The following is a 55,782-nucleotide window of genomic DNA, read 5'->3' on the forward strand; positions in this document are numbered from 1 at the left end:
CCCCTCCCCCGCGCCCGGGCCCGCCTCCGCCGCCCCCGACCGCCTCGCCCTCACCGCCGCCCCCGCCCGTCCCGTCGGCGAGAACGCCGTGGCCGTCCTCCTCCCGATCGCCGCCGGCCTGCTGCTCACCGCCGCCGCCATGTACAAGCACCGCGGCCTCCCGGGCGGCGGCCACTGACGCCGTTCCCCGAGCTACCGGTACCGCCGACGCCGCCGGTGCCGGAGTGACCCGGCACGGACTCGACCTCGACCAGGCCGTACCGCGGCGCCGAGCCCTCCGGGTCAGTCGAAGGTCCTCGGCGGCGGGGCCGGGGAGGGGACGGCGGTGGTGTCGGTGACCGGGGCGGTTCCGGCGGTGAAGTCGGTGAGGTCGCGGCCGTGCAGGAGGCGGGCCTGGGCGGGGTCGGTGGCCAGGCGGCGGGTGAGGTCGGCGAGCGGGAGGGGGGTGTGGGCGGCCAGCAGGACGAGGTTGCCGAAGCGCTTGCCGCGCAGCACGGCGGGGTCGGCGATCAGGCAGACCTCGGGGAAGACCGCGAGCAGGGTGGCGGTCTGGGCGCGGGCGAAGGCGAGCGCGCCGCCGTCGGTGGTGTTGGCGGCGTAGTGGCCGGCGCCGGTGAGGGCGCGGGCGGCGTGCCGGGCGAACTCGGCGGTGGCGCAGTGCGCGGGGACGCGGGCGCCGGCGAAGACGTCGGTGACGACCAGGTCGGTGGAGTCGTCGGGGGTGCGTTCCAGGACGGCGCGGGCGTCGCCGCCGCGGACCTTGATCTGCCAGCCGCGGTCGAGCGGCAGTTCGGCCCGGACCAGGGCGGTGAGTTCGGTGTCGATCTCGGCGACCTGCTGGCGGGAGCGGGGCCGGGTGGCGGCGGTGTAGCGGGCCAGGGTGAGCGCGCCGCCGCCGAGGTGGAGCGCGGTGAGCGGCTGCCGGGCGGGGGCGGCGAGGTCGATCAGGTGGCCGATCCGGCGCTGGTAGGCGAAGCCGAGGTGGGTGGGGTCGGCGAGGTCGACCAGGGACTGCGGGGCGCCGTCGAGCAGCAGCTGCCAGGCGTGCGGCCGGTCCCGGTCGGGGCGCAGCTCGGCGGTGCCGGAGGCGACGGCGGCGGTGAGCGGGCCTTGGCCGTGCGTGCGGCCGGGGACGGCGGGGGTGGTGCGTGGGCGGCCCATGGCGTCCATTATCCCGGGTCGCGGCCCGGGCGCCGCCGGGGTGGCGGCCTCGGGTGACGGTGGGTGACGGGGGCTGCCCGCTGCGGCGTCGGCCGGTCCACCCAGCGAGACGACGGTTGCATGCCAACTCACTGGTCGGGCAAGTTCTCTGACGAATCGTCAGCCGCCGTACGGGGTGCGCTCAGAGCGGACCGAGGCCGCCCGCCGTGAGGGTGGTGGCGGCTTCGCAGAGCGCGGAGCGCAGCACCCAGGCGTCGGTGGGACGGGGGTACTGCTGGGGGCCGGAGGGCGGGATGATCCAGCGCGGGTCGGTGGGCGGGAGCAGTTCGGCCCCCGGGGTGCAGGCGGAGCCGGTCAGGTGCCAGCGCAGCGCGGTGCCCGCCGGGACGAGGAAGGCGACGGCGGTGCCGCCCGCGGTCTGCTGGACGGCTCCGCAGGCCCGCCGCAGCCGGAGGATGTCGACCGCCTCCAGCCCGTGCCGGACCTGGACGGTGACGGTGTCGTACTGGACCACGCGGCTGGCCGAGGAGCCCGCGGGGGCGGGGGGCGGCGCGGCGGGGGCGGCCGGACGCCGGTACTGGGGAACTCCGGTGGCCATGGGGGACCTCCTGTCACCTCGGGTCGCGTGGAAACCGGACGCCGCTCCGTCACCCGGTCGTGCGACGGGAGGCCGGCGCGGGAGGGGGCCCGTGCCGCCGGTTTCCATGTACCAGGACAACGCGGAACCCGTCACCCGGGCCACGGCCTCCGATACAGCAAGCCATGGCATTTCATGGCACAACGCCGCAACTACGCCCGGATTGTCCGCAATTGACCCGCCATCTGCTAGCGACCCGCCGTGTTCGCACGGTGACTGCCGGTACTGTTCTGGCGACGCGGCGGCCCTCCCCCGGGTGCCGGCGCGACCACCCCGGCACGACCTCGGAGTGCAGCATGGCAGCCATCCGAACCGGCGGGCCCCGCCCGTCGCCCGTCCCCAACCAGGCGATGCGCGAGCTGCGCGGCGGCCTCTCGCCGGGGGAGTTCGCCACCGTGGTCCGCCGGGCCGCCCGGGAGATCGGCGAGCACGTGTCCTGCGACGCGCGCTACGTCGGGCGGGTCGAGTCCGGCGAGATCCGCTGCCCCAACTACGCGTACGAGCGGGTGTTCCGGCACATGTGGCCGGAGAAGTCGCTGGCGGAGCTCGGGTTCGCGCCCCGCACGGCGGTCCGCCGCCGCGCGCCGGCGACCACCGCACCGCCCGTCCCGGCAGATCCGCCGGACGCGCCGCACCGGTCTGACGAGGAGAACGACGAGGTGCTTCGCCGCACGTTCCTGAACGGCGGTCCCACCGCCCTGGCGGCCGTGCTGGGCCTGGACCAGGCCCCGCCGCCCGGGCTGCCGCTGCCCGCGGTCCCGGCCCAGCCGGAGCGCCGCCGGGTCGGCGCCGCCGAGGTGCGGGGGGTCGAGCAGGCGGTCCGCGACATCCGGCTGCTGGACGACGCGCACGGCGCGGACGCCCTGTTCGAGCTGGCCGGGCAGTCGCTGCGCAACGCCTACGTGCTGCTCAACGACGGCGACTACAGCGCCGCGACCGAGCGCCGCCTGCAGTGCGGGGCCGGCGAACTCGCCATCTCGGTGGGCTGGCTGGCGCACGACTCGAACCGGCTGACGGACGCCAGGTCGTTCTACTCGGAGGCGCTGGCCACCGCCCGGATGGCCCGCGACCCGCACCTGGAGGCGCACGTGTTCAGCAACAGCGCCTTCCTGGCCCGGGACGCCGGCCGCCCCCGGGAGGCGCTGCGGGCCGCCCAGGCCGGGCAGGCCGCGGCGCGGGAGCTGGGCTCGGACCGGCTGATGTCGCTACTGGTGCTGCGCGAGGCCGGCGGCTGGGCGCTGCTCGGCGACCGCTCGGCCTGCGAGCGGGCGCTGGCCCGGGCGTACGCGCTGTTCGACCGGGGCGAGCGGTCGGACGACCCGGAGTGGATGTCCTTCTACGGCGAGGCGGAGCTGGCCGGGCAGGAGGCGCAGTGCTGGTCGGCGCTGGGCGACTGGGACCGGGCCAGCGCCCGGGCCGAGCGGGCCATAGGGCTCCAGGAGCCGCACTTCGTCCGCAACCGGGTGCTGTACACCGCCGAGTTGGCGCACGACCGGCTGGGCCGGGGCGACCTGGCGGGCGCGGGCGCGCACGGTTCGGCGGCGGTGGCGCTGCTCGGCCAGGTCCGCTCCGCGCGGATCCGCGGCATGCTGGCGCGCACCGCGGACCGGCTGCGCGGCCACGCCGCCGTGCCGGAGGTCCGGGACTTCCTGGACGGCTACGACGCGGCGGCGGCCTGAGCCGGGCCTGGGCCCGGCCTGAGCCCGGCCTGAGCCGGGGTCAGTGCCCCAGCCGCTCCAGGTGGCTGTGGTCGTTCCAGATCTCGACCGCGGGCAGCCCGTACTCCCAGGACAGCACGCACAGCGCGGCGGTGCCGAGCTTGAGCCGCTGGGCGTACTCGGCGGGCAGGCCGAGCCAGCGGGCGGTGAGGATCCGCAGCAGGTGGCCGTGGGCGAACAGGACGACCTCGCGGTCGGCGCAGTTCATGGTGGTGGTGTCGGGGTGCGGGGTGCCGTGCTCCTCGTTGAGCTCGGCGAGCAGGGCGTCGACCCGGTCGGAGACCTGGGCCAGCGTCTCGCCGCCGGGCACGCCGTCGCGCCAGATCAGCCAGCCGGGCTGGTCGTGCTCCCGGATGTCGGCGCCGGTGCGGCCCTCGTACTGCCCGTAGTCCCACTCCAGGAGTTCGGGGCGCTCGACGGCGCGGTCGCCGAAGCCGGCCAGTTCGGCGGTCTCCCGGGCCCGGGAGAGCGGGCTGGTGTAGACGGTCGCGCCGGGCAGGCCGTTCCACGGGGCGCGGGCGAGTCGTTCGCCGAGGGCGCGGGCCATGGCGCGGCCCTCCTCGGTGAGGGGGACGTCGGTGCGGCCGGTGTGCCGGCCGGTCGCCGACCAGGAGGTCTCGCCGTGGCGGACCAGCACGATGCGGGCGGGCATGGGGTACCTCGTTCGAAGTGGTGCGGTTCGGCGGCCCCGCCGTCGCGGGCCACCGCCCCATGATCCCCCACCCGACCTGCCGGATCGACGGCCGGGCTCCACTCTGTCGGCTCCGGGTGCGAGACTGGGCCGCACCATGAACGTCTCGCACCTGGGGCAGGCCACCCCGCCGCTGCGGCGGCTCTCCGAGTTGCGCGGCCCGGCGCCGCAGCGCAGTCTCGACGCCCGTGCCCTCGCCGCCCTCGCCGCCAATCCGGGCTGCCGCCGCCGCGCCCTGCTGGACGCCGCGGGCGTCGACAAGGTTGCGCTCGCCCAACGCCTGGGCCGCCCCGCCCCGTTCGGCCAGTCGCCGTTCGCGATCCGCCGCGGCCTGCTGTTCGAGTCCCGGCTGAAGCGGGACGGGTACGCGGTGCTGCTGGAGCCGCTGCGCCGCCGGCTGGGCGTCCCGGCGGAGGAGGTCTCCTCGCTCGCCGTACCGGACTTGCTGCCCGCGGCCTCCCCGGCCGTCCGCGCGGAGCGGACGGCGGCGGCACTGGCCGAGGCCGCCGCCGACCCCTCGGCCTGGACGCTGCTGGACCACCCGCTGCTGCGGCTGGACGTGGCGGGCAGCCCGGCCTACCTGGAGCCGGACGCGCTGGTGGTGCACGCCGGCCGGTGCACCGTGGTGGAGATCAAGTCCTTCCCGGTGCTGGACGGTTCGGCCGATCCGGCGAACGTCGGCGCGGCCGCCCGGCAGGCCGCGGTGTACGTGCTGGCGCTGCAGGAGGCGGCGGCCCGGCGGGCCGGCCTGCCGCTGTCCGAGGATCCCTACGCCGTCCAGGAGCTGCCCGGCGCGCCGGAATTGACGGTGCTGCTGGTCTGCCCGAAGGACTTCTCCGCCCAGCCGGTCGCCGTCCCGGTCGACGTGCGGCGCGAACTGGCGGTCACCCGGCGGCAGTTGTCCCGGATGACGCGGATCGAGCAGCTGCTCGCGGCGCTCCCCGAGGGCGTCACCTTCGACCTGGCCCGGGACGGGTCGGGCGCCCCGACCCGGCCGGCCGGGGAGCTGGCCGAGGCGGTCGCCGCGGTGCCCGCCGCGTACGCCCCGGAGTGCATCTCCACCTGCGAGCTCGGCTTCCACTGCCGTTCCCAGGCGCGCTGCGCGGGCGCGGTGGAGCAGTTGGGCCGGGGGGTGCGCGGCGAGCTGGGGTCGCTGCGCACCGTCGAGGAGGCGCTGGCGGCCGCCGAGCCCGGTGCCGCGGCGGGCCCGGAGCCGGAGCCGGCGGGCGGGTCGGGCCCGGACGAGGCGTCCGGGCGGCTGGCGTACGCGGCCCGGCTGCGGGCCGAGGCGCTCGGGGGCGTGCGGTGAGCCTGCTGTCCACGCTGGCCCGGCTGGAGGCGGTGCGGGCGCAGCGGGCGCAGCCGCTGGCCACGGTGCGGCACCGGCACCTGTCGGACCGTCCGATGGTGCTGGTGCCGTTGGCGGCGGCCGGCGAGGCGGGGGCCCCGCTGGCGGTGCTGCTGGGCACCGACCGCCGGGAGCCCCGGCTGCACTTCGTGCCGCAGCCGCTGAACCGCACCCAGCGTTCGGAGTTCCTGGCGGCGGTGGCCCGCGAGGTGGTGCCGTACCTGGAGTCCTTCGGGGACGAGGTGGAGCTGCTGGAGGGCTCCGAGAAGGACCCGGTCAGCGGCGAGAAGGTGCCGGTGGTGCGGGAGCTGTGCGCGGACGCGCCGCAGCTGATCGTGCCGAACGCGGGCGGCGTGGCGCACCTGGCGCTGCTGGGCCGCTCCACCCGGTTCCGCCGCACGGTCGAGGACCCGGATCCGGGTGAGTACCCGTCGCCGACCGAAGTCCCGCTGCTGGGCCGGTGGCTGACGCACCTGACGGACCGCGCGCAGGTGCCGGGGTCCTCGATGCTGCTGGCGATGACCGGCCTGCTGGCGCGGCACTGGGCGACCGGGCAGAGCAACCTGGAGGACCAGCACCTGGCCGCCCGGCTGGCCTGGCACCTGCCGCCGGCCGGTCTGGAGCCGCCCGCCCTCGGCGCGGAGGCCGCCGAGTGGGTGGAGTCCGCGCGGGACGGCGAGGGCCTGCTGCTGCACCCGCCGGCCGGTCCGGCCACCGATCCGAAGTTCGACGAGCGGGTGCTGGCCCCGGCGATCCTGCGGCACGACGCGGCGGTGGCGGTGCGCGAGCGGGCCGGGGCCGCGCGGGACGACGCGGAGGTCCGCCGGGCGGCCGCCCTGGTCGAGCGGGCGCACGCCGAGCTGGCCCGGGTGCTGCTGTCGGCGACGCTGCCGGCCTGGCACGACGTGTGGAACGGCGTCGACCTGCTGCGCGCCCTCCCGCCGGCCGGCCACCTGCCGGACCGCTGGGAGGGCGACCGCTGGTCGTTCACCATGCACCGGGAGCGGGTCGCGGCGGGCGAGCCCCCGCAGCCGCGCCGGGACGACGCGGTGACGGCGGCCCGCAAGCTGGCCCAGCGCGAGCGCGAGCAGGCGAAGCTGGAGATCCAGGAGGCGCTGGACGACCCGCTGGCGATGGCGGAGCGCCGCCTGGCCGGGGAGGCGTTCGCGGGCGAGGTGGTGGACGTCGTCCCGGAGTGGTCCGAGGGCCGCTCCCCCAAGCCGCGCCCGCTGCTGGTGGTGCGCACCGGCGACCGGCCGCACGCCGATCCGGGCCGCGAGGTGCACCGGGCGCACGCGGAGCCCGCCCAGCGGGCCGAGATCGTCTCGTCCGCGCCGGGCGAGGTGGTGGTGCGGCTGCTGTCCGGCATGGGCCGCCGCAGGGACCCGGAGCCGGGCAGCGTCCCGGAGCCGGGCTCGACCGTGGTGTTCACCCTGTTCGAGCTGGCGCCCCGGCAGTCCGCGCCGCTGCCGGAGCCCGCCGACACCCCGTGGACGCACGGCGGCCCGCCGGTGGCCGTCGAGGATGCACCGGCCGGTGCGGACGAATGGGAATGACGCAGCACATGGACTCCTCCTCCGGGCCGGTGACCGGCCGTCAGGACGCGGCCGCCGAGCCGGCCCCCGGCGAGGCCGCCGACCGGGCCGTCGCGGGGATCCTCGACGCGGTGGTGCGCCCCGCGCCGGGCGCGCCGCGCGGCGTCGTGGTCGACTCCCCGCCGGGCGCGGGCAAGTCGACGCTGGTGGTGCGGGCGGCCCGCGAACTGGTCGGCGCGGGCGAGCGCCTGATGATCGTCGCCCAGACCAACAGCCAGGTCGACGACCTGGTCGACCGGCTGGCGACCAAGGCGTCGGGGATGAGCATCGGCCGGCTGCACGCGAGCGACTCCAAGCCCGCGCCGGAGGCCCTGCGGCACGCCAACGTCACCGCCAAGGACAAGGTCGCCGACCTGCTGGAGCAGGACGTGGTGATCTCCACCGCGGCGAAGTGGCAGTGGGTGCGGACCGAGCAGCCCTGGCGGCAGGCCATCGTCGACGAGGCGTACCAGATGCGTTCGGACGCGCTGCTGGCCGTGGCCCGGCTCTTCGAGCGGGCGCTGTTCGTGGGGGACCCGGGCCAGCTCGACCCGTTCACCGTGGTCGGCACCGACCAGTGGGCGGGCCTGTCCTACGACCCGTCCTCCTCCGCGGTGGTCACCCTGCTGGCCCACAACCCGGCGATCCGCCCGCACCGGCTCCCGGTCTCCTGGCGGCTGCCCGCCTCGGCGGCGCCGCTGGTCTCCGCCGCGTTCTACCCGTACACGCCGTTCCGGGCCGGCACCGGGCCGGACGACCGCACCCTGCGGCCGGGCCTGCGCGGCGACGGCTCGGCGGTGGACGCGGCGATCGACGAGGCGGCGGCCACCGGCTGGGCGCTGCTGGAGCTGCCCGCCCGGCACACCGTGCGCACCGACGCCCAGGCGGTCGCCGCGGTCGCGGCCACCGTCCGCCGGCTGCTGGACCGCGAGCTGACCGCGCACTCCGAGCAGGGCTCCGCGCCGCTCACCCCCGGCCGGGTCGCGGTCGGCACCGCGCACCGGGACCAGGCCGCGGCGGTGCGCGCCGAGCTGGCCCGGCTGGGCGTCCCGGTCGACCCGGCGGCCGGCGAGTGCGTCACGGTCGACACCGCGAACCGGCTGCAGGGCCGCGAGTACGACGTCACCGTCGTCCTGCACCCGCTCTCCGGCCGTCCCGACGCGACCGCCTTCCACCTGGAGACCGGCCGCCTGTGCGTCCTGGCCTCCCGCCACCGCCACGCCTGCATCGTCGTCGCCCGGGCCGGCATCCCCGAGCTCCTCGACGACCACCCGGCCACCGAGCCCGTCCAGCTGGGCGTCGCCGTCAAGTTCCCCGACGGCTGGGAGGCCAACCACGCGGTCCTCTCCCACCTCGCCGAGCACCGCGTCCGCCTGTAGGGAGCGCCCCGCCGGGGCGCGCGGAGCAGGTCTCGCGCCCCCGGCGGGGAATAGCGCTCGGGGGCGCACCGTTCCGGTTCTGACGGTTCGCGCGCGACAATGGACGGCGGCCGTCTTTCCCCCCCGCACTCCCGGAGGTGCCCCGTCATGCCCGACTCGCATCCGCAGGCGTCCGACCAGGGCGGTTCGCCGACTCCGGCGGTCGCCCCCTCGGTGCCGGGCCCGGCCCGGCGGATCAGGCCGGTCGAGTTGCTCTTCGAACCGGCGGGGACGGAGCCGGAGCCGGAGCGGTTCTTCGACCTGGAGTCGATCGACGACCCGTCCGAACTGCTGTCCCGTTCAACCGAGTTGGCCCTGGCGTTCCGGGTCGCGGCGGAGCGGGCGACGGACTTCCAGGCGCTGGCCGCCGCCCAGCTCGCGGACCCGCGTCGTTTCGACGCGCTCTCGCCGGAGCAGATCGCCGCGCGGGCCGACTGGACGCCGGACTACGCGGCGCGGATGGTCGAGTACGGCCGTTCGCTGCAGCGCCGCGGCCCGGAGGAGTAGCCCCGGAGGGTCCGGGGGCGGCCCCGGCAGGCCACTGGCATATGCGGCGGGCGATGGTACGCCCCCGCACCCCCCGCTGTCCGGCGAACGCCGTTTTCTCCCCGGCCGGCCGCGCCACCGGTCCACCCTGACCAGGTGGACATCTGGACCTATCAATCCGTGGAGTACGTCAGCGTCGCCGGGGAGGCGTGGCTCGCCTCCGCCAGCGAGTACCCGAGCAGCATGCGCGCCCTGTGGGAGGCCCGCCCGTGGGCGCCCGCGATCCTCCCGTGCGGCCGGGCGTTCGACGTGGTCAGCCTGCCCGCCGTGTTCGGCCGCCGGGTGCTGGACGAGCTGTGGACCTCGGGCCCGGGCTGCGGCCCGGTGGCGACCTACCGGGGCCGGACGCTGCTGTTCGTACAGCCGGGGGCGGCGTCCCGGCTGCGGACGCTGCTGGCCTGGGAGGAGTGGGCCCGGGACGTGCCGCCGCTGCTGTGCCACGGCCGGGGCGACGCGGTGACGGTGCCGCCGGTGCAGCGGGCGATCGACGAGCCGGAGTCCTCCTCCAGCCGGTGGATCGTGGCGCCGGACACCCGCGAGCCGTGGCTGCCGGGGGCGTCGGTGGTGCTGTGGGCGTGCGTCCGGGCGGCCCGCGGGCGGGCCCGGGAGGCCGGCGACCCGGTGTCGAACGCGCGCTGAACGGGGGGTGCCGCTGCGGGGGAATCGATTTTGGCTCCGGCCCCGGCCGCTGCTACAGTCTTCCACGTCAGCAGGCGCCGCTAGCTCAGTTGGTTAGAGCAGCTGACTCTTAATCAGCGGGTCCGGGGTTCGAGTCCCTGGCGGCGCACAGACAGCGAAAGGCCCCCCTTCACCGGGGGGCCTTTCGCGTTGTGGCACGCGAGCGCGCAGCCCCGGCGGGTGTGTAAAGGGCTGCTAATGTCCGCTCCATGGCGTCCGACGATCTCCATTCCGACTGGGCCGCCTGGCTCGACGCGGAGCTCGCCGAGGCCGAGGCGGCCGCGCTGCGCGCGCACCGGCGGGAGCGGCGCAACAGGCGGCTGCTCCGGGCGCTGGCCTGGACGGGTGCGGCGGCGCTGGCGGCCGGTCTCGGCTTCGGTCTGGTGTACACGGCGCAGCACGGCCCGGCCCCGCGCCCGGCGGTGACGGCCTCGCCGACGCCGACCGGTTAGGGCCCTTCCGGCCGCCCCCGGCCCGTGCTCACTCCAGCAGCACCACCGCGAGCCGGCGCGGGCCGTGGACGCCCTTGACCCGGATCATCTCGATGTCGGCGGTGGCGGAGGGCCCGCTGACGAAGGTGAGCGGCCGGGCGGGGTCGAGCCGGGCGAGCGCTCCGGGCAGCGCGGAGTGCACCTGCGCGGCGCGGACGACGCACACGTGCAGGTCGGGCAGCAGGGTCGCGGCGCGGCGCCCCTGGGCGGCGCCGCCGTCGAGGACCAGGGTGCCGGAGTCGGCGACGGCGGCGGCGCACCCGGTCAGGACGGCGTCGGTGGCGTCGAGTTCGGCCTTGCCGAGCGGCGGGCGGTCGACGCGCACCCGTCCCGTCCAGCCGGCGGTCCAGTCGGCGGGCAGCCCGTCCGGCACGACCAGGCTGCGGGCGCCCTCGTCGTCCAGGACCCGGGCGACGGCCGGGCCCGGCGCGTCGGCGCGCAGCACCCGCGCGCCGTACTCCTCCAGCCGTTCGGCGAACAGCGCGAGCCCGGCCTCCCGGTCGTGGGGGTCGAGGCCGGGGGCGTGCCGCAGGTAGTGGCGGGGCGGTTCGGGGGCGGGCGGGACGGCGGCGGCGCGGATCCGGCGGAGGATCTCCTCGCGGGCGGTGCCGGCGGTCATGCGCGTTCTCCTTCGTTCCGCTTCCACCAGCTGCGGAAGGACTCCCGGGGGACGTCGGGCAGCGCCCGGTTCTCGGTCCAGCCGCCGAGCGGGCCGGGCAGTCTGGTGCGTCCGGGCAGCAGCGGCCCGACCAGTCCGGCGCCCTTCACGGCGGCCTTCCACGCGGCGGGGCGTTCCATCACCGCGCCGACGGCGCCCAGCGCGGCCCGCTCGACGGGGTGCTGTCCGCCGTCGGCGACCTGGGCGCGCAGGTCGAGCAGCACGTCGGTGAAGCGGATCCGCACGGGGCAGACCTCGTTGCAGGCGCCGCACAGCGTGGAGGCGTACGGCAGCGAGGCGGTCTGCGAGTCGTCGACGCCCTTGAGCAGCGGGTTGAGGATCGCGCCGATCGGCCCGGGGTAGACGGAGCCGTAGGCGTGGCCGCCGGTGCGCTCGTAGACGGGGCAGGTGTTCATGCAGGCGCCGCAGCGGATGCAGCGCAGGGCCTGGCGGCCGACCGGGTCGGCGAGGGCGCGGGTGCGTCCGTTGTCGACCAGGACGAGGTGGAAGTCGCGCGGGCCGTCGCCGTCGACGGTGCCGGTCCAGGTGCTGGTGTAGGGGGCCATCCGCTCGCCGGTGGCGTTGCGGGCCAGCAGTTGCAGGAAGACTTCGAGGTCCTGCCAGGTGGGGACGGTCTTCTCGATGCCGACGACGGAGATCAGGGTGTCGGCGAGGGTGAGGCACATCCGGCCGTTGCCCTCGGACTCGACGACGACCAGGGTGCCGGTCTCGGCGACCACGAAGTTGGCGCCGGAGACGGCGACCTTGGCGCCGAGGAACTTCTCCCGCAGGTGCAGCCGGGCGGCTTCGGCGAGTTCGGCGGGGTCGTCGGTGAGCCCTTCGGGGGCGGGGCGGCCGTGCCGGCCCATCTCGCGGGCGAAGATCTCGCGGATCTCGGTGCGGTTGCGGTGCAGCGCGGGGACGACCACGTGCGAGGGCAGGTCGTCGCCGAGCTGGACGATGGTGGCGGCCAGGTCGGTCTCCCGGGCGTTGATCCCGGCGGCCTCCAGGGCAGCGTCGAGGCCGATCTCCTCGGTGAGCATCGACTTGACCTTGACGATCTCGCGTTCGCCGGTGGCCCGGACCAGGTCGGTGACGATCCGGTTGGCCTCGGCGGCGTCGCGGGCCCAGTGGACGGTGCCGCCGGCCGCGGTGACCTTCTCCTCGACCCGCAGCAGGTGCTCCTCCAGGCCGGCCAGCACCTGGTCCTTGATCGCGGCGGCGCTGTCGCGCAGCTGCTCCCAGTCCGGTCGCTCCGCGGCCAGCACGGCCCGCTTGCCCCGGATGGTGTGGGTGGCGCGGCGCACGTTCTCGCGCAACTGCCGGTTGCCGACCTCGCGTTCGGAGGCCTGGGGGAACGCGGGCCAGCCGAGGAAGGACCTGCTCATCGGACCGCCTCCACCACGGGCAGGCCGGGCAGCGGCCCGTCCCGTTCGGTGCGGGCGAGGATCTCGACGAGGTGCAGGGTGCGCACCGGGTGCCCGTCCCTGGTGAGCCGGCCGCCGATGTTCATCAGGCAGGAGTTGTCGACGGCGGCCAGCACGGACGCCCCGGTCTCCAGCACGTGCCGGGCCTTGTCGCCGTTCATCGCGCCGGACACCGCCGGGTTCTTCACCGAGAAGGTGCCGCCGAAGCCGCAGCACTCCTCCTGGGCCGGCAGTTCGACGTAGTCGATCCCGGCGACGGCGCGCAGCAGCCGGTGGGGCCGCTCCCCCAGCCCGGTGGCCCGCAGGCTGTGGCAGGTGGGGTGGTAGGTGACCCGGTGCGGGAAGTACGCCCCGACCTGCTCGACGCCGAGCCGGTCCGTCAGGTACTCGGTCAACTCGACGACCCTGGGGGCGAGTTCGGCCACCTCCCGGGCCAGTCCGGGGTCGCCCGCGGCTTCGGCGGCCAGCGGGTACGACTCGGCCGGCATCCCGGCGCAGGAGGCGGACGGGACGACGATCTCCTCGTAGTCGGCGAAGGTGTCGACGAAGTGCCGGGCGAGCCTGGCGGTCTCCCGGCGGTAGCCGGTGTTGAAGTGCATCTGGCCGCAGCAGCTCTGCGCGGCGGGGAAGTCGACCTCGACGCCGAGGCGGCGCAGCAGGGTGACGGCGGCCCGGCCGGTGCCGGGGAACAGGGTGTCGTTCAGGCAGGTCACGAACAGGGCGGTGCGGGAGCGCGGGGCGTTCGGGGGCATGCCCGCATCATAGATGCAAGCTTAGATGCAAGCCAGGGCGCGTGTCAGAATGGCCGGGTGACGACCGACGCCCTCCCCACCGCTGACCGGGCCTACCAGCACGTCCGCACCCGCCTGCTGGACGGCACCTGGCCCGGCGGCACGCTGCTCTCCGAAGGCGTCGTCGCCACCGAGCTGGGCCTGTCCCGCACCCCCGTCCGCGAGGCGTTCCTGCGCCTGCAGTCCGAGGGCTTCCTGCGCCTCTACCCCAAGCGCGGCGCCCAGGTCGTGCCGATCGCCCCGGGCGAGGCCCGCGACGTCCTCGCCGCGCGGATCCTCTTCGAGCACGCCGCGATCGACACCCTCGCCGCCCGCGGCCCCGCCGCGCTGACGGCCGCCGCCGCGGAGCTGCTGACCGCCTGCGAGCACCGCGACCCGCACCCCGTCGAGGCCGGCCGCCACTTCCACCTCACCCTGCTGCGGGCCGCCGGCAACCCCGTCCTGACGTCCCTGTACGAGACGCTCTGGGACCGCCAGATACGCATCTCGGCCGCCGCGACCGCGACCGCCGCCCACGCCGAACGGGACCACGCCGAACACCTGGCCCTGGCCCGCGCCCTCGCCGCCCCCGACCCGGCCGCCGCCCGCGACCTGGTCACCGCCCACGCCGACTCCCTGCTGACGCGCGTGACGTGAGGGAGCGGCCACCAGGGGCCCGGGGAACGGCGAGCTCCCGGCCCGCCCGTTCCCCGGCCCCCGGAACGACTTACCGGCCGCGCAGCTCGCGGTACCGGTCGACCAGGTTGGCGGTCGAGGCGTCCAGCGCTCCGGCGCCCTCGCCGGTGAGCAGGACCGGCTCGATCTTCTTGGCCAGCACCTTGCCGAGTTCGACGCCCCACTGGTCGAAGGAGTCGATGTTCCAGACGGCGCCCTGGACGAAGACCTTGTGCTCGTAGAGCGCGACCAGCTGGCCCAGGACGTGCGGGGTGAGCTCGGTGGCCAGGATGGTCGTGGTGGGGTGGTTGCCCCGGAAGGTCTTGTGCGGGACGAGCTCGGCGGGCACGCCCTCCGCGGCGACCTCCTCGGCGGTCTTGCCGAAGGCGAGCGCCTGGGTCTGGGCGAAGAAGTTGGCCATCAGCAGGTCGTGCTGGGCGACCAGGCCGGGCTGGAGGTCGGCGACCGGGCGGGCGAAGCCGAGGAAGTCGGCGGGGATCAGCTTGGTGCCCTGGTGCAGCAGCTGGTAGTACGCGTGCTGCCCGTTGGTGCCGGGGGTGCCCCACACCACGGGGCCGGTCTGCCAGTCGACGGGGTTGCCCTCCCGGTCGACGGACTTGCCGTTGGACTCCATGTCGAGCTGCTGGAGGTACGCGGTGAACTTCGACAGGTAGTGCGAGTACGGGAGCACCGCGTGCGCCTGGGCGTCGAAGAACGCGCCGTACCAGACGCCGAGCAGGCCGAGCAGCAGCGGCACGTTCTCCTCGGCGGGGGCGGTGCGGAAGTGCTCGTCGACCAGGCGGAAGCCGGCCAGCATCTCCTCGAAGCGCTCGGCGCCGATCGCGATCATCAGCGAGAGGCCGATCGCCGAGTCGTAGGAGTAGCGGCCGCCCACCCAGTCCCAGAACTCGAACATGTTGGCGGTGTCGATGCCGAAGTCGGCGACGCCCTGCGCGTTGGTGGACAGCGCCACGAAGTGCTTGGCGACGGCCTCCTCGCCGGCGCCGAGCTGCTCCAGCAGCCAACCGCGGGCGGCGACCGCGTTGGTGACGGTCTCGATGGTGGTGAAGGTCTTGGAGGCGACGATGAACAGCGTCTCGGCCGCGTCCAGGTCGCGGACGGCCTCGTGCAGGTCGGCGCCGTCGACGTTGGATACGAAGCGGACGGTCAGGTCGCGGTCGGTGTAGGAGCGCAGCACCTCGTAGGCCATCGCGGGGCCGAGGTCGGAGCCGCCGATGCCGATGTTGACGACGTTGCGGATCCGCTTGCCGGTGTGGCCGGTCCACTCGCCGGAGCGCACCCGCTCGGAGAAGGCCGCCATCTTGTCGAGCACGGCGTGCACGGCGGGCACCACGTTCTCGCCGTCGACCTCGATGACGGCGCCGCGGGGGGCGCGCAGCGCGGTGTGCAGGACGGCCCGGTCCTCGGTGGTGTTGATCTTCTCGCCGCGGAACATCGCGTCGCGCAGCTCGGCGACGCCGGTCGCGGCGGCCAGCTCGCGCAGCAGCTCCAGGGTGCGGTCGGTGACCAGGTGCTTCGAGTAGTCGACGAAGAGGTCGCCGACCCGCAGGGTGTAGCGCGTGCCGCGGTCGGGGTCGGCGGCGAACAGCCCGCGCAGGTGCTGCTCGCCGAGATCCGCCCGGTGCTTCCCCAGCGCGGCCCACTGCGGGGTGCGGTCCAACGGGGTCCGGCCGTTGGCAGGGGTGTCCGACATCGGTTGCTCCTAGCGTCATACGGGGTGCGGGTTCCGGCTGGTTCCGGCGGGAGGGTTGCGCTGGTCCGGCGGGTACGCGTGCGTGTGCCGGCTCCGTCGACGGCCTTGCCCGCCCCCAACCCTATGCCCTGCGGGCGGCGGGTCAGCGGTCCACCACGGGAGGTCGACGGGGCGTCACTTCCGCGCCGACTGGAGGTCGAGTGCGCGCAGCACCCGGTCGGCGACCTCGGGGTCGGCACCGGCCTCGCCGCGGGCGACCAGGACCTCCCGGCGGGAGGCGGCGATCATCTCCTGCTCGACGGCGAAGGCCTGCCGCCACTGCTTGCCGCGGCGCTTGGCCTCCAGCGCCTCCTCATCCTCGTACTTCTCGGGGCAGAGCCGGGCGAGGCGGTCGTGCTGGCGCTCGCGCAGGCGCTCGGTGATCTCGGGCGGGAGCTGGTCCTCCTCCTCCAGTTCGGCGAGCCGGTTCAGTCCGGCCTTGGCGGCGCGCCACCACAGCTCGCGGACGGCCTTCTCGTGCTCGTCGTGGGCGTCGTCCAGACCGAGCAGCCGGACCACGTACGGGAGGGTGAGGCCCTGGACCACCAGGGTGAACAGCACGACGCTGAACGCGATGAAGACGATCTCGCTGCGGGCCGGGAACGGCAGCCCGTCGTGCAGGGCGAGCGGGAGGCCGAGGGCCAGCGCGACGGTGGCCACCCCGCGCATGCCGGACCACCACAGCACGACGGTCTCCCGCCAGCTGATGGGGGTGTCCTCCTCGCCGTGGGTGACCCGGCGGGAGAGCCAGGCGGCGGGCAGCAGCCACAGCAGGCGCAGCAGCACGACGACGGCGAGGACGATCGCGGTGTCGCCGATCATCGTGTGCCAGGTGTCCTTGACGTCCTGGACGACGGTGGACAGCTCCAGGCCGATCAGTCCGAACGCGACGCCGGTGATCAGCGTCTCGACGATCTCCCAGAAGGCGTTGCCGACCAGCCGGTAGGAGACCTCGTCGGCGTCGGAGGCCCGGTCGGCGAGGTAGAGCGCGCAGACCACCACGGCCAGCACGCCGGAGCCGTGCGCCTCCTCGGCGAGGACGTACGCGGCGAACGGGACGAGCAGGTTGAGCGCGACCTGCTGGGTGGGGTCGTCCAGGAAGCCGGCGATCTTGGCGTTCAGCCAGCCGAGGCCGATGCCGACGGCCACCGCGACCACGGCGGACAGCAGGAAGCGCAGCACGGCGCGGCCCACCGACAGGTCCCCGTCGACCACCGCCTCGACGGCCAGCGAGTAGATCACGATCGCGGTGACGTCGTTGAACAGGCCCTCGCTCTCCAGCACGGCGGTCAGCCGGCGGGGCAGCCCGACCTCGCCGGCCACCGCGACGGCGGCCACCGGGTCGGGCGGGGAGACCAGCGCGCCCAGCGCGACGGCGGCGGCCAGCGGCGCGGCGGGCACCAGCCAGCTGAACACGCCGGCCACCGCGGTGGTGGTGACCACCACCAGGGCGACGGCGAGCAGCAGGATCGAGCGGATGTTGGCCTTGAAGTAGCGCACCGAGGAGCGCCGGGCCACCGCGAAGATCAGCGGGGGCAGCACCAGCGGGAGGATGAACTCGGGGTTGATCTGCACGTTGGGGATCTGCGGGACAACCGCGAAGACCAGGCCGACCAGGGTCATCAGCACCGGCTGCGGGATCCTGGTGCGGCGGGCCAGCGGCATCGTGACCACCGAGGCGAGCAGCACCAGGAAGAGCAGTGTCAGCTGGCCCACGGTGGTTCCTCTCGGCAGGTGCGGGGTGCGCCGGCTTCAGCATACGTCCGCGCCCCGGCCGGGCCGATTGTGTGTTTCGGGCGCTGACCAGGTAATGTTCTCTCCGTCAGCAGGCGCCGCTAGCTCAGTTGGTTAGAGCAGCTGACTCTTAATCAGCGGGTCCGGGGTTCGAGTCCCTGGCGGCGCACAGACAGCGCGAAGGCCTCCCTCCGGGGAGGCCTTCGGCGTTTCCCGGCCCGTTCAGGCCGCGTGCAGTTCGTTGACGCACAGCACATTGCCGTCCGGGTCCTTGAACCAGGCGGCCCGCATGCCGCCGCCCTCGGCGACCCCGTCGAGGGTCTTCAGCCCGGGCTGGTCGTACTCCTCGAACACCACCCCGCGGCCGCGCAGTTCGGCCATCTCGGTGTCCAGGTCGGCGACCTTCCAACTGGCCAGGGTGTGGTCGGCCTGTCCGCCGTACGGGGTCTCGTACATCCCGAACTCGGTGCTGCCGCAACGGAAGACCACCTCTTCGGCGCTCTCCCGGGCGAGCGTGAGCCCGAGCGTGTCGCGGTAGTAGCGCTTGGCCCGTTCGAGGTCGGTCACGGGGATCACCGCGAGCAGGGGCGCGTCTGCCAGCATCGCCATCACCTCCTTCCCCTTCAGGCTAGGCGCGCCGCCCCGCCCGGTCGAGCAGCGGCGTTCCCCGCCCCCACCCGGCGGCCGGAGCCGGCCGCTCCCCGCCCCGACGACGACCGGAGCCGGCCGCCCCCGCGGGGGCGGCCGGCTCCGTCACCGCCGTGCCGGGTCTCAGCCGAAGTAGCTGTGGAAGTTCTTCGAGAACTCGTTGTTGTTGTAGTTGTCCCAGTTGATCGACCAGGTCATCAGGCCGCGCAGGTTCGGCTGCTTGCCGGCCCGCGGGCTGTAGGAGCCGCAGCCAGTGCCCTTGGTGAGGCAGTCCAGCGCCTGGTTGACCACGGCCGGGGCGACGTAGCCGTTGCCGGCGTAGGTGTTGGCGGGCATGCCGATCGCGACCTGCGAGGGCTTGAGCGCCGGGAACACGTTGTTGGTGTTGCCGGCCACCGGGAAGCCGGAGAGCAGCATGTCGGTCATCGCGACGTGGAAGTCCGCGCTGCCCATGTTGTGGTACTGGTTGTCGAGGCCCATGATCGAGCCCGAGTTGTAGTCCTGGACGTGCAGCAGCGTCAGGTCGTCGCGCAGGCCGTAGATGACCGGCAGGAAGGCGCCGGCCCGCGGGTCCTGGCCGCCCCAGGGGCCCGAGCCGTAGTACTGGTAGCCGAGCTGGACGAAGAAGGTCTCCGGCGCCATGGTGAGCTGGAACTTCGCGCCGTACTTGGCCTTGAGCGTCTTCACCGCGGAGATCAGGTTGGTGATCACCGGGGTGGTCGGGTTCTTGAAGTCGTTGTCGCCGGTGTTGAGCGACAGCGAGTGGCCCTCGAAGTCGATGTCGAGGCCGTCCAGGCCCCACTTGTCGATGATCGCGGAGACCGAGTTGACGAAGTTGTCGCGGGCGCCGGCGGTGGTGAGCTGCACCTCGCCGTTCTGGCCGCCGATCGACAGCAGGACCTTCTTGCCCTTGGCCTGCTTGGCGGCGATGGCCGCCTTGAAGTCGGCGTCGGACTCGACGCCCGGGCACTCGGTGGCCGGGCAGCGGTTGAAGTGGATGGTGCCGCCGGTGATGGAGTCCGGCTCGCCGAAGGCCAGGTCGATGATGTCCCAGCTGTCGGGCACGTCGGACATCTTCAGGTACCCGGCGCCGTTGGCGAAGCTGGCGTGCAGGTAGCCGACCAGGGCGTGGCCGCCGGGCGGCGGCGGGGTGGTCGGCGAGCCGGAGGTGGACGGCGACGCCGAGGTGGAGGGCGAGGCGCTGGTGGACGGGCTGGTGCTGGCGGACGCCGAGGCCGAGGGCGACGGCGAGGCCGACTTGGAGGGGCTCGCGCTCGCGGAGGGCGAGGCGGGCGCGCCGGGGCCGTCCAGCGAGACGTCGTCCGCGTAGTAGGTGCCCTGGCCGTACCAGCCGTGGGTGAACACGGTGGCGGAGGTCTGGGTGGCGGTGGTGGTGAAGCTGACCGAGAGCTTCTGGTAGGCGCCGCCGGTGCTCGGCGTCCAGGTCGAGGTGCCGCCGTTGACGCCGAGGTAGACGTAGGCGCCGTTGACGTACGCGCTGAGCGTGTACGTGGTGTTGGGGGCGACCGCGACGGTCTGGGTGCACTGGGCGGTGTCGGCCGCGGACGCGGCGCCCGCGAGCGCGTAGGTGCCGGTGCGGGCGTGGCCGGTGACCACGGAGCCGGTCGAGCCGGTGCAGGTCCAGGGGTTCAGCGAGTTGCTCTCGAAACCGCCGTTGACCAGGAACTCTCCGGCCGAGGCCGACCCGGCCAGGCCGAAGCTGAGCGCGACGGCGCCCGCGGCCGCCACCGCCCAGGCCGTTCCGGCGGCCAGCAGCCGCTTCCTGCGGGGAGTACGCATGTGGGGATGCTCCTGCCTCTGTGTGGGGGACGCCCTCCTCCGTCCCGCCGGGCTGTGGGGTTCCCGGCCGGGGCGCGCCGCCGCACCGGCACGACCCAGGAGTTGGACTAGACCACTGAAGCGGCTGCGCCCGTCCGCTGTCAATGGACCGGCGAGCCCGGTTCACTGACCCGCCGTCGGCCGTCCCGGCGGCTCCGCCGCCCCCCGAGCGGCCCGGCCGCGTTTGCGGGCCCCGGCCGCCGATCGAACCATGGAAGGGTGTCCGGATACCTGCGGTACCCCCATGTACGCGGCGGTCTGCTCGCCTTCACCGCCGAGGACGACGTCTGGGTCGCGCCCCTGGCGGCGGACGGCGCGGTCGGCCGGGCCTGGCGGGTGAGCCCGGACCGCACCAGGGTGAGCCACCCCAGGCTGTCGCCGGACGGCGCGGCGCTGGCGTGGACCAGCTGGTTCGCGCTGGCGCCCGAGGTGTTCACCGCGCCGGTGGAGGGCGGGCCGGCGGTGCGGCTGACGTACTGGGGCAGCCAGGACACCCGGGTGCGCGGCTGGCTGCCGAACGGCGAGGTGCTGGCGGTGACCTCGTACCACGAGCCGTTCGCGCACTACGCCTGGGCGTGGGAGCTGCCGCCGGACGGCGCGCCGGGGCGGCGGATGCCGTGGGGGCCGGTCGCGGACGCCCAGGTCGGCGAGGGGCACACGGTGCTGCTGACGGACGCGGCGCCGCACGAGCCCGCGTTCTGGAAGCGCTACCGGGGCGGTGCGACCGGCCGGCTCTGGGTGGACCACGACCTGCTGCTGCCGGGCCTGCCCGGGCACCTGGCCTCGCCGATGCCGGTGGCCTCCGCCGAGGGCACCCGGATCGCGTTCCTCTCCGACCACGAGGGCGTCGGCAACCTGTACTCGGTGCGCCCGGACGGCACCGGCCTGCGCCGGCACACCGACCACGCCTCGTACTACGCCCGGGAGGCTGCCAGCGACGGCGTCCGGGTGGTCTACCAGCACGCCGGGGACCTCTGGCTGCTCGACTCGCTGGACGCCCCCGCGCCGCGCCGGCTGGACGTCCCGCTGGGCGGCGCCCGGGCCGGGCGGCGGCCCTACCAGGTCAGCGCCGCCAACAACGTCAAGGACCTGGCCTGCGACGCCACCGGCCGGGCCGGGGTGCTGAACGTGCGCGGCTCGCTGTACTGGCTGACCCACCGCGACGGCCCGGCCCGGGTGCTGGCCGACACCCCGGGCGTGCGCTGCCGGCTGCCGCTGGTGCTCGGCTACGGCAACCAGGCCGCCTGGGTGAGCGACGCCGACGGCGAGGACGCGATCGAGCTGGCCGCGCTGCCGGGCAAGGACGCCGCCGACGAGCACCCCCCGCACCGGCGGATCGCCGGCGGCCGGATCGGCCGGGTGCAGGAGCTGGCCGCCGCCCCGGACGGCGGGCGCCTCGCGGTGGCCTGCTCGGACGGCCGGCTGCTGCTGGTGGACACCGCGGACGGCGCGGTCACCGAGGTCACCGCGTCCCGGTTCGGGCCGGTCTCCAGCCCGTCCTTCTCGCCCGACTCGCGCTGGCTGGCCTGGTCCGAGCCGGTCGCGGGCCGCTCGCTGCGGGCGATCCGGCTGGCCCGCACCGACCGTCCCGAGCACAAGGTCGCCGTCACCGGCGGCCGGTTCGAGGACGAGCACCCGGTGTTCACCCGGGACGGCCGCTTCCTGGTGTTCCTGTCCTGGCGCGGCTTCGACCCGGTGCACGACGTGCACACCGGCGACCTGTCCTTCCCGCTCGGCTGCCGCCCGTACCTGGTGCCGCTGGCCGCCGGCACCCCGTCCCCGTTCGCCTCGCCCGCCGAGGGCCGCCCGCCGGTGGGCCTGGACCCGGAGGAGGCCACCGGCGACGGCACCGTGCACGTGGACGAGGAGGGGCTGAGCAAGCGGCTGGTGCCGTTCCCGGTGATCGCCTCCAAGTACTCGGCGACGGCGGCGGTGCGCGGCGGCGTGGTCTGGCTGCGCTGGCCGATCTCCGGCGCGCTCGGCCAGACCTTCGCCAACCCGGAGGACACCTCGGGCCGCCCCGCCCTGGAGCACTTCGACCTGGCCCGGGGCCGCCGCACCACCCTGGTCGAGCAGCTGGACGGCTTCGCGGTCTCCGCGGACGGCTCGGCGGTCTCGGTGTTCTCCGGCGGCGCGCTCAAGCTGTACCCGCTGGCCGCCCCCGGCGCCCCGATCCCCGTCGACCTGCGCCGGATCACCCACACCGTGCACCCGGCCGCCGAGTGGCGGCAGTCCTACGCCGAGGCCGCCCGGATCGTCGCCGACCAGTTCTGGGACGAGGGCATGTGCGGCCTGGACTGGCCCGCCCTCACCGCCCAGTACGAGCCGCTGCTGGAACGGATCGCCTCCCCCGACGACTTCGCCGACCTGCTGCGCGAACTGCTCGGCGAGCTCGGCACCTCGCACGCCTACGTCACCCCGGCCCGGCGCGGCGAGGGCCCCGCCATCGCCCAGCAGCCGCTCGGTCTGCTCGGCGCCAACGCCCACCGCGACGTCGACGGCCGCTGGCTGGTCGACCGGATCCTGCCCGGCGAGTCCTCCGACCCCAGGGCCCGCGCACCGCTGGCCGGCCACGGCCTGCACGACGGCGACGAGCTGCTCGCCGTCGACGGCCGCCCGCCCGACCCGGTGCGCGGCCCCACCCCGCTGCTGGCCGGGACGGGCGGCACCACCGTCGAACTCACCGTCCGCCACGACGGGCGGACCCGGCGCCTCGCCGTCACCCCGCTCACCGACGAGCGGCCCATCCGCTACCAGGACTGGGTCGCCAAGCGGCGGCACCTGGTGCGGGAGTTCAGCGACGGCGTCTGCGGCTACCTGCACATCCCCGACCTCGGCGGCTCCGGCTGGGCCCAGTTCAACCGCGACCTGCGCTCCGAACTGGCCCGGCCCGCGCTCGTCCTGGACGTCCGGGGCAACGCGGGCGGCAACGTCTCCGAACTCGTCCTGGAGAAGCTCCACCGCCGCGTCCTGGCCTGGGACTTCACCCGCGGCCGGCAGCCCGTCCGGTGGCCCCGGGACGCGCCGCGCGGCCCGGTCGTCGCCCTCGCCGACCACGCCACCAGCTCCGACGGCGACGTCATCATCACCGCGATCAAGGCGCTCGCGCTGGGCCCGGTGGTCGGCACCCGCACCTGGGGCGGCGTGGTCGGCATGACCGGACGGCACGCGCTGGGCGACGGCACCCAGATCTCCGTCCCCAAGAACGCCAGCTGGTTCACCGGCGGCATCGGCTTCTCGGTCGAGAACCGGGGCGTCGACCCCGACGTCGAGGTGGTCCGCACCCCCCGCGACTGGGCCCGCGGCGAGCACACCGACCTCGCCGCCGCCGTCGACCTCGCCCTCACCCTGCTCGCCGCCGCCCCCGCCGCCGCGCCCCCGCCCCGCGACACCCCCCGCCCGGACCTGCGCCGTCCGCCGCTGCCGCCGCGCCCCTGAGACCCGCCGCGCGGGGTTCGCGGGGCGGGTCTTCAGCGGGGCGGGTCTCAGTGGGGCGGGTCTCAGTGGGGCCGGGCCGGGCCCCGGTAGGGCAGGGTCTGGCGGTAGACCACGCTGGTGGTGGTGGAGCCGAAGGCGCAGAGTTCGTCCACCAGGGCCTCCAGGTGCTCCATGGAGGTGGCGGCGAGCTTGAGGGTGTAGCAGTCGTCCCCGGTGGTGCGCAGGCACTCCAGGATCTCGCGCCGCTCGGCGAGCAGCCGGTGCAGGGGCTGGTGGTGGCTGCCCGGGTACTTCAGCCGGACGACGGCCAGCACCGGGTAGCCGATCCGGGCGAGGTCGACCGCGGCGTGGTAGCCGGTGACCACTCCCCTGGCCTCCAGGGCGCGCACCCGTTCGGCGGTGGCCGAGGCGCCGAGGTTCACCCGCCGGCCCAGCTCGCTGATCGGCAGCCGGGCGTCCGCCTGCAGCTGCCCGATGATCGCCCAGTCGATGTCGTCGAGATCCCCGGCCATCCGGCGATCCTACCGGCGGATCCACGGCCAGAGGCCCTGGACGCCGGGGATCGGCCATTCACCGGCCGGACCTCGCCGGGATAGCCTCGCCGCATGCAACTGGGCGTCAACGTACCGAACTTCGGCCCGGGCACCGATCCCGGCGTGCTGCGCGCGTGGGCCCGGACCGTCGAGGAGCTGGGGTACGACCTGCTCATGGTCTCCGACCACGTCGCCGTCACCCCGGACGTGGCGGAGCGCTATCCCGAGCCCTTCCACGAGCCGTTCACCACGCTGTCCTGGCTGGCCGGCCTGACCACCCGGGTCCGGCTCGGCACCACGGTGCTGGTGCTGCCGTACCGCGACCCGCTGCTGACCGCCCGGATGGCCGCGGGCCTGGACCGGTTGAGCGGCGGCCGCCTGGTGCTCGGCGTGGGCACCGGCTGGGCCCGGCAGGAGTTCGCGGCGCTCGGGGTGCCGTTCGCCGAACGCGGGCGGCTGGCCGACGCGTGCCTGCGGGTGCTGCGGGAGAGCGGGCCCGCCGCGGTGCCGCTCTGGGTCGGCGGGCACAGCCCGGCGGCGCTGCGCCGGACCGTCCGGTTCGGCGACGCCTGGCACCCGCTGCGGCTGACCCTGCCCGCGATGCGGGCGGTGCTCGCCGCCCACCCGCTGCCGGGCTTCGCCCCGCGGATCGCGTTCCGGCTGACCGACCGGCCGGTCACCGGAGCCGAGCGGCCGGCCGGGACCGGCACCCTGGAACAAGTGCTGGACGACCTGCGGCAGTTGCGCGCCCTGGGCGCGCGGGCCGTGGTCCTCGACCCCTACCACGGCGACCCCGAGGAGACCCGACGGCCGGAGACGGCCTGGCGGAGCCTGGCCGCCGTGTCCGCCCACCGGAAGGACACCGCGTGATCACCCCCGCCGACGAGGCCCTGCTGCGCCGCGCCGTCGCCCTGGCCGCCCGCGCCGTCGAGGCGGGGGACGCCCCGTACGGGTCGCTGCTGGCGTCCCCCGACGGCACGGTCCTCGCCGAGGCGCACAACACCGTGCGGCGCGACCGCGACATCACCGCCCACCCGGAGCTGAAGCTCGCCCGCTGGGCCGCCCGCGAGCTCGAACCGGCCGAGGCCGCCCGCACCGCCCTCTACACCAGCTGCCAGCCGTGCGGGATGTGCGCGGGCGCCCTGGTCCGCTCGGGCCTGGGCCGGGTGGTGTTCGCCCTGGCCACCGAGCAGCTGGTGGAACTCAACCCGGCCTCCGGCGACTGGCCCGTCCTCGTCCAGGACGGCCCGGCGCTCTTCGACGAGGCCCGCGTCCCGATCGAGTCCTACTACCGCCCGGCCCCGCCGTCCCCCGCGTAGCCCCGGGGCCGGGCGGGCGGCCCGGGGCGGGGCCGGCCGTCGTCCGCCGCCGCGCGGGTCAGCCCCAGGGGTCGCCCTCGGAGGTCATCCGTTCGGCGGCCAGGCGGTCCTCGCGCTCCTGCCGGATCCGGCGTTCGGCGTCGTGGCGGGCGCGCTCGACCTGGTCCCCGAAGGCGTCGATCGCCTCGTCGTGGGCGAGGACGGCGCGTTCGGGCGAGTCGGCGGGCGGGGCCGCCCCGGGACGGGTCCTGTCGAAGGTGCCCATGTCTCCTCCTCGGGTGGGAGTCCCCCCTTGCCACGGTACGCCGACGGGGCGGGCCCGGTCAGGACCCGCCCCGCTCGGTCAGCCGGTCAGGAGGACTCGCCCTCCTGCGGCTGGTCGTCCGCGGACTCCTGGCCGCCGGGCATCGCGCCCTCGGCCTTCTCGCGGGCCTTCTGCTCGGCTTCCTCGGTCTTCGACCCCTGGTTGCCGAGCGCCGACTTGGCCTGGTCGGCGAGGTCGTTGGCCTTGTCCTTGAACTGGTCACTCAGGCCCATGGTCTCCTCCTCGGATGTCGCGGACAACGGGCTCCGTCCACCCTCCCACCGGCCCGGACGGGTCGCATCCGGGACGGTCCGGGACCACCCGTCCGGCCCAGGGCCCGCCCGCCGAGGGCTTCCGTTCAGCCGGAGACCGAGGGCGCGCCGGTCTCCAGGTGGCCGGTGAACCGCTGCGACCAGCTCGCGTCGCCGCTGACCGTCACCGTGAAGTCGTACCAGCCGCCCGTGTACGCCACCGCGTTGAAGTGGTCGCTGGTGCTCGCCCCGGCCGCGACGGTGTACGTCCACGGGCCGTCGGTGCGGTACGCGTGGGAGGTGACGGTGAAGGTCACCGCCGAACTGCCGCCGTTGGCCAGCTTGAACCAGAGCGCGAGCTTGCCGGTGTCCGGAGCGGGCGCGTACGTCGCGGTGACGGCGGCGGTCTTGCCGGCGGCGGTGGCGTCGCCGGTGAAGCGGCGCAGGAAGCGGTTGGGGCCGACCACCGTCAGGTCGTACTCGCCCGCGCCGTAGCCGGTGCCGCAGTTGAAGAAGTCGCTGGTGGAACCGGCCGGGTCGACGGTGTACTGCCACGGGCCGCCGGAGCGGTGGGCGTTGGCGTACGCGGCGAAGTGGGTGCTCGCGCTGCCCTGGTTGGCCATCGCGATCCACACCTTCGTCACCCCGCCGGAGCCGAACTCCAGGTGGTCCAGGTTGACCACCGGCTGGTACGGCAGCGCCCGGGCCGGGCGGGTGCCCGGCTCCTGCACCGGCAGCCGGTTGTCGACCGGCGCCGGGTTGGGCAGCGGGCCGCAGGCGGCCAGGCCGATGGTCTGCGAGGTGTCGGGCAGCGCGGGCATCCCGTACACCGGGGCGGCGAAGTCGAACATGCCGGTCAGGTCGCCGGTGACCTTGCGCCGCCAGGCCGAGATGTTCGGACAGGTCGCGGGCCTGCCGACGGCGGCCGTCCACTTCTCCAGGAAGCGCAGCACCGAGGTGTGGTCGGAGGTCTCCGAGGAGACCCAGCCGCCGCGGCTCCACGGCGAGATCGCGATCATCGGGACGCGGAAGCCCAGGCCGATGTTGACGCCGTTGTAGAACTCGCCGGCCGTGCCGGCGGGGGCGACCGGCGGCGGGACGTGGTCGAAGAAGCCGTCGTTCTCGTCGTAGTTGAGGAACAGGATCGTGGAGTCGAACACGGCCGGGTCGGCGTTCAGCGCGTCCATCACCTCGTGCACGAAGTGCGCGCCGTCGGCCGGGGTCGCGTACGGGTGCTCGGAGGACGCCTGGTCCGGGACGATCCAGGACACCTGGGGCAGCGTCCCCGCCAGCACGTCCGCCCTGATCGCGGCGACGATGTCGTCCGGGGTCCGGCCGGTCGCCTTCGGCACCGAGCCCATGCCCTTGACCGCGAGCGCGCTGCCCGCCGGGGCCCCGGAGAACTCGGTGAAGTACGCGAGCGCGTTGTCGCCGTAGTTGTCGGACGCGTTCTGGTAGACCTTCCAGCTGACCCCGGCCGCCTCCAGCGCCTCCGCGTACGTCTGCCACTTCAGGCCCGACTCGTCGCCGCCGTCGTACGCCGGGCCGCCCGCCGTGCCCGCCGGGTCGATCTGGCCGGACCAGTGGTAGGTGCGGTTCGGGCCGGTCGCGGAGAGCACCGAGCAGTGGTAGGCGTCGTTGACCGTCCAGTTGTCGGCCAGCGCGTAGTGGAACGGGATGTCCGCCCGGGTCAGGTAGCCGAGGGTGCGGACGTTGCCCTTGGCGGCGACCCAGGAGTCCATCTTCCCGTTGTTCCACGCCTTGTGCTGGTCGCTCCAGCCGTGCGCGAGGTCGCCGTTGCACTGCGCCAGCCGCTCCGGGTCGGCGCCGCCGGCCGGTTTGGTCGCGGAGAACTGCCACGGGTACTGGCGGCCCAGCAGGTTCGGCTGGTTGAAGACGCTGTAGCCGCCCGGCAGCTGGACGGTCGCGCGGTCCGCGAAGCCGCGCACGCCCTTCAGCATGCCGAAGTAGTGGTCGAAGCTGCGGTTCTCCTGCATCAGGATCACGATGTGCCGGGCGTCGGCGAGGGTGCCCGTCGCCCCCGCGGCGGCCGCCGCGGCGGGTGACGCCCCCGCCCCCGCCGCGGTGCCCGCGACCGCCGCACCGGCGGCCGCGCTCGCCGACAACGCCATGAACTTCCTACGACTCAGCTCTGCCATCCGACCCGACCGTCCCATCGGCTGCTGGTGGTGTTGTCCAGACACCTTCGTGTCGAACGCCGAGCATCCTCACGCAGGACGGGCCGTCAGGTCACGGGGTGGGGACGAGGATTGGCGGACTGTTCACCGGAGGCCGAAACGGCGGCCGGGAGGTGAACTCTCCGGCGGCCGGGCGGGCGCGCCGCCGGGGAACCGCTCTCAGTCCTTCACCGTGATCCCCAGGGCGTGGGCGAACTGCGGTGCGAGGTCGAGCAGCTGGGCCGTCGAGATGACCGCGCCGCGCAGGCCCAGGTGGCCGTCGGGCAGGCCCAGGCTCGCGGCGGTGCGCAGGTCGGCGCCCTTCAGGGCCGCGCCGCGCAGGCGGACCTCGTCCAGCGTGCTGCCGGGGAAGGAGACGTCGGTGAGCTTGGCGTCGGAGAGGTCGACGTCCCGCAGCAGGCAGTCCTCGAAGACCACGTCGCGCAGCACCGCGCCGCGCAGGTTGACCGCCTCCAGCTTGCACCGGCGGAAGACGGTGCGGCGGATCGCCGAGCCGTACGCGGAGATGCCCGCCAGCACGGTGGAGTCGACCTCGCTGTCCTGCCACTCGCTCTCCGCGAGGTCGACGCCGACCATCCGGCCGCCGCTCATCCACACCTCGTTGAACCCGGCCCGCCGCAGCCTCGACTCCTCGACCCGCACGCCGGTGAACGCGCACTCCAGGAAGTGCGCGCCGCCGAACTGCCCGGTCAGCGCGAGGCCGTCGAAGTGGACGGTGTCGTACCGGGCGTCGGGGCGCAGCGGGCCGGTGTGGCGCTGCAGCAGGTGGGCGTGGGGGAGGTCTTCGAGTCGCACGGTCAACTCCGTTTCGCGGACAGGGCCAGGCCGGTGGCGACGGCGAGCGCCACGAGGAGACCGGCGATCGGCACACCGGCCTCCCCGGCCAGGGTCGCAGCCAGCACCGACAGCGCGGTCAGCGGCAGGACCGGCTGGGCGGCGCGGCTCTTGTGGTGGCGCGCGTGCAGGACCCAGACGCTGAACAGGAACAGCGCGGTGGGAACGGTCACGGCGGCGCTCGCGGCCCGGGCCGAGATGTCCGCGGCGCCGACCGCGCGCTCGACCGCGACCTCCAGCCCGGCGCCGATCGCGGCGGCCGAGGCGAAGACCAGGTAGTGGCCGTAGCCCCAGGGCAGCGCCTGCCGGTTGCCGCGCAGGTGGCCGTGGCCGTCGTCGGCGAAGTAGATCCACCAGGCGCCGAAGCAGATCAGCAGCCCGCCGCCGGCGATCGGCAGCAGCTCGGACACCGCCCGGTGCTCGTCCAGGGCGGTCTGGATGGCGACGGTGGCGGCGGCGACCGTCTCGCCGAGCACGATGATGGTGAACAGGCCGTAGCGCTCCACGATGTGGTGCCGGTGCCAGGGCGTCTGCTCGTCCTTCTCGGCCCAGACCGGGACCGCGAGTTCGGCCAGCACCCCGACCGGGAACAGCGGGCCCTGCGTGCCGTGCGGGAGGAGCAGCAGCACCACCCAGAACACCTGCACGGCGGTGATCCCGGCGGCGTACCGCAGCGCGCAGGTGCGGGCCGGGCCGCTCTCGCCGCGGGCGGCGCGCAGCCACTGGGTGACCATGGCCAGGCGCATCAGCACGTACCCGGCCACCGCGAGCGTCAGGTCCTGGTCCTCGAAGATCCGCGGGACGCCGGCCGCGAGCACCAGCACGCCGGTGATCTGCACCAGGGCGGTCAGCCGGTAGGGGACGTCGTCGACGTCGTACGCGGAGGCGAACCAGGTGAAGTTCATCCAGGCCCACCACACCGCGAAGAACGCCATGGCGAACCCGGTGAGCGCGTGGACGACGCGGCCCTCGGCCAGGGCGTGGGCGAGTTCGCGGCCGGCCTGGGCGATGGCGACCACGAAGCACAGATCGAAGAACAACTCAAGCGGGGTGGAGACCCGGTGGGACTCGCCCCGGTCGCGGGCCAGCATCCGGCGGACCGGCCGGTAGGGGTCGGGGGCGGTGTTCATCGCTCTGCCTTCGGGCGGGCCGCGCGGCAGGGGGCGGACGCGGCAGGGAAGTTGGACACCGGAGATCCTGGCAGCCCGGCGCCGGCGGCGCACGCACCGTACGCGGCACGCCGATTGTACCGATTACACCCGATTTGATGAGATGTCAGGCAGAGTTGACGCCACGGTGCGCGATCCGGGTGACAACTTGGGCGGTTTCGGCGCGTGTTGCGTCGATTGCACCTTCTGTCCGTTTTCCACCGATAGATTCCTCAGCGGATGGACGGACGACGAGGGCGCTTCGCGGGCGACGCGGAAGGTCAAGGACGAGGGTGGGCACGGGGTCGGATCCCGTGGACCGCAGGACCCGAACTCCTCGTGATCACCGCGCCGCCCGACGGCGTCGCCCGGCGTCCGCCCGGCGCCCCGCACCACGGACGGTCCGGCCGGCGGGACGCCCGTCCCGCCGGACCGGGCCTTCAGGGCCTTCAGGGCCCTCAGGGCGCGCCGGGCGCCGGCCCGACGAGCACCGGCCGGATCATGGACTCGATGACATCGGAGGCCCGGCCGCCGAAGGCGCGGGCCGCCGCCCCGGACGAGGACCGCCTCGCCCCGGCAGTCGGAGAGCTCGACCCGCTCCCCCGGCGCGGCGCCCGAACCGTCCGGCGCCTCCTCCCGGCGCCCGGGGGGGCGGCGGGGGCGGCGGGGGCGATCCCGCCCTCGCCCGCGGCGAGGCCGGTGCGGTCTCCGGCCGGGGGGCTTCGCACGGGCTCGCGCCGGGCCCCGGGGCGGGTGGGGGCCGTGGCATTGGGACTAGCTCCGGTCGCCCGGGCCCGGGGCGCGCGGTGTGATGACCGTATGCGTACAGTCGTGCACCGAGGGCAGCGGGGGGCGTCGTGAACTGGACCGATGCGGTGATCATGGTCGGCACGCTGGTCGGGGCCGCGGCGGGGATGCTGCTGGTGCAGAAGTACGCGCCGGTCCCGGCCCGGGAGAACTGCAACGACGTGGCGGGGTTCATCTTCGCCGCGGTGGGGGCGTTCTACGCGGTGCTGGTGGCGTTCGTGGTGATCGTGGTGTGGGAGAACGCCTCGACCGCGAAGGCGACCACCTTCGAGGAGGCGGACGAGCTGGCGGGGGTGTACTGGATGTCCCGGCAGATGCCGCTGCCCGAGGGCGCGCAGCTGGAGGGGCTGACGCTCGGCTACGCGCACGCCGTGGTGGACACCGAGTGGGCGGAGATGGCCGACCACCACAGCGACCCGGCGGCGACCGCGCTGATGTACAAGATCCGCGACACCGCGCTCTCCTTCGACCCGCAGGGGGAGCAGCAGTCGGCGATCTACCAGAACGTGATCCAGCACGTGGACGGCCTGGCCAGCAAGCGGCGGGCCCGGCTGAACCTGATCGCCGACTGCGTGCCGCCGCTGCTGTGGGCGGCGCTGGTCGCCGGCGCGGTCGTCACCGTCGCCTTCACCTTCCTGTTCGGGCTGTCCAACACCTGGGCGCACCTGGCGATGGTGCTCAGCCTGGCCGGGCTGATCGCGCTCTCGCTGATCACGATCAAGGAGATGAACTACCCGTTCGACGGGGCGAACGCGGTCAAGCCGACCGCCTTCGAGGTGTTCCTGAGCCGGCTGCCGCCGCCCCGGTGAGCGACGCCGCGTGTCCGGGCCGTCACGATTTCGGCGGACGGGCCCGGGCGTGTAGTGTTCTCCGGGTCAGCAGGCGCCGCTAGCTCAGTTGGTTAGAGCAGCTGACTCTTAATCAGCGGGTCCGGGGTTCGAGTCCCTGGCGGCGCACAGACGGTCGAGAGCCTCCCTCCGGGGAGGCTCTCGGCGTTTCGGCGGCGGCCCGGGCGGGCGCTCCGGGGCCCGCCCGGAAACCCGGTTTCACCGCAGGTCGGGGAGCGTGTAGTGTTCTCCGGGTCAGCACGCGCCGCTAGCTCAGTTGGTTAGAGCAGCTGACTCTTAATCAGCGGGTCCGGGGTTCGAGTCCCTGGCGGCGCACAGACAGGTCGAAGGCCCCTCGCGAGAGCGAGGGGCCTTCGTCGTTTTCCGGCCTTGGCGCCATGTCCCTTGCGCGGCACGCTCGTTGAGAAGTGGGAGGATGCGAAGCTAAGGGGGATTTAAAGATCGTCTTAGGAGAAATGGGACATAGGACCCTAACATCTGACAAGTCGATCAGTCAGGCTGGCGAGGTTCACGCCGTCGCCCGAGCGAGCAGCCCGTCCGGGGCCTGCGGGAAGGTCTCCGTTGCCTCGAAAGCCCCGTGAGCGCAGGAAACGGACCGGCTGGCGCCGGCTGATACCCACGTGGCGCATCACCCTGCTGGGGCTGGCCGGGTCGCTGCTGCTGGGAGTCGGGCTGTTCGCCCTGGGCATCGCCCTGGTGAAGGTGCCGGACGCGCACGCCGCCGCCACCGCCCAGTCCAACACCTGGCTGTACTCGGACGGCTCGGTGCTGGCCCGCACCGGCCAGACCAACCGGCAGAACGTCCCCCTGGAGAAGGTCTCCCCCGAGGCGCAGCACGCCGCGCTGGCCGCCGAGGACCGCAACTTCTACTCGGAGGGCGCGGTCAACCTCAAGGGCATGGCCCGGGCCGCGTTCAACACCGCCTCCGGCGGCTCCACCCAGGGCGGCTCGACCATCACCCAGCAGTACGTGAAGAACGCGTACCTGAACCAGAAGCAGACCGTCAGCCGCAAGGTGAAGGAAGTCTTCATCGCGATCAAGGTCGACGCGACCCTGAACAAGGACGAGATCCTCTCCTCCTACCTGAACACCTCCTACTACGGCCGCGGCGCGTACGGCGTCCAGGCCGCCGCGCAGGCGTACTTCGGGGTGGACGCGAGCGAGCTGACCGCCGCGCAGGGCGCCTACCTGGCGACGCTGCTGAACGCGCCGAGCGCGTTCGACGTGTCCTCGGCGAGCGAGGCCGGCAAGCAGAAGGCCGTCGCGCGCTGGAACTACGTGCTGGACGGCATGGTGGCGAAGAAGTGGCTGGGCGCCGAGGAGCGGCGGCAGACCGCGTTCCCGGAGGTGCTGGCGCCGAAGTCCGCGCCGGGCCTGTCCGGGCAGGCGGGCTACCTGGTGACCGCGGCGACCTCGTACCTGGCCGACCGCGGCATCGTCTCGGACGCGCAGCTCGCCCAGGGCGGGTACACCATCACGCTGACCGTCGACTCGAAGAAGCAGCAGCAGCTGCAGGACGCGGTGCAGGCCCAGCTGACCGCCAACCTCAAGCCGGACGGCCGCAAGGCGGACGCGGCGGCGCAGGCCGGCGCGGTGTCGGTGGACCCGAAGAGCGGGCAGGTGCTGGCGCTGTACGGCGGCGCGGACGCCACCAAGCACTGGATCGACAACGCCACCCGCACCGACTACCAGGCGGGCTCCACCTTCAAGGCGATCGCGCTGGCGGCCGCCCTGGACTCCGGGGCGCGCACCCAGTCCGGCGAGCGGATCGGCGCCGACACCGTGTACGACGGCACCAACCGGCGACCGGTGCGCGGCGCGAAGGGCACCCCGTACGCACCGCCGAACGAGGGCGAGCACTCGTACGGGCAGATCACCCTCCAGCAGGCCACCGACTGGTCGGTGAACTCGGTGTTCGCGCAGCTCGCGCAGGACACCGGGCTGGAGAAGGTGCGCGCCACCGCGGTGGCGCTCGGCCTGCCCGACGACACGCCGGGCCTCAAGGCCGTGCCGTCGATCCCGCTGGGCGCGGCCACCCCGAGCGCGCTGGACCTGGCCGGGGTGTACGCCACCCTGGACAACGACGGGCAGCAGATCACTCCGTGGCTGGTGAAGGGCCTGGAGCTGGGCGGCGAGCAGGTCGCGCTGCCCGAGCACAAGGCGACCCGGGCGATCTCCAAGGACGCCGCCCGGGCGACCACCGCGATCCTGCGGGGCGTCGTCGAGGACCAGGGCGGCACCGGCTACCGGGCCGCCGCGCTGAACCGCCCGGTGGCCGGCAAGACCGGCACCACGGACGACTCCAAGTCGGTCTGGTTCGCCGGGTACACCCCCGAGCTGGTCACCGTGGTCGGCCTGTTCGGGCAGGAGCCGGGCACCGGCAAGCAGGTCAGCCTGGACGGCGTGGGCGGCACCGGCAGCGCGGCGGGCGGCAGGTACCCGGCCCAGATCTGGACGGCGTACATGAAGTCGGCGCTGGCCGGGCAGCCGGTCAGCGACTTCGCCGGGCCGACCAGGGCCCCGGCGGCGAGCACCCCGCCGGCGACGCCGAGCGCCTCGGACCGGCCCAGCGGGAGCCCGTCCCCGACGGACGGCGTCGGCGTCTCGCCCGCCCCGTCCGCGACGGACGACCGGCCCTCGCGCACCCCCTCCGCCCGGCCCAGCGGCAGCGCCGGCACGAGCACGGGAACGGGCACCGGCACGGACACCGGCGGCGAGGACGGCCGGTGGCCCTCGCGCACCCCCTCCGCCCGGCCCAGTGGCGGGGCCGACCGCAGCCCGTCCGGGAGCAGCGCCCCGGACATCGGCGGGGCCGGCGGCCTGCTCGGCAATCAGGACCAACAGGCGGGTTGACACCTTACGGCGGAGGGGTCCGAGCTGGCACAATGCGGCGATGCGCAGCAGCTCGGACCCCTCCGCCGTTCCCGTGGACGCCCCGTCGCCCCTTCCCCTCCCGGCCCCGGAACCGGCCCCGGGCCGGTCTCCGGCCGGTCGGCGGGCGGTCTCGCTCGGGCTGGGGCTGGCGCTGGTGTCGGCGTTCGCCTTCGGGGGGTCGGGGACGGCGGCCAAGCCGCTGATCGAGGCCGGCCTCTCCCCCGCGCACACGGTGTGGCTGCGGGCCGCCGGGGCGGCGCTGGTGCTGCTGCCGGTGGCCTGGCGGCACCGGGACGCGGTGCTGCGGCGGCCCGGACTGCTGCTCGGGTTCGGGCTGCTGGCCGTGGCGGGCGTGCAGGCCTGCTACTTCGCGGCGATCTCGCGGATCCCGGTGGGCGTCGCCCTGCTGATCGAGTACCTGGGCCCGCCGCTGCTGATCGCCTACGTCCGGCTGGTGCAGCGCCGGCCGGTCTCCCGGCGGGCGACGGCCGGGGCGGGCGTCGCGGTGGCCGGCCTGGCCTGCGTGGTCGAGGCGTGGAACGGCCTGTCCTTCGACGCGCTGGGCGTGCTGTTCGCGCTGGGCGCGGCCTGCTGCCAGGTCGGCTACTTCGTGCTCGCCGACGCGGGCCGCCGGGGCGAGCGCCCGGTCGACCCGCTGGCGGTGTCCGCGTACGGCCTGCTGATCGGCGCCGTCCTGCTCACCGCGTTCACCCGGCCCTGGGAGGCCGACTGGTCGCTGCTCGGCCGCTCCGTCGCCATGAACGGCCACCGGCTGCCCGCGCTCGTCCCGGCGCTGTGGATGGTGCTGGTCGCCACCGTGCTGGCCTACCTGGCCGGCGTGGTGTCCGTCCAGCACCTGTCCCCGCCGGTCGCGGGCGTGGTCGCCAACCTGGAGGCGGTGGTCGCCACCGTGCTCGCCTGGTTCCTGCTCGGCGAGCACCTGGGCGCCCCGCAGCTGGCCGGCGGCGCGCTCGTCCTGGCGGGCGCGTTCGCCGCGCAGTCGGCGAGCCGGGAGTGAGCGGACGGCGGGCGGCCGTCAGGACGGCAGCGACTCCCGGTGGGCGGCGAGCACCGGGGCGACGGTGGTGGCGAGGAACTCGGTGATCCGGTAGTCGGCGACGCCCGCCGGGACGAAGGGGTCGGTGGCGGCGATCGCCTCGACGGCCGAGCGGTCGGGGGCGACGGCGAGGATGACACCGCCGTCCCGGGGGACCTTGCGGCCGGAGGCGAGGAAGGTGCCGGCGGCGTAGTGCCGCTCCAGCCAGGCGATGTGCGCGGGCAGCAGCGCGTCGACGCGCTCCAGCGGGGCGGTGTAGGTCAGTTCGAGGATGAACACCCGGTCATCGTACGCCCGGCCGGACCGGGCCCGACTCGTGGGCGGCGGCGACCAGTTGGGCCCGGGACCGGGCTCAGCGGCCGGTCCAGCCGAACCAGGTGAAGTGGTTCAGCGGCCAGACCACGGCGCTGGCGGGGCCGACCAGGTCGGCGACCGGGACGGATCCGCCGTCCGGCCCGTCGCGGTGGTAGCGGGAGTCGGCGGAGTCGCTGCGGTGGTCGCCCTCGACCCAGACGTGGTCGGCGGGGACGGTGAGCGGGCCGAAGTCGATGCCGGAGCAGGAGTCGTCGCCGGGGTGCAGGTAGGGCTCGGTCACGGTCCGCCCGTCGACGGTGAGCGTGCTGCCGTGGCAGGCGACGGTCTGGCCGCCGACCGCGATGACCCGCTTGACCAGGTAGTCGTCGCCGGGCGGCAGCAGGCCGACGGCGCTGAAGCCGGAGTGGACGGCGCGGGTGAAGGCGTTGCCGCTCTGCGGGGCGGGCGGCAGCCAGCCGCCCGGGTCCTTGAACACCACGGGCTCGCCGGGCTCCGGGTCCCAACCGGTGAGCGTGGCGAACTTGTTGACCGCGACCCGGTCGCCGACCTGCAGGGTGTTCTCCATCGAGCCGGACGGGATGGAGAACATCTGGAACAGGCAGGTCTTGATCAGCACGGCGACGACCAGGCCGATCGCGATCATCACGGGCAGTTCCACGTACCAGGGCCGCCGCCTGCGCGGGCGCCGCTCCTGCGTGGGTCCCTCGGTCACCGCCACCGACACCGACACCGCCTCCTTGGCAAGGACAGCACGCTAACCCGAGCCGGGGGCAGCGCGAAATCGGGCTCTCACCCGGATCGGACGACCCGGGCGGGCGAGCGGGTCAGGCTTCCTTGGCGATGGCCTCGTGGTGCCTGATCACCTCGGCGATGATGAAGTTGAGGAACTTCTCGGCGAACACCGGGTCGAGGTTGGCGCTGAGGGCGAGTTCGCGCAGGCGCTTGATCTGGCGGCGCTCGCGGGCCGGGTCGGCGGGGGGCAGCTGGTGCTCGGCCTTGAGCCGGCCGACCTGCTGGGTGGCCTTGAAGCGTTCGGCGAGCATGTGGACGACGGCGGCGTCGATGTTGTCGATGGACTCGCGCAGGCGGGTCAGCTCGGCTCGCACGGCGTCGTCGATCCCCGCCGGGGAGGGGGTGGGCTGGTCCGTCATGTGGGATGGCTCCGATGCGGGATTACGGGTGGGCGCTCGGGCGCGGCGAACGGCCAATCTAACAGGGCGGGCAGGCCGCGCCCGCGCCGATCACCTGCGCGTTCCGGCATGTGGGACGGCGTTCGGAGCGGCCCGCGGGCCGCTCCCGGGGCGGGCGGCGGCGGAGTGCGGCGCTCCGCGCGGCGTTCGCCCACCGGGGCGCGGTGCGGGCCGTAGGCTGGGCGGGCCGGGGCCGGAAGTCCGGTCGCCGGTACAGCAGTTCGACGACCGCTGTCCGCTTCTCATGGGAGGTACCTGATCGTGGCGACGACCCGCACCGCGCACACCGAGTGGGAGGGCAACCTGCTCGACGGCAAGGGCCTGGTGACCCTCGACTCCTCCGGCGTCGGCGAGTTCCCGGTGTCCTGGCCGTCCCGGGCCGAGTCCGCGAACGGCAAGACCAGCCCGGAGGAGCTGATCGCGGCCGCGCACTCGTCCTGCTTCTCGATGGCGCTCTCGCACGGCCTGACCGGCGCCGGCACCCCGCCCACCAAGCTGGAGACCAAGGCGGACGTGACGTTCCAGCCGGGCACCGGCATCACCGGCATCCACCTGACCGTGGTCGGGACGGTGCCGGGCCTGGACGAGGCGGGCTTCGTGAAGGCCGCCGAGGACGCGAAGGCGAACTGCCCGGTGAGCCAGGCGCTGTCCGGCACCACCATCACGCTGTCGGCGAGCCTGGCCTGATCCCCCGTCCGGCCGCCCGGCCGGTCCGCCCCGCGCGCACGCCCGGTCACGGCGCGTGAGTGACGGTGCGCTCCCCCGGCGGGTGTCCCTGCGGCGCCCACCGGGGGTTTTGCCGTCCGTTCCCGGGCCGCCGTCCCACCCTTCGGTCGGATCGCGCCCGAATTCGCACAGAACGTAACGGGCATCTGCGGACAGATATCGCCAATCACCCTGGCGGCGGTCGCGGACAGTTACACCGGCGGCCTATGATCGGCGGGCGTGGCCCGAGGCCGCCGACTTGCTCCCCTGCCACCGGCCGGGGCCGCCGAGCGGGCGCGGGCCGCCTGGCCGGGCGCCGTCCGTGAGGGGTGACCGGCGCGACCAGTGGCAGCAGCGGACGGGAGCGTGCCGTGCCGGGCCGGAACCTCGGGACCGACGCACACCATCGGAGTGGGCGGCCCGAAGCGCCGCGCCCGGGGGCCGGAGCCGGATCCAGCGGATCCGCCCCGTGCGCCGCCTGCGGCGCCCCGCCGGACACCGAGGCCGAGCGGCTGGCCGCCGCCCTGCGGGCCAGCGAGTCCAGGTTCCGGGCCGCGTTCTCCGACGCCGGGATCGGCATGGCGCTGATCGGCTCCGACGACCTGGTGATCGAGGGCAACCCGGTGTTCGCGGCGATGCTGGGCCGCGAGGTCGCCGAACTCCCGGGCATGCACATCCACCAGATCATCGACCCGGAGGAACCGTCCCGCCGCCGCTACCGCGAGCTGGTGCGCGGCGAGCGCGACCGGATGCGGGCCGAGAAGCGGCTCAAGCACCGGGGCGGGCGGGAGGTCTGGGGCCGGGTCACCGTCTCGCTGATCCGCGACGGCGCCGGCGACCCCTACTACACGCTGGTCATGGTCGAGGACATCACCGAGCGCCGGCAGCTCGGCGACCGGCTCCTCTACCAGGCCACCCACGACCCGCTGACCAGGCTGCCCAACCGGACGCTGTTCTACGAGCGGCTGGAGGCCGCGTTCAAGCCGGCCGGCCCGGACGGCCCGGTGCCTGGCGGCGAGCGCCGGATCGGACTGTGCTACGTCGACCTGGACGGCTTCGCGGCCATCAACGAGACGCTCGGCCACCACGTCGGCGACCAACTGCTGGTGGCCGTCGCCGCCCGCCTGGAGCACGGCTTCGCCCGGGAACAGGGGCAGTTGGTGGCCCGGCTGGGCGGCGACGAGTTCGCCGTGCTGGTCACCGAGAGCGCCGGCCACCAGCAGCTGACCCGGCTGGCCGCCGCCCTGATGGCCACCCTGGAGCGGCCCTTCGAGGTGGCCGGGCACCGGCTGACCGTGACCGCGTCGATCGGCGTGGTGGAGCGCCCGGTGCGCGGCTCCACCCCCACCGACCTGATCCGCGACGCCGACTCGACGCTGTACTGGTCGAAGTCGGACGGCCGCGCCCGCTGGACGCTGTACGACCGCGACCGGGGCGCCGACCAGCTGACCCGGCACGAGCTGGCCACCGCGCTGCGCCCGGCCGTGGAGCGCGGCGAGTTCACCGTCGAGTACCAGCCGCTGGTGGGCCTGGCCGACGGCGCGGTGCGCGGCGCGGAGGCGCTGGTGCGCTGGCGGCACCCCCGGTACGGGCTGCTGCCGCCGAACCGGTTCATCCCGCTCGCCGAGGAGTCCGGGGCGATCGTGCCGCTGGGCAAGTGGGTGCTGGAGGAGTCCTGCCGCCAGGCCCGGCAGTGGCTGGACGGGTTCCCGGAGCAGCCGGTGCTGGTGAGCGTCAACCTGGCGCCCCGGCAGATCTGGGACTCCGACGTGGTCGCCGACGTCGCCGAGGTGCTGGAGCGCACCGGGCTGCCCGCCCGGCTGCTCCAACTGGAGATCACCGAGAGCGCGCTGCTGGGCCCGAGCGGCCGTCCGCTGCAGGCCCTGCAGGCGCTGGCCGACACGGGCGTGCGGATCGCCATCGACGACTTCGGCACCGGGTACTCCAACCTGGCCTACCTGTCCCGGCTGCCGGTGCACGCGCTCAAGCTGGACGCCACCTTCATCGAGGCGTTCCGCGAGTCCGCGCCCGGCGCGGACGGCCGGCGGCGGGCCGCCGACGAGCAGATCGTCGGCGCGATGGTGCAGTTGGCGCACGCCCTGGGCCTGACCGTCACCGCCGAGGGCATCGAGAACGCCGCCCAGGCCGAACGGCTGCGCCAGACCGGCTGCGACACCGCCCAGGGCTGGTACTACGCCCGCCCTGGCGGACCCGAGGTGATCGCCGCGATACTCCGTGACCAACCGCGGCGGTAGCGCCGCGGGGTTCTGGGTGCGGAGGGGATCAGGCCGGTGGAACGCGTGAACGCGGTGCTCGACGGGGCGAGCGTGGTGTCCGAGACCTCGATGGCGGGCGGCCTGTACAACGCCGCCCGGCTGCTCGAACTCAGCGACGGACGGCGGCTGGTGCTCAAGTGCGCGCCGCCGCCCGGCACGCCCGGCCTGGCGCACGAGCACGGACTGCTGGGCACCGAGCGGCTGTTCCACTCGCTGGCGGCGGACGCCGGGCTGACCGTCCCGCGGGTGCTGCACCACGACCCGGACGGGGACGCCGGCACCCGCGAGTGGCTGCTGCTCGGCTACGTGGAGGGCACCACCTGGGACAGCCTGCGCGAGCGGATCTCCGACGCCGACCGGGCCGGGCTGCGCCGCACCCTGGGCGCCTGGGCCGCCGGAGTGGCCCGGGCCACCGGGGAGCGCTACGGCTACCCGCAGCCCGGGCCGGGCCTGTCCGCCGACAGCTGGCCGACCGCGTTCGCCGCGATGTTCGGCGCGCTGCTCGCCGACGCCGACCGCTACGGCGTCGAACTGCCCGCCCCGGTCGAGGAGTTGCGCGCCCTGCCGGAGCGCTTCGCGGCCGCCCTGGCCGAGGTCCGCCGCCCGGCCCTGGTGCACTTCGACGCCTGGGAGGGCAACCTGCTGCTCACCCCCGGCCCGGACGGCGGCTGGGAGCTGACCGGCGTGATCGACGGCGAGCGGGCGTTCTTCGGCGACCCGCTGGCCGAACTGGTCGGCCTGGACCCGCTGGGCGCCGCCGAGCTGGACGCGGACTTCGTCTCCGGCTACCGCTCGGTCGACCCGTCCTTCGCGGTGGACGCCGCCGGGCGGGCCCGGCTCGCGCTGTACCGGACCTACCTGGCGCTGATCATGCGGATCGAGGCCGTGCCCCGGGCGTACACCGGCGACTTCGCGGCCTGGGTGGACGGCTGGTCGGCCGGGCGGGTCACCGAGCAGCTGGCGGTGCTGGCGGAACTCGGCGGGTGAGACCGGCGGGGCTCAGCCGGTGAGCCCGTACGCCTCGGCGATCAGCCCGTAGGACGCCAGCCGGTTCCCGTGCCCGTGGATGTGCGAGGTGACCATCAGCTCGTCCGCCCCGGTGCGCCGCCGCAGCGCCTCCAGGCCCTCGGCGACCTCCGCCGGGGTGCCGAGCACCACGTTCGCCAGCCAGGACTCCAGGAAGTCCTCCTCGGCGAGGGTGTAGGGGTGCGCGGCGGCCTCCTCCGGCGTCGGGATCGGCCCGGGGCGGCCCTGCCGCAGCCGCAGCATGCCCAGCCCCGCCGACCGGGCCAGCCACAGCGCCCGCTCCCGGCTCTCGGCGGCCACCGCGCTGACCCCGATCAGCGCGTACGGCTCCGCCAGGACCTCGGACGGGGTGAAGCCGTCCCGGTACAGGTCGAGCGCGGGGACGGTGTTGGCGGCGCTGAAGTGGTGCGCGAACGCGAACGGGTACCCGAGCCGGGCCGAGAGCTGGGCGCTGAAACCGGACGAGCCGAGCAGCCACAGCGGCGGGCGGGAGGCCGAGCGCGGCACCGCCTCCAGCCGGGCGTACGGGTGGCCGGGCGGGAACTCGCCGTCCAGGAAGTGCCGCAGTTCGGCGAGCTGGCGCGGGAAGTCCTCCGCGCCGTCGGCCAGGCCGCGGCGCAGCGCCCGGGCGGTGGCCTGGTCGGTGCCGGGGGCGCGGCCCAGGCCCAGGTCGATCCGGCCCGGGTGCAGGGCCTCCAGCAGGCCGAACTGCTCGGCGATCGCCAGCGGGGCGTGGTTGGGCAGCATCACGCCGCCGGAGCCGAGCCGCAGCGTCGTGGTGTGGGCGCCGAGGTGGGCGAGCAGGACGGCGGGCACCGAGGAGGCGACGCCGGGCATGCCGTGGTGCTCGGCGACCCAGAACCGGTGGTAGCCCCAGCCCTCGGCGGCCCGGGCCAGCTCGGTGGTCGCGGCGAGCGCCTCGCCCGCGGTGTGGCCGGCGCCGACGGTGGCGAGGTCCAGGATCGACAGCGGGGCGGGGGCGCGGCCCGCGGCCCGGCCGCGGATCCGGTCCTCGGCGGCGGCCGTGTCGGTGCCCGGGACTGTCCCGGGGGCGGTCGGCTCCGGTGCGGTGCTCATGCGGTGCGTCCTCCTGCTGCCCCGGCCGGGTGCCCGGGCGTTCGTGGGAGCACAACCGGCGCGCCGTCCGGCCTGTTCCCGCCGCCCGCCGCCCGCCCGGCCGCGACGCGCCGGGCCCGTCCCTGACGGGCCACCAGCAGGCAACGCAGCGTGGCGACTTCACGCCACAGCGAGAAGTCGCCAGGTCCGGGGGTCGAACCGGGGCTCCGGATGAGGCAGTCTGGTGATCGGCGCGGAACACGTACCGGCTCCGCGCACCAGCGACAGATCGGCGGGCTAGACCAGCGCCGTTCGATCCCACGAGCCCTCGGAGCGGCACCCCGCCCGGGGGCTCTCGCCGTGTCCGGGCCCGTGTGCGGTATGCCACACGGGGGTGCTTCATGCCATGAAATTTGCCCGCGCTAGCGTTGTCCCCCGTTGCAGCTGCTCCCCCCGGGCGTGCTGGAGGGAGAGACACCGTGGACCCGAACGCCATCGTCGGACCGGCCTGGTACTGCGCACTGGCGCTGGCCGCCGTCCTCGGCGACGCCTTCCTGCCGTTCCTGCCCAGCGGGACGCTGGTGATCCTGGCCGTGCTGAAGACCGGGCAGGTGGGCGGCTCGCCGCTGCTGCTGGCCGCCGGGGTCGCCGTCGCCTCCTTCCTCGGCGACCTGCTGCTGCTCAACCTGGCCCGGCGCGGCGCACCCGCCGTGCACCGCGGGCTGGCCCGCCGGCCCCGGCTGGCCGCGAGCGTCGAGCGGGTGCAGCGGGCGCTCACCGGCCGCACCACCAGTCGGGCCGCCGCGGCCATCGTGATCATCGCGCGCTTCGTCCCGGCCGGGCGGACGGTGCTGGACGTGGCGGTCGGCCACTCCACGAACCACCGGCCGTGGACCTTCCTGCGCTGGTCGGCGGTGGCCGCCGTGGTGTGGGCGGCGTACATCGTCAGCCTGGGCTGGCTCAACCAGCACTGGTTCGACACCGCGTGGCTGAGCTTCGCGATCTCCTGCCTGGCGGCCACCGTGATCAGCTCGGCCGTGGTGCAGCTGGTCCGGCGGCGGCGCCGGCTGGGCGCCCTGGTCGAGGCCGAGTAGCCCGGCGGGCGGTCGCGGGCGCGCCCGCGACCTCGGCGTTCTCTGTCCCAGAACGGCAACAGGCGGCCCCCGGCGGGATCCGCCCGAAGCTTTACCGCGTGATGACCGGTTGAGGGCGGACGGCGTTGGACCGGCTCCCTCGGGCATGCCATCCTTGGGTGGCAATACCGTCAAATTGTCCGATTTTGCCAGTAGTTGACCTCCGGGGCCGCGCGTCGGCGTCCGGGGGTCCTTCTGATCGCGCCCACGTGGCAGGGGAGACCATGAGCACCATCTCGCGCAGGACAGTGCTGACCGCCACCGCGGCCACGGCGGCCCTCGGCGCCGTCGCCGCCTGCTCCGGCGGAGGCGGGGGCGGCACCGCGGACCGGCCCGGCTCCGACGGGGCCGGTTCCTCGGCCGGCGGCTCCGGCTCGACGCAGCCGACGGTCAAGGCCACCCCGCTCGGCGACGGCTCCACCGCCGACACCGGCGTCCAGCCGCACCAGCCCACTGCCGAGAAGCTCAAGCCCGGCGAGGCCCCGCCCCAGTTCGTGGTCTTCTCCTGGGACGGCGCCGGCGCCACCGACGACGGCCAGTTCACCCGCTTCCTCAAGCTCGCCGAGGAGCACAAGGCGAGCATGACCTTCTTCCTCTCCGGCATCTACACCCTGCCGAAGGAGAAGTCCTCGCTCTACCACCCGCCGCAGCACCCGGTCGGCGCCTCGGACATCCCCTTCCTCTCCGACAACGCCGTGCGCAACACCATCAAGCTGATCAGCCAGGCCTGGCTGGCCGGCCACGAGATCGGCACCCACTTCAACGGGCACTTCTGCTCCACCCGCTCCGACCACAACGGCGTCAACAAGTGGAGCCCCGAGGACTGGGAGAGCGAGATCCAGCAGGCGGTGTCCTTCGTCACCCAGTGGCGCACCAACACCGGCTTCACCGACGTCGACCCGCTGCCCTTCGACTACAAGAAGGAGCTGATAGGCGGCCGCACCCCCTGCCTGGAGGGCCAGAAGGCCCTGCTGCCGACCGCCGCCAAACTCGGCTGGAAGTACGACGCCAGCTCCCCCGGCGGCCTGCAGATCTGGCCGCAGAAGGTCCAGGACGGCAAGATCTGGGACTTCCCCCTCCAGGGCATCCCCTTCCCCGGCCACAACTTCCAGGTCCTGTCGATGGACTACAACATCCTCGCCAACCAGTCCGGCGGCTCCACCAAGGGCGACCCCGGCAAGTACGCCCAGTGGCGCGACCAGGCCCGCGACTCCTACCTGGCCGGCTTCGAGCGCGCCTACACCACCAACCGCGCCCCGTTCTTCGTCGGCAACCACTTCGAGCAGTGGAACGGCGGCATCTACATGGACGCCGTCGAGGAGACCATCAAGCGGATCGCCGACAAGCCCGACGTCCGCCTGGTCTCCTTCCGGCAGCTCGTCGACTGGCTGGAGGCCCAGGACCAGTCCACCCTCCGCAAGCTGCGCACCCTCAACGTCGGCCAGGCCCCGGCCGGCGGCTGGCAGACCTTCCTCGGGTCCTAGAGCAGCGCCGCCGCCAGCCTCTCCGACCGGATGATCGAGTAGTGGTTGGTGTCCGGCACCAGCTCGGCCGGGAGCCCGACCTTCGCCGCGGCCAGCCGGTCGGGGTCGTAGAGGGCCTGGGGCTCGTCCAGCAGGCCGCGCTGCGCGTACAGGAAGCGGGTGGGGACGGTCAGGCGGTGGATCGCGCCGGCGGCTTCCGGGTCGAGCAGGACCTGGGCGCCGTCGGTGGTGATCGCCTCGTGGACGCAGGAGGAGACCAGCTCGGGGGCCTCGCCGACCAGGTCGCGCTGGGTGTAGGCGTCGAGTTCGGCGGTCCACGGGTCGAACGCGGGGTGGGCCCGCCAGAACGCGCGGTACGCCTCGCGGTCGGGGAAGGTCATCGAGAGCCGGGCCAGCGCCGGGCCGAGGACGGCGGCCAGCGCGTCCTGCTCGCTGACGCCGGGCGGCAGCGGGAAGGTGACGGCGCCGTCGACCAGGGTGAGCGCGCCGACCAGGCCCGGGTGCCTGGTCGCGGTGAGGGCGCAGACCCAGGCGCCCATCGAGTGGCCGACCAGCCGGACCGGCCCCGCGTCCAGGGCGGTGACCAGCGCGGCGACGTCCTCCGCGTGGCGGGCCAGGCCCCAGGGGCCCGGCAGGTCGCGGCTGGCGGCGCGCCCGCGCAGGTCGGGGGCGTACAGCGAGACCCGGCCGTCGAGCAGCCGGGCCAGGGCGGCCCAGGCCAGCGCGTTGGCGGTGATGCCGTGCACGGCGACCACCACGGGCGCGTCGGGGACGGTCGCGGGCCAGTGCAGGACGGCGAGGCCGCCGCCGTCGACGGGGACGGTCAGGGCGGTGGGCTGGGGGCTGGTCATGCGGCGCCTTCCGGTACGGCGGTGACGGGGGCGGCGGCCCGGGCGGCCCGGCCGGGGCGCAGTCGGGCGGGGAGCGCGGCGAGGCCGCCGGGCAGCAGGTGGACCACGGCGACGAAGAGCGTACCGAGCAGGAACAGCGGCTGGGAGAGCGGAACCCGCAGCACGGAGGGCAGTTCGGCGACGGAGCCGGAGTTGGCGAGGTCGCCGAGCCGGTGCGCGGCCCAGGTGTACAGGACGCCGCCGAGCAGCGGCCCCCAGCGGGTGCCGGAGCCGCCGAGCACCACCATCACCAGCAGGGCGAGCGTCGCGTCGGAGCCCGCGGCCTGCGGGGTCGCGCCGCCGGTGAGCAGCAGGTACACCACGCCGCCGGCGCCGGCCAGCGCGCCGGAGACGGTGAACGCGACGAGCTTGAAGCCGTACGGGCGCAGGCCCAGCACCTCGACCCGGCGCTCGTTCTCCCGGATGCCGGCCCAGACCCGGCCGGTGGGCGAGGAGACCGTCCAGTGCACCACGGCCAGCACCAGGACCAGGTAGGCGAGGGCGATCCAGTACAGGTTGGCGGTGTTCTGGATGCCGATCAGCGCGTCCGGCAGGTGTTCGGCGGGGGCGGAGCGGCCCTCCTCGCCGCCGGTGTACCCGCCGGGGTTGCGCTGCACCAGGATCGCCCCGGCCTGGGCGAAGGCGAGGGTGACCATGGAGAAGCCGATGCCGGTGACCCGCAGCGAGACCGCGCCCAGGACCAGGGCCAGCAGGACCGAGCAGGCGGTGCCGAGCAGCGCGGCCGGGACGAAGCCGAGGCCGAACTCCAGCATCGCCAGGTCGGTGGCGTACAGGCCGGTGGCGAAGTAGAGGGCGTGGCCGAAGGAGAGCAGCCCGGTGCGGCCGAGCAGCAGGTCGTAGCCGGTGGCGAGGCCGCCGTAGAGCAGGCACAGGGCGATCAGTTGCAGGCTGCCGGGGCTGCCGAGCGGCCCGTCGAGCAGGCCGGGCAGCGGCAGGGCGCTGTACGGCGCGGCGGCCAGGGCGAGCAGCAGGGCCAGCGGCCACCAGCGCTTGAGGTGGGTGGTCACGCGAGTCTCCCGGTGAGTCCGCGGGGCTTGACGAGCAGGAGGACGGCGAGCAGGACGACCACGGAGAGGTCGCCGAGGCCCGCTGCCGTGTAGTAGTTGGCGAACTGCTGGACGAGGCCGACGCCGACCGAGGCGACGGCGGCGCCGGTGACCGAGCCCATGCCGCCCATCACGACCACCACGAAGGCGAAGACCAGCAGGCCGGTGCCCTGGGAGGGGTTGACGGAGCCGAAGTAGAGGCCGGCCAGGGCTCCGCCGAGCGAGGCGGCGGCGCCGCCGATGGCGAAGACCAGGGTGAAGGCCCTGCGGACGTCGATGCCGAGGGCGGTGACCATGGCGCGGTCCTCGACGCCGGCCCGCACGATCAGGCCGTAGCGGGTCCTCGCCAGGAAGAGCCGCAGCAGGAGCAGGACGGCGAGGGCGGCGGCGATCAGCACGAAGCGGTTGACCGGGACGGCCGCGCCGAGCAGGTCGACGGTGCCGGACAGCGCGGCGGGCTGCGGGAAGGGGCGGGCGTCGGAGCCCCAGACGCCCGTGATCAGGGCGGGCAGGGCGAGCCCGACGCCGACGGTGGCCAGGATCTGGTCGCGGGGGCGGGCGTACAGCGGGCGGATCAGGGCGAGTTCGAGCAGCACGGAGGCGGCGGTGCCGACCAGGACGCCGAACGGGACGGCCGGCCAGAAGCCCAGGCCGCCGTCGGTGGCGGCCCACCAGGCGGCGTAGGCGCCGATGGAGAGCAGCGCGCCGTGGGCGAAGTTGAGCACGTCCATCAGGCCGAAGATCAGCGAGAGGCCGGAGGCGATCAGGAAGTACAGTGCGCCGAGTCCGAGTCCGGTGCAGGTGAGCAGGACGACGGTGTTCATCGGGGTCCCCCCTCGGGAGCGGCGGGCGCGGCGGGCCGGTGGGCGCCGACGCCGAGCAGCCGGCGGGCGGCGTCCTCGTCGGCGAGCAGGGCGCGGGCGTCGCCCTGGTGGGCGGTGCGGCCGTCGGCGAGGACGGCGCAGTGGCCGGCGACCCGGCGGACCAGGGCGAGGTTCTGCTCGACCAGCAGGACGGGGACGGTCTCGGCGGCCCGGGCGAGCACGTCGGCGACCTCGGTGACGATCTTCGGGGCGAGCCCCTTGGTGGGTTCGTCGGCGATGATCAGCCGGTTCCCGTTGAGCAGGGTGCGGGCGATGGCGACCATCTGCTGCTGCCCGCCGGAGAGGGTGCCGGCCGGCTGCCCGCGGCGCCGCTCCAGCTCGGGGAAGAGCTCGTGGACCAGGTCGTAGGCGGGGTGGGGGTCGCGTTCGGCCAGCCGCAGGTTCTCGGCGACGCTGAGGTGGGCGAAGACGCCGCGGTCCTCGGGGGCGTAGCCGATGCCCCGGCGGACCACCCGGTGGGTGGGGAGCCGGCCGATGTCGGTGCCGTCGAAGGTGACGGTGCCGGTGCGCGGGACGAGTCCCATGACGGCCTTGACGGTGGTGGTCTTGCCGGCGCCGTTGCGGCCGAGCAGGGCGGTGACGCCGGTGGCGGCGACGTCCAGGTCCACCCCGTGCAGGATGTGCAGTCCGTCGATCACCACCCTCAGGTCGCGGACCGTCAGCAGGCTCACAGCGCCTCCCCGAGGTAGGCCCCCTGGACGGTGGCGTCGGCCATCACGGCGTCGGGGGTGTCGAGTGCGAGCAGGGTGCCGTGGTGCATCACGGCGAGCCGGTCGGCCAGGCCGAGCAGGACGTCCATGTGGTGCTCGACCATCAGGACGGTGCGGCCCTGCTCCCGGTGGACGGAGCGGATCAGCTCGACCAGCGCGGGCACCTCCTCGGCGCTGACCCCGGCCATCGGCTCGTCCAGCAGGATCAGCCGCGGCTCGCCGACCAGCAGCACCGCCAGTTCGAGCTTGCGCTTGCCGCCGTGCGAGAGGGAGCCGGCGAGGTGGTCGGCGCGGTCGGCCAGGCCGGTGCGCTCCAGCGTCCGCTCCACCTGCTGCCGGTAGCGGCTCGCGCGCCGCCAGATCCGGTAGGAGGCGCCCGGTCCGGCGGCGGCCTGGGCGGCGAGGCGGACGTGGTCGGCGACGGTGAGGCCGGGCCACAGCGAGGAGGTCTGGAAGGTCCGGCCCAGGCCCCGCCGGGCCCGGGCGGGCACCGGGAGGGCGGTGATGTCGGCGCCGTCCAGGTGCAGCGTCCCGTGCGTGGCGGGGTGGATGCCGGAGACCAGGTTGAACAGGGAGGTCTTGCCCGCCCCGTTCGGGCCGATGAAGGCGACGAACTCGCCCTCGGCGACGTCGAGGCTGACGTCCCGGACGATCGGGACGCCGCGGACGGACCAGCCGAGGCCGTCCAGCCGCAGGACCGGGGCGGGGGCGGCCATGCCGCTCAGCCCGCCGACTTGGCGACCGGCGGGGCGACCTGGTCGGCGCTCAGGACCTTCTCGGCGGTCGGCTTGGCGTCGGCGCCGGTGCCGGTCAGCTTGACCTGGAACATCGGCTGCAGCAGCGCGTGGTCCTCGGCGCGGACGGTCAGCCGGCCCTTGACGCCGTCGAAGCTCCAGCCCTCCAGGGCCTTCACCAGGGCGTCGGTGTCGGCGTCGGAGCCCTTGTTGGCCTCCAGCGCGTGCACCACCATCTGGGCGGCGGTGAAGCCGTCGGGGGTGAACAGGTCGGGCTTGGAGCCGGCCTTGGTGACGGCGTCGGTCATCGCCAGTTCGGCCTCGGTGCCGCCCGCCGCGCCCGCGAAGTAGTGGTTCAGGAAGTCGATCTTCTCGGCGGCGGGGCCGAACAGCGGGTAGGAGGCGGCCACGTCCAGGCCGGTGACCACCTTGGTCGCGGAGAACACGTCCTGCTGGTTGAGCGAGGTCCACAGCGCGGAGGCGGTGTCGCCGGCCCAGGCCACGTACAGCAGGTCGGGCTTCGCGGCCTTGGCCTGGGTGGCGAACGGCGTCAGGTCGGTGGCGGACGGCGGGGCCAGCACGGCGTCCACGCTCGCGCCCCCGCCGCCCAGCACCTCCTTCACGGCGGCCACGTTGGCCTGCCCGAAGGCGTTGTCCTGGGCCAGCACGGTGACCTTCTTGCCCTTGGCGTCGCCGATGAACGAGGCCGCCGCCCTGGTGTCCTGGTACGACTGGCGCCCGGAGCGGAAGGTGTACTTGTTCAGGCCGGTGACCTTGTCGGCGGCGGCCGGGCCGGAGATGAACAGCACCTTGTTCTGCGCGGCGATCGGCCCGACCTGCAGCGCCACCCCGGAGGCGGTGGAGCCCGCCAGGATCCGGACGTTCTTGCCGATCAGGTCCTTGGCCGCGGAGACCGCCTTCGCCGGGTCGCCCGCGTCGTCCTGCTCGGTGATCTCCACCGGGTGCCCGTCCACCGCGCCGGTGCCCTTGGTGGCGTACGCCAGGCCCGCCTTGAAGCCCTCCAGGTACTGCTTCCCGTACGCGGCCAGCGGGCCGGTCCTGGAGTACACCAGGCCGACCTTGACCGGGCCGGTGCCGCCCCCGCCGCCACCGGTCTCGGCCGGGGTGCCCGCGGTGCCGGCCTTCGCGCAGCCCGCGGCGAGCAGCGCGCAGGCGGCCAGCGCGGCGAGCCTGCGGGCGGGGCGTCTGTGGGTGGCGTCCGTGACTGGCATGGTGGGGCTCCTGACGTGCCGGTGCTGGTGGGATGCCGGAACCGTAGGGGCGCGCCCCCGGGGACGACATGTGACGGGCACACGCATCGGCCGCCCGCGCTGTGTGGCTCACCGCCATGTCGCGGCGGTGCCCGGCCCGGAGTGTGCGGCGGCCACATGGTGCGGGCGCCCGCCGTGGGGCCGCCTGCCATAGGGGGGAGCCCCCGGGCGTGCGGAAGGGGGCCCGCCGACGACGGCGGGCCCCCTTCGCGGTGCTGCGGGCTACTTCTCCAGGTTCGGGATCTGCCAGTCGACCGGCTTCTGGCCGAAGCCCTCCAGCGCCTCGTTGATCTGCGAGAACGGCTTGCTGCCGAAGAACAGCTTCGCGGACAGCGGCGAGGGGTGCGCGCCCTGGACGACCACGTGCCGCTCGGTGTCGATCAGCGGGAGCTTCTTCTTCGCGTAGCCGCCCCACAGCACGAACACGCAGGGCTCCTCGCGGGCGCTCACCGCCTTGATCACCGCGTCGGTGAACTTCTCCCAGCCCTTGTTCTTGTGCGAGTTGGCCTCGTGCGCCCGCACCGTGAGCACCGCGTTGAGCAGCAGCACGCCCTGCTCGGCCCACGGCATCAGGTACCCGTTGTCCGGGACGGTCAGGCCCAGGTCGGTGTGCAGCTCCTTGTAGATGTTGCGCAGCGACGGCGGGATCCTGACGCCCGGCAGCACGGAGAAGCTCATGCCGTGCGCCTGGCCGTTGTCGTGGTACGGGTCCTGGCCGAGGATCAGCACCTTGACGTCCTGGTACGGCGTCGCCTCCAGCGCCGAGAACTCCTGCCCGGCGGGCGGGAACACCTCGTGCTCGGCCCGCTCGGCGGCCAGGAACCCGGCCAGCTGCGCGTAGTAGGGCTTGCCGGTCTCCTCGGCCAGCACCCCCTGCCAGGACGCGGGCAGTTCCGGCACGCCGCCCGTGGACGCCTCGGCCAGCTCCGTCACGTTGTACCTCCCACCGGCCGCACCGCGCGGCGGCCGCTCTCACTCGTACGTCGGGCGGGCCCGTCCCGGACCCGCTGCGGTGAACGCTACACAGTCGCGCCGACACACCGCGTCGGCCCCGGCCGCGCGGTCGGCGGCAGTTGACGGCGCGTGCGCGGAGAGCCCCCGCCCCGCCGTCCGCGCGTCCCGGGGCCGCCGGTGCGGACGCCCCTGTGTCCGACCGGCCGGGACGACTAGGCTGATCGGCGTTGGGGCAGCCTGTGGCGCCCGACCGGCCAGCGGTGTCCGGTCGGAGCGATCACGAAGATCGTTCGACCTGTGCAAGACCAAGGAGACACCCACGTGGCAGACCGCAAGCCCATCGAGACCTGGCTGACCGACATGGACGGAGTCCTCATCCACGAGGGCGTGCCGATCCCCGGGGCCGATGCCTTCATCAAGCGGCTGCGTGAGTCCGGGAAGCCCTTCCTCGTGCTCACCAACAACTCGATCTACACCCAGCGCGACCTGCACGCCCGCCTGGCCCGGATGGGCCTGGACGTGCCCGCCGAGCACATCTGGACGTCCGCGCTGGCCACCGCGAAGTTCCTGTACGACCAGCGCCCGGGCGGCACCGCGTACGTGATCGGCGAGGCCGGTCTGACCACCGCGATGCACGACGTCGGCTACGTGCTGACCGACACCGCGCCGGACTTCGTGGTGCTGGGCGAGACCCGGACGTACTCCTTCGAGGCGATGACCAAGGCCGTCCGGCTGATCAACGACGGCGCCCGGTTCATCGCCACCAACCCGGACGAGACCGGCCCGTCCGCCGAGGGCGCGCTGCCCGCGACCGGCGCGGTGGCCGCGCTGATCACCAAGGCGACCGGGGTGGATCCGTACTTCGTCGGCAAGCCGAACCCGCTGATGATGCGGGCGGGCCTGAACGCGATCGGCGCGCACTCGGAGAACAGCGCGATGATCGGCGACCGGATGGACACCGACATCGTCTCCGGGATGGAGGCCGGCATGTCGACCTTCCTGGTGCTGACCGGCCTGACCCAGGCCGCCGAGGTCGACCGCTTCCCGTACCGGCCGACCCAGGTGGTCAACTCGATCGCCGACCTGGTCGAGCTGGTCTGACACCGCCCCGGAGGGCCCCGGCGCGCACCGCGCCGGGGCCCTCCGGCGTGCGGGTCACGCCAGGTCGCGGGCGTCGGCGCCGGGCAGCCAGTCGCGGTCGGGGCGGTACTCCAGCCAGCGGCGGTCGCGGCCGCGCTCGGCGAAGGCGCGCAGCAGGGCGGGGACGGCGGGGTGCGGGCGTTCGCGGTGCCAGACCAGGGACCAGGCGTACAGCGGGACGGGGTCGACCAGCGGGCGGACGGCCAGGCCGGGCGGGGCGGCTAGCGGGAGTTCGGCGGGCAGCAGGGTGCAGCCGTCGGGGAGGTCGCGGACCCGCTCCAGCAGGTGGGCCAGGCCGAGGTTGGCCTCGCCGGGCAGCAGCGGGACGCCGAAGCGTTCGCCGAACCGGGCCAGGAAGTCCAGCCGGGCCGGGTCGGCGGGCAGCACCAGCCGCAGCGCGGCCAGGTCGGCGGGGCGCAGCCGGTCGGCGCGGGCCAGCGGGTGGGCGGCCGGCAGCACCACGTCGACGGGTTCCAGCCGGACCAGTCGGTGCGCCGACTCCCGTTCGGCACCCGGCTGGTGGCGGCCGAACCCGGCGGCGATCTCACCCCGGGCCAGTGCGCCGGCGACCGCCCCGAAGTCCCGGGCGGGGCCGACCTCGACGGTCGGTCCGGTGGCGACGGCGAGCACTTCGCGCACGGTGCGCAGCGGCTCGTACAGGTGGCCCCAGACGTCCAGCCGGGCGGGTTCGGCCCGCTGCCGGACGGCGGCGACGGCAGCCTGCCCGGCGGCCAGCGCGGCCCGCGCGGGGCCGAGCAACCGGCGTCCGGCGTCGGTGAGTCGTACGGCGGCGGGGCCGCGTTCGAGCAGCCGGACGCCCAACTCCCGCTCCAGGGCGGCGATCCGCTTGGAGGCGGCCTGCTGGCTGATCGCCAACTGCTCGGCGGCGCGCCCGAAGTGGCGCTGCTCGGCGACGGCGACGAAGGCTCGCAGCTGTCGCGGGTCGGGGTCGTCCATCGCCCCATCATCACCGACAACCGCCGGTTGTCGTGGGGCCGTTCCGGTTGTTGGACCCTCCCCGGGCCCGGGCCGTTGACTGGGGTCGTCACCGAACGGCCCGTACGAGCAGGGGAGTCACCGATGAAGGCACTGGTTCCGGCCGGCGGCACGGTCGAGTTCGCCGAAGTCCCGCAGCCCGAGCCGCGCCCCGACGAGGTGCTGGTGAAGGTCGACGCGTTCTCGGTGAACCGGGGCGAGACCTTCCTGCTGGAGGATCCACCGCCGCGCTGGCGGCCGGGCAAGGACGTCGCCGGGCTGGTCGTGCAGGCCGCCGCGGACGGCAGCGGCCCGGCGGTCGGGCAGCGGGTGGTGGGGCACCCGCCGGGCGCGGGCTGGGCGGAGTACGCGGCGGTGCGCACGGACGCGCTGGCGGTGCTGCCCGAGCGGCTGGACGCGCCGACGGCCGCCGCGCTGCCGCTGGCGGGCCTGACCGCGCTGCGGCTGCTGCGCGCGGCGGGCGCGGTGACCGGTCGGCGGCTGCTGCTGACCGGGGCGTCCGGCGGCGTGGGGCACTACCTGACCGAGCTGGCCGCGGCCGCCGGGGCGCGGCTGACGGCCGTCACCGCCAACGCCGAACGCGGGGAACGGCTGCGGGAGCTGGGCGCCGCCGAGGTGGTGCACGAGGTGGCCGGCGCGCGCGGCCCGTACGACCTGGTGCTGGAGTCCACCGGCGGCGCCGAACTGCCCCGGGCGCTGGCGCTGCTGGCCCCGCGCGGCCGGCTGCTCTGGTTCGGCCAGGCTTCCCGCGAGCCGGTCCGGCTGGACTTCTTCGCCCTGCTGAACGGCCCGGTCTCGGCGGTGATCGAGCACTTCAGCTACGCGGACGTCGACCACCCGGACGGCCCGGACCTGCGCACCCTGGTCCGGCTGACCGCCGAGGGCCGGCTGCACCCCGAAATCGGCCTGGCCGACGACTGGCACCGCACCGCCGACGCGATCGCCGCCCTGCGCGGCCGCCGGGTCCGCGGCAACACCGTCCTGACCATCGCCTGACCACCCGCAGAAGGAGATCCACCATGAGCACCGACCCCCGCACCGTCGTCGCCGACTACGTGGCCGCGGTGGCCCGCGGCGACGCGGACGCCGTCCGCGACGCCTTCACCGAGGACGCCGTCTGGATCTACCCGGGCGACCTGCCGCTGAGCGGCGAGTGGCGCGGCCGCGAGGCGGTCGTCGAGGACTTCCTCGGTTCGATCGGCGGCCTGGTCGCCCCCGGCACCGCCGTCGAGGTCGAACTCGTCGGCACCCCGGTCGCCGAGGGCGACCGGGTGGTCGCCGAATGGACCTCGCGCTGCACCACCGTGCACGGCCGGCTCTACGAGAACCGCAACCTGGGCGTCTTCACCGTCCGGGACGGCCTGATCGCCGCCGTCCGCGAGTACACCGACACCCACCGCGCCGCCACCGTCCTGTTCGCGGACGGCGGGTGACCGCCGCCCGGCGCCCGCGCTCCCGATCCGTCTCAACACCGCCTTAAGCCCCCCGTAACTACTCTGACGTACCGTCAGATGTGCTGCTCCGACTGGCTAGCGTCCCGGGCACACCCTCTCCGCACGACGCAAGGGAGCCCTCGATGGCCTCCGTCCGCCGCACCACCCGCACCGCCCTGGGCCTGCTGGCCGCCGCCGCCCTGCTCGGTGGTCCGGCCGCGCTGCCCGCCGCCGCGCACGGCCCGTCCGCGAGCGCCCCCGCCGCTCCCGGCGCCTCCCCCGGCGCCGGCGCCTCCCCCGATACCGGCGCCGGCGCTCCGTCCCCGCCCGGCCCGCCCTCCCCCTCGCCGTCGCCCTCCCCCGAGCAGCTCGCCCGGACCGGCGGGGACGCGGCCGTCAACGGCGTGCTGCTGTCGCTGGGTTCGGTGCTGCTGCTGACCGGCGCGGCCCTGGCGGTGCCGGGCCGGCGCCGCCCCGGGGACGGCGGCCGGTGCTGACGGGGAGCGGCTGACCGGGTGGCCTCCGTCGCTCCGGGAGGCGGGGATGGTTGAGTTGAGGTATGAGCAGCACGCCCTCCGCCCCGTTCCGCGTCGGCCTGATCGGCTACGGCCTGGCAGGTTCCGCCTTCCACGCCCCGCTGATCGCCACCACCCCCGGACTCCAGCTGGACGCGGTGGTCACCGCCAACCCCGACCGCCGCGCCCAGTTGCACCGCGACCACCCCGGCGCCCGCGCCCTCGACACCCCCGAGCAGCTGTTCGAGGACGCCGACCGGTTCGACCTGGTGGTGATCGCCTCCCCCAACCGCACCCACGTCCCGCTCGCCCGCACCGCCCTGCTGGCGGGCCTGGCCACCGTGGTCGACAAGCCGCTCGCCGCGACCAGCGCCGAGGCCCGCGACCTGTGCGAGTTCGCCGAGAAGTCCGGCCTGCTGCTGTCGGTGTTCCAGAACCGCCGCTGGGACGGCGACTTCCTGACCGCCCGCCGCCTGGTCGAGGAGGGCCGGCTGGGCCGGGTGCACCGCTTCGAGTCCCGCTTCGAGCGCTTCCGCCCCAAGCCCAAGCCGGGCTGGCGCGAGCTCGCCGACCCGGCCGAGGTCGGCGGCACCCTGTACGACCTGGGCAGTCACCTGGTCGACCAG

At 74.7% G+C, this 55,782-nt stretch carries 52 protein-coding genes and 4 tRNA genes (1 of these 56 only partly in view); 28 read left to right on the forward strand and 28 right to left on the reverse strand.

All coding sequences use genetic code 11. The features are described 5' to 3' along the window. Positions 1–282 precede the first annotated feature (282 nt). Together OO48_RS13515 and OO48_RS13520 are read right to left on the reverse strand one after the other, a co-directional pair. Positions 283–1,161 (reverse strand): spermidine synthase, encoded by an 879-nt coding sequence (locus tag OO48_RS13515; RefSeq protein WP_209439475.1) that lies wholly within the window; start codon positions 1,159–1,161, stop codon positions 283–285. A 181-nt stretch (positions 1,162–1,342) separates the two neighbouring features. Next, positions 1,343–1,759 carry a hypothetical protein gene (locus OO48_RS13520; protein WP_245194633.1) on the reverse strand — a complete coding sequence of 139 codons (417 nt, stop codon included), beginning with the start codon at positions 1,757–1,759 and terminating at the stop codon, positions 1,343–1,345. 335 nt (positions 1,760–2,094) lie between these two features. On the opposite strand from OO48_RS13520, the gene OO48_RS13525 reads away from it, so the two are divergent. Next, positions 2,095–3,477 carry an NsdA family TPR-like regulatory protein gene (locus tag OO48_RS13525; protein WP_033215658.1) on the forward strand — a complete coding sequence of 461 codons (1,383 nt, stop codon included), beginning with the start codon at positions 2,095–2,097 and terminating at the stop codon, positions 3,475–3,477. A gap of 40 nt (positions 3,478–3,517) precedes the next feature. Here OO48_RS13525 and OO48_RS13530 read toward each other — a convergent pair whose 3' ends face one another. Then, positions 3,518–4,168, reverse strand: a complete 651-nt coding sequence (locus OO48_RS13530) for a histidine phosphatase family protein (RefSeq protein ID WP_033215662.1) — start codon at positions 4,166–4,168, stop codon at positions 3,518–3,520. 136 nt (positions 4,169–4,304) lie between these two features. On the opposite strand from OO48_RS13530, the gene OO48_RS13535 reads away from it, so the two are divergent. From OO48_RS13535 to OO48_RS38250, 7 genes are all read left to right on the forward strand, one after another. Continuing rightward, complete coding sequence (locus OO48_RS13535) at positions 4,305–5,516, forward strand: hypothetical protein (RefSeq protein WP_033215664.1); 1,212 nt, start codon at positions 4,305–4,307, stop codon at positions 5,514–5,516. After that, entirely contained in the window at positions 5,513–7,111 is a 1,599-nt protein-coding gene (locus OO48_RS13540) for a hypothetical protein (RefSeq protein WP_033215666.1), read from the forward strand. Before OO48_RS13535 ends, OO48_RS13540 begins: the two co-directional genes overlap by 4 nt. An 8-nt stretch (positions 7,112–7,119) precedes the next feature. Further along, complete coding sequence (locus OO48_RS13545) at positions 7,120–8,508, forward strand: AAA domain-containing protein (RefSeq protein ID WP_051732110.1); 1,389 nt, start codon at positions 7,120–7,122, stop codon at positions 8,506–8,508. A 147-nt stretch (positions 8,509–8,655) separates the two neighbouring features. Beyond that, on the forward strand, positions 8,656–9,054 hold the full coding sequence (locus OO48_RS13550) for a hypothetical protein (protein ID WP_051732099.1): 399 nt from the start codon (positions 8,656–8,658) through the stop codon (positions 9,052–9,054). Positions 9,055–9,189: 135 nt separating this feature from the next. Continuing rightward, positions 9,190–9,732: a bifunctional DNA primase/polymerase gene (locus tag OO48_RS13555; protein WP_033215668.1), complete on the forward strand. Its 543-nt coding sequence runs from the start codon at positions 9,190–9,192 to the stop codon at positions 9,730–9,732. Between the two features lie 74 nt (positions 9,733–9,806). Further along, a tRNA-Lys gene (locus tag OO48_RS13560) sits at positions 9,807–9,880 on the forward strand. A gap of 100 nt (positions 9,881–9,980) precedes the next feature. Then, the gene (locus tag OO48_RS38250) at positions 9,981–10,223 is read left to right on the forward strand and encodes a hypothetical protein (RefSeq protein WP_033215670.1); all 243 of its coding nucleotides are present in this window, start codon (positions 9,981–9,983) and stop codon (positions 10,221–10,223) included. Positions 10,224–10,251: 28 nt separating this feature from the next. Here the strand turns inward: OO48_RS38250 and OO48_RS13570 are convergent, their stop codons facing one another. From OO48_RS13570 to OO48_RS13580, 3 genes are read right to left on the reverse strand one after another with little or no spacing between them, the layout of a single operon-like run. After that, complete coding sequence (locus OO48_RS13570; protein ID WP_033215672.1) at positions 10,252–10,881, reverse strand: LutC/YkgG family protein; 630 nt, start codon at positions 10,879–10,881, stop codon at positions 10,252–10,254. Beyond that, entirely contained in the window at positions 10,878–12,308 is a 1,431-nt protein-coding gene (locus OO48_RS13575) for a LutB/LldF family L-lactate oxidation iron-sulfur protein (RefSeq protein ID WP_033215674.1), read from the reverse strand. The genes OO48_RS13570 and OO48_RS13575 overlap by 4 nt, the downstream gene beginning before the upstream one ends. Continuing rightward, entirely contained in the window at positions 12,305–13,099 is a 795-nt protein-coding gene (locus tag OO48_RS13580; RefSeq protein WP_033215675.1) for a (Fe-S)-binding protein, read from the reverse strand. The genes OO48_RS13575 and OO48_RS13580 overlap by 4 nt, the downstream gene beginning before the upstream one ends. A gap of 57 nt (positions 13,100–13,156) precedes the next feature. Here OO48_RS13580 and OO48_RS13585 point away from each other — a divergent pair, with 57 nt between their 5' ends. After that, positions 13,157–13,774 (forward strand): GntR family transcriptional regulator, encoded by a 618-nt coding sequence (locus OO48_RS13585; protein WP_033215677.1) that lies wholly within the window; start codon positions 13,157–13,159, stop codon positions 13,772–13,774. Positions 13,775–13,844: 70 nt separating this feature from the next. Here the strand turns inward: OO48_RS13585 and pgi are convergent, their stop codons facing one another. After that, positions 13,845–15,506 carry a glucose-6-phosphate isomerase gene (gene pgi, locus OO48_RS13590; protein ID WP_033215678.1) on the reverse strand — a complete coding sequence of 554 codons (1,662 nt, stop codon included), beginning with the start codon at positions 15,504–15,506 and terminating at the stop codon, positions 13,845–13,847. Positions 15,507–15,680: 174 nt separating this feature from the next. Continuing rightward, complete coding sequence (locus OO48_RS13595) at positions 15,681–17,261, reverse strand: Na+/H+ antiporter (protein ID WP_033215679.1); 1,581 nt, start codon at positions 17,259–17,261, stop codon at positions 15,681–15,683. A 113-nt stretch (positions 17,262–17,374) separates the two neighbouring features. Here OO48_RS13595 and OO48_RS13600 point away from each other — a divergent pair. After that, positions 17,375–17,448: transfer RNA gene (locus OO48_RS13600), tRNA-Lys, on the forward strand. Positions 17,449–17,501: 53 nt separating this feature from the next. On the opposite strand, the gene OO48_RS13605 is transcribed toward OO48_RS13600, so the two are convergent. Both OO48_RS13605 and OO48_RS13610 read right to left on the reverse strand, forming a co-directional pair. After that, a complete protein-coding gene (locus OO48_RS13605; RefSeq protein ID WP_033215812.1) occupies positions 17,502–17,882 on the reverse strand; it encodes a VOC family protein in 381 nt (126 codons plus the stop codon). A 168-nt stretch (positions 17,883–18,050) separates the two neighbouring features. Then, a complete protein-coding gene (locus OO48_RS13610; protein ID WP_033215680.1) occupies positions 18,051–19,727 on the reverse strand; it encodes a chitinase in 1,677 nt (558 codons plus the stop codon). A gap of 258 nt (positions 19,728–19,985) precedes the next feature. Here OO48_RS13610 and OO48_RS13615 point away from each other — a divergent pair, with 258 nt between their 5' ends. Next, positions 19,986–23,204 (forward strand): S41 family peptidase, encoded by a 3,219-nt coding sequence (locus OO48_RS13615; RefSeq protein ID WP_033215681.1) that lies wholly within the window; start codon positions 19,986–19,988, stop codon positions 23,202–23,204. Positions 23,205–23,266: 62 nt separating this feature from the next. Here the strand turns inward: OO48_RS13615 and OO48_RS13620 are convergent, their stop codons facing one another. Then, positions 23,267–23,716 (reverse strand): Lrp/AsnC family transcriptional regulator, encoded by a 450-nt coding sequence (locus OO48_RS13620; protein ID WP_033215682.1) that lies wholly within the window; start codon positions 23,714–23,716, stop codon positions 23,267–23,269. Positions 23,717–23,809: 93 nt separating this feature from the next. On the opposite strand from OO48_RS13620, the gene OO48_RS13625 reads away from it, so the two are divergent. Beyond that, positions 23,810–24,607, forward strand: coding sequence for an LLM class flavin-dependent oxidoreductase (locus OO48_RS13625; protein WP_033215683.1), 798 nt, complete (start codon positions 23,810–23,812; stop codon positions 24,605–24,607). Then, entirely contained in the window at positions 24,604–25,056 is a 453-nt protein-coding gene (locus OO48_RS13630; protein WP_033215685.1) for a nucleoside deaminase, read from the forward strand. Before OO48_RS13625 ends, OO48_RS13630 begins: the two co-directional genes overlap by 4 nt. Before the next feature lie 58 nt (positions 25,057–25,114). On the opposite strand, the gene OO48_RS37370 is transcribed toward OO48_RS13630, so the two are convergent. From OO48_RS37370 to OO48_RS13655, 5 genes are all read right to left on the reverse strand, one after another. Then, entirely contained in the window at positions 25,115–25,321 is a 207-nt protein-coding gene (locus OO48_RS37370; RefSeq protein ID WP_033215687.1) for a hypothetical protein, read from the reverse strand. 86 nt (positions 25,322–25,407) lie between these two features. Continuing rightward, on the reverse strand, positions 25,408–25,593 hold the full coding sequence (locus OO48_RS13640) for a hypothetical protein (RefSeq protein ID WP_033215689.1): 186 nt from the start codon (positions 25,591–25,593) through the stop codon (positions 25,408–25,410). 125 nt (positions 25,594–25,718) lie between these two features. Further along, a complete protein-coding gene (locus OO48_RS13645) occupies positions 25,719–27,770 on the reverse strand; it encodes a phosphocholine-specific phospholipase C (RefSeq protein ID WP_033215690.1) in 2,052 nt (683 codons plus the stop codon). Positions 27,771–27,968: 198 nt separating this feature from the next. Further along, positions 27,969–28,604 carry a pentapeptide repeat-containing protein gene (locus OO48_RS40660; RefSeq protein WP_280842402.1) on the reverse strand — a complete coding sequence of 212 codons (636 nt, stop codon included), beginning with the start codon at positions 28,602–28,604 and terminating at the stop codon, positions 27,969–27,971. A 2-nt stretch (positions 28,605–28,606) separates the two neighbouring features. Next, on the reverse strand, positions 28,607–29,773 hold the full coding sequence (locus OO48_RS13655; protein WP_033215692.1) for a low temperature requirement protein A: 1,167 nt from the start codon (positions 29,771–29,773) through the stop codon (positions 28,607–28,609). 875 nt (positions 29,774–30,648) lie between these two features. Between OO48_RS13655 and OO48_RS13660 the strand changes: the two genes are divergently transcribed. The 5 genes from OO48_RS13660 (at position 30,649) to OO48_RS13680 (ending at position 35,338) form a co-directional block, all read left to right on the forward strand. After that, on the forward strand, positions 30,649–31,407 hold the full coding sequence (locus OO48_RS13660) for a bestrophin-like domain (RefSeq protein WP_245194635.1): 759 nt from the start codon (positions 30,649–30,651) through the stop codon (positions 31,405–31,407). 73 nt (positions 31,408–31,480) lie between these two features. Further along, positions 31,481–31,554, forward strand: a tRNA-Lys gene (locus OO48_RS13665). 133 nt (positions 31,555–31,687) lie between these two features. Then, positions 31,688–31,761, forward strand: a tRNA-Lys gene (locus tag OO48_RS13670). Between the two features lie 246 nt (positions 31,762–32,007). Then, a complete protein-coding gene (locus OO48_RS13675; protein ID WP_051732101.1) occupies positions 32,008–34,299 on the forward strand; it encodes a transglycosylase domain-containing protein in 2,292 nt (763 codons plus the stop codon). Between the two features lie 40 nt (positions 34,300–34,339). After that, positions 34,340–35,338, forward strand: a complete 999-nt coding sequence (locus tag OO48_RS13680; RefSeq protein ID WP_033215694.1) for an EamA family transporter — start codon at positions 34,340–34,342, stop codon at positions 35,336–35,338. 18 nt (positions 35,339–35,356) lie between these two features. Here OO48_RS13680 and OO48_RS13685 read toward each other — a convergent pair whose 3' ends face one another. The 3 genes from OO48_RS13685 to OO48_RS13695 form a co-directional block, all read right to left on the reverse strand. Then, positions 35,357–35,656: a YciI family protein gene (locus tag OO48_RS13685; protein ID WP_033215699.1), complete on the reverse strand. Its 300-nt coding sequence runs from the start codon at positions 35,654–35,656 to the stop codon at positions 35,357–35,359. 73 nt (positions 35,657–35,729) lie between these two features. Further along, positions 35,730–36,404, reverse strand: coding sequence for a signal peptidase I (lepB, locus tag OO48_RS13690; protein ID WP_245194636.1), 675 nt, complete (start codon positions 36,402–36,404; stop codon positions 35,730–35,732). A gap of 112 nt (positions 36,405–36,516) precedes the next feature. Further along, entirely contained in the window at positions 36,517–36,843 is a 327-nt protein-coding gene (locus OO48_RS13695; RefSeq protein WP_033215701.1) for a chorismate mutase, read from the reverse strand. Positions 36,844–37,143: 300 nt separating this feature from the next. On the opposite strand from OO48_RS13695, the gene OO48_RS13700 reads away from it, so the two are divergent. From OO48_RS13700 to OO48_RS13710, 3 genes are all read left to right on the forward strand, one after another. Continuing rightward, positions 37,144–37,569, forward strand: a complete 426-nt coding sequence (locus OO48_RS13700; protein WP_033215703.1) for an OsmC family protein — start codon at positions 37,144–37,146, stop codon at positions 37,567–37,569. Between the two features lie 389 nt (positions 37,570–37,958). Continuing rightward, complete coding sequence (locus tag OO48_RS13705; protein ID WP_033215705.1) at positions 37,959–39,842, forward strand: putative bifunctional diguanylate cyclase/phosphodiesterase; 1,884 nt, start codon at positions 37,959–37,961, stop codon at positions 39,840–39,842. 36 nt (positions 39,843–39,878) lie between these two features. After that, complete coding sequence (locus tag OO48_RS13710) at positions 39,879–40,850, forward strand: phosphotransferase family protein (RefSeq protein WP_033215707.1); 972 nt, start codon at positions 39,879–39,881, stop codon at positions 40,848–40,850. Between the two features lie 12 nt (positions 40,851–40,862). On the opposite strand, the gene OO48_RS13715 is transcribed toward OO48_RS13710, so the two are convergent. Beyond that, positions 40,863–41,966 carry an LLM class flavin-dependent oxidoreductase gene (locus OO48_RS13715; protein WP_033215709.1) on the reverse strand — a complete coding sequence of 368 codons (1,104 nt, stop codon included), beginning with the start codon at positions 41,964–41,966 and terminating at the stop codon, positions 40,863–40,865. Between the two features lie 458 nt (positions 41,967–42,424). Between OO48_RS13715 and OO48_RS13720 the strand changes: the two genes are divergently transcribed. Then, positions 42,425–43,039, forward strand: a complete 615-nt coding sequence (locus tag OO48_RS13720; protein WP_051732103.1) for a hypothetical protein — start codon at positions 42,425–42,427, stop codon at positions 43,037–43,039. Positions 43,040–43,302: 263 nt separating this feature from the next. After that, the gene (locus tag OO48_RS13725; protein WP_033215711.1) at positions 43,303–44,562 is read left to right on the forward strand and encodes a polysaccharide deacetylase family protein; all 1,260 of its coding nucleotides are present in this window, start codon (positions 43,303–43,305) and stop codon (positions 44,560–44,562) included. Here OO48_RS13725 and OO48_RS13730 read toward each other — a convergent pair. The 7 genes from OO48_RS13730 to OO48_RS13760 form a co-directional block, all read right to left on the reverse strand. Next, a complete protein-coding gene (locus OO48_RS13730) occupies positions 44,559–45,413 on the reverse strand; it encodes an alpha/beta fold hydrolase (RefSeq protein WP_033215716.1) in 855 nt (284 codons plus the stop codon). The genes OO48_RS13725 and OO48_RS13730 overlap by 4 nt on opposite strands. After that, positions 45,410–46,480 carry a branched-chain amino acid ABC transporter permease gene (locus OO48_RS13735; RefSeq protein ID WP_051732104.1) on the reverse strand — a complete coding sequence of 357 codons (1,071 nt, stop codon included), beginning with the start codon at positions 46,478–46,480 and terminating at the stop codon, positions 45,410–45,412. Before OO48_RS13735 ends, OO48_RS13730 begins: the two co-directional genes overlap by 4 nt. Further along, the gene (locus OO48_RS13740) at positions 46,477–47,343 is read right to left on the reverse strand and encodes a branched-chain amino acid ABC transporter permease (RefSeq protein WP_033215718.1); all 867 of its coding nucleotides are present in this window, start codon (positions 47,341–47,343) and stop codon (positions 46,477–46,479) included. The genes OO48_RS13735 and OO48_RS13740 overlap by 4 nt, the downstream gene beginning before the upstream one ends. Further along, entirely contained in the window at positions 47,340–48,074 is a 735-nt protein-coding gene (locus OO48_RS13745) for an ABC transporter ATP-binding protein (RefSeq protein WP_033215720.1), read from the reverse strand. Before OO48_RS13745 ends, OO48_RS13740 begins: the two co-directional genes overlap by 4 nt. Continuing rightward, positions 48,071–48,829: an ABC transporter ATP-binding protein gene (locus tag OO48_RS13750; protein ID WP_051732105.1), complete on the reverse strand. Its 759-nt coding sequence runs from the start codon at positions 48,827–48,829 to the stop codon at positions 48,071–48,073. The genes OO48_RS13745 and OO48_RS13750 overlap by 4 nt, the downstream gene beginning before the upstream one ends. Positions 48,830–48,834: 5 nt before the next feature. Continuing rightward, on the reverse strand, positions 48,835–50,079 hold the full coding sequence (locus OO48_RS13755; RefSeq protein WP_033215722.1) for a substrate-binding domain-containing protein: 1,245 nt from the start codon (positions 50,077–50,079) through the stop codon (positions 48,835–48,837). A gap of 261 nt (positions 50,080–50,340) precedes the next feature. Next, positions 50,341–51,051 (reverse strand): uracil-DNA glycosylase, encoded by a 711-nt coding sequence (locus OO48_RS13760; RefSeq protein ID WP_081952102.1) that lies wholly within the window; start codon positions 51,049–51,051, stop codon positions 50,341–50,343. A gap of 342 nt (positions 51,052–51,393) precedes the next feature. On the opposite strand from OO48_RS13760, the gene OO48_RS13765 reads away from it, so the two are divergent. After that, positions 51,394–52,173: an HAD-IIA family hydrolase gene (locus OO48_RS13765; protein ID WP_033215724.1), complete on the forward strand. Its 780-nt coding sequence runs from the start codon at positions 51,394–51,396 to the stop codon at positions 52,171–52,173. Positions 52,174–52,227: 54 nt separating this feature from the next. Here OO48_RS13765 and OO48_RS13770 read toward each other — a convergent pair whose 3' ends face one another. Beyond that, entirely contained in the window at positions 52,228–53,169 is a 942-nt protein-coding gene (locus OO48_RS13770) for a LysR family transcriptional regulator (RefSeq protein WP_033215726.1), read from the reverse strand. A gap of 123 nt (positions 53,170–53,292) precedes the next feature. Between OO48_RS13770 and OO48_RS13775 the strand changes: the two genes are divergently transcribed. The 4 genes from OO48_RS13775 to OO48_RS13790 form a co-directional block, all read left to right on the forward strand. Next, positions 53,293–54,204: a zinc-binding dehydrogenase gene (locus OO48_RS13775; RefSeq protein WP_033215728.1), complete on the forward strand. Its 912-nt coding sequence runs from the start codon at positions 53,293–53,295 to the stop codon at positions 54,202–54,204. A 23-nt stretch (positions 54,205–54,227) separates the two neighbouring features. After that, positions 54,228–54,641: a nuclear transport factor 2 family protein gene (locus tag OO48_RS13780; protein ID WP_033215729.1), complete on the forward strand. Its 414-nt coding sequence runs from the start codon at positions 54,228–54,230 to the stop codon at positions 54,639–54,641. A gap of 143 nt (positions 54,642–54,784) precedes the next feature. After that, positions 54,785–55,138, forward strand: coding sequence for a hypothetical protein (locus tag OO48_RS39255; protein ID WP_033215731.1), 354 nt, complete (start codon positions 54,785–54,787; stop codon positions 55,136–55,138). 62 nt (positions 55,139–55,200) lie between these two features. Beyond that, on the forward strand, positions 55,201–55,782 hold the 5' portion of the coding sequence (locus OO48_RS13790) for a Gfo/Idh/MocA family oxidoreductase (protein ID WP_033215737.1). 489 nt of this gene lie beyond the right edge of the window; the window shows 582 of its 1,071 coding nt (coding positions 1–582); the start codon lies at positions 55,201–55,203; its stop codon lies off the right edge, out of view.

It is taken from the genome of Kitasatospora phosalacinea (genome assembly GCF_000716545.1).
Taxonomy (GTDB): Bacteria; Actinomycetota; Actinomycetes; order Streptomycetales; family Streptomycetaceae; genus Kitasatospora; species Kitasatospora phosalacinea.

Bases quoted from the DNA above. Each gene is read 5' to 3' on its own strand.
- OO48_RS13515 (WP_209439475.1), bottom strand. From the start codon at position 1,161: ATGGGCCGCCCACGCACCACCCCCGCCGTCCCCGGCCGCACGCACGGC.
- OO48_RS13520 (WP_245194633.1), bottom strand. From the start codon at position 1,759: ATGGCCACCGGAGTTCCCCAGTACCGGCGTCCGGCCGCCCCCGCCGCG.
- OO48_RS13525 (WP_033215658.1), top strand. From the start codon at position 2,095: ATGGCAGCCATCCGAACCGGCGGGCCCCGCCCGTCGCCCGTCCCCAAC.
- OO48_RS13530 (WP_033215662.1), bottom strand. From the start codon at position 4,168: ATGCCCGCCCGCATCGTGCTGGTCCGCCACGGCGAGACCTCCTGGTCG.
- OO48_RS13535 (WP_033215664.1), top strand. From the start codon at position 4,305: ATGAACGTCTCGCACCTGGGGCAGGCCACCCCGCCGCTGCGGCGGCTC.
- OO48_RS13545 (WP_051732110.1), top strand. From the start codon at position 7,120: ATGGACTCCTCCTCCGGGCCGGTGACCGGCCGTCAGGACGCGGCCGCC.
- OO48_RS13550 (WP_051732099.1), top strand. From the start codon at position 8,656: ATGCCCGACTCGCATCCGCAGGCGTCCGACCAGGGCGGTTCGCCGACT.
- OO48_RS38250 (WP_033215670.1), top strand. From the start codon at position 9,981: ATGGCGTCCGACGATCTCCATTCCGACTGGGCCGCCTGGCTCGACGCG.
- OO48_RS13570 (WP_033215672.1), bottom strand. From the start codon at position 10,881: ATGACCGCCGGCACCGCCCGCGAGGAGATCCTCCGCCGGATCCGCGCC.
- OO48_RS13575 (WP_033215674.1), bottom strand. From the start codon at position 12,308: ATGAGCAGGTCCTTCCTCGGCTGGCCCGCGTTCCCCCAGGCCTCCGAA.
- OO48_RS13580 (WP_033215675.1), bottom strand. From the start codon at position 13,099: ATGCCCCCGAACGCCCCGCGCTCCCGCACCGCCCTGTTCGTGACCTGC.
- pgi (WP_033215678.1), bottom strand. From the start codon at position 15,506: ATGTCGGACACCCCTGCCAACGGCCGGACCCCGTTGGACCGCACCCCG.
- OO48_RS13605 (WP_033215812.1), bottom strand. From the start codon at position 17,882: ATGCTGGCAGACGCGCCCCTGCTCGCGGTGATCCCCGTGACCGACCTC.
- OO48_RS13610 (WP_033215680.1), bottom strand. From the start codon at position 19,727: ATGCGTACTCCCCGCAGGAAGCGGCTGCTGGCCGCCGGAACGGCCTGG.
- OO48_RS13620 (WP_033215682.1), bottom strand. From the start codon at position 23,716: ATGGCCGGGGATCTCGACGACATCGACTGGGCGATCATCGGGCAGCTG.
- OO48_RS13625 (WP_033215683.1), top strand. From the start codon at position 23,810: ATGCAACTGGGCGTCAACGTACCGAACTTCGGCCCGGGCACCGATCCC.
- OO48_RS37370 (WP_033215687.1), bottom strand. From the start codon at position 25,321: ATGGGCACCTTCGACAGGACCCGTCCCGGGGCGGCCCCGCCCGCCGAC.
- OO48_RS13640 (WP_033215689.1), bottom strand. From the start codon at position 25,593: ATGGGCCTGAGTGACCAGTTCAAGGACAAGGCCAACGACCTCGCCGAC.
- OO48_RS13645 (WP_033215690.1), bottom strand. From the start codon at position 27,770: ATGGCAGAGCTGAGTCGTAGGAAGTTCATGGCGTTGTCGGCGAGCGCG.
- OO48_RS13655 (WP_033215692.1), bottom strand. From the start codon at position 29,773: ATGAACACCGCCCCCGACCCCTACCGGCCGGTCCGCCGGATGCTGGCC.
- OO48_RS13680 (WP_033215694.1), top strand. From the start codon at position 34,340: ATGCGCAGCAGCTCGGACCCCTCCGCCGTTCCCGTGGACGCCCCGTCG.
- OO48_RS13695 (WP_033215701.1), bottom strand. From the start codon at position 36,843: ATGACGGACCAGCCCACCCCCTCCCCGGCGGGGATCGACGACGCCGTG.
- OO48_RS13715 (WP_033215709.1), bottom strand. From the start codon at position 41,966: ATGAGCACCGCACCGGAGCCGACCGCCCCCGGGACAGTCCCGGGCACC.
- OO48_RS13725 (WP_033215711.1), top strand. From the start codon at position 43,303: ATGAGCACCATCTCGCGCAGGACAGTGCTGACCGCCACCGCGGCCACG.
- OO48_RS13730 (WP_033215716.1), bottom strand. From the start codon at position 45,413: ATGACCAGCCCCCAGCCCACCGCCCTGACCGTCCCCGTCGACGGCGGC.
- OO48_RS13740 (WP_033215718.1), bottom strand. From the start codon at position 47,343: ATGAACACCGTCGTCCTGCTCACCTGCACCGGACTCGGACTCGGCGCA.
- OO48_RS13750 (WP_051732105.1), bottom strand. From the start codon at position 48,829: ATGGCCGCCCCCGCCCCGGTCCTGCGGCTGGACGGCCTCGGCTGGTCC.
- OO48_RS13755 (WP_033215722.1), bottom strand. From the start codon at position 50,079: ATGCCAGTCACGGACGCCACCCACAGACGCCCCGCCCGCAGGCTCGCC.
- OO48_RS13770 (WP_033215726.1), bottom strand. From the start codon at position 53,169: ATGGACGACCCCGACCCGCGACAGCTGCGAGCCTTCGTCGCCGTCGCC.
- OO48_RS13775 (WP_033215728.1), top strand. From the start codon at position 53,293: ATGAAGGCACTGGTTCCGGCCGGCGGCACGGTCGAGTTCGCCGAAGTC.
- OO48_RS13780 (WP_033215729.1), top strand. From the start codon at position 54,228: ATGAGCACCGACCCCCGCACCGTCGTCGCCGACTACGTGGCCGCGGTG.
- OO48_RS39255 (WP_033215731.1), top strand. From the start codon at position 54,785: ATGGCCTCCGTCCGCCGCACCACCCGCACCGCCCTGGGCCTGCTGGCC.